This is a genomic window from Pirellulales bacterium (genome assembly GCA_035939775.1).
In the GTDB taxonomy this organism is placed as follows: Bacteria; Planctomycetota; Planctomycetia; order Pirellulales; family DATAWG01; genus DASZFO01.
On sequence record DASZFO010000095.1, the window covers coordinates 1 to 40,434 of the forward strand.

General features: G+C 60.9%; 35 protein-coding genes and 1 pseudogene. 21 read left to right on the plus strand and 15 right to left on the minus strand.

Annotated elements, in window-relative coordinates:
- The 3 genes from hflX to VGY55_05600 form a co-directional block, all read right to left on the minus strand.
- A partial coding sequence (hflX, locus tag VGY55_05590) for a GTPase HflX (GenBank protein HEV2969445.1) occupies window positions 1-983 on the minus strand: 983 nt, incomplete at its 3' end.
- 97 nt (window positions 984-1,080) lie between these two features.
- Window positions 1,081-2,340, minus strand: a complete 1,260-nt coding sequence (locus VGY55_05595) for an ATP-grasp domain-containing protein (protein HEV2969446.1) — start codon at window positions 2,338-2,340, stop codon at window positions 1,081-1,083.
- Entirely contained in the window at window positions 2,303-2,728 is a 426-nt protein-coding gene (locus tag VGY55_05600; GenBank protein HEV2969447.1) for a CAP domain-containing protein, read from the minus strand. The genes VGY55_05595 and VGY55_05600 overlap by 38 nt, the downstream gene beginning before the upstream one ends.
- A gap of 598 nt (window positions 2,729-3,326) precedes the next feature.
- Between VGY55_05600 and fae the strand changes: the two genes are divergently transcribed.
- Window positions 3,327-3,824, plus strand: coding sequence for a formaldehyde-activating enzyme (fae, locus tag VGY55_05605; protein HEV2969448.1), 498 nt, complete (start codon window positions 3,327-3,329; stop codon window positions 3,822-3,824).
- Between the two features lie 47 nt (window positions 3,825-3,871).
- Entirely contained in the window at window positions 3,872-4,744 is an 873-nt protein-coding gene (locus tag VGY55_05610) for an NAD(P)-dependent methylenetetrahydromethanopterin dehydrogenase (protein ID HEV2969449.1), read from the plus strand.
- A 71-nt stretch (window positions 4,745-4,815) separates the two neighbouring features.
- Here the strand turns inward: VGY55_05610 and VGY55_05615 are convergent, their stop codons facing one another.
- Window positions 4,816-5,517: a hypothetical protein gene (locus VGY55_05615; GenBank protein HEV2969450.1), complete on the minus strand. Its 702-nt coding sequence runs from the start codon at window positions 5,515-5,517 to the stop codon at window positions 4,816-4,818.
- A gap of 79 nt (window positions 5,518-5,596) precedes the next feature.
- Entirely contained in the window at window positions 5,597-6,733 is a 1,137-nt protein-coding gene (locus VGY55_05620; protein HEV2969451.1) for an AI-2E family transporter, read from the minus strand.
- Window positions 6,734-6,969: 236 nt separating this feature from the next.
- Between VGY55_05620 and VGY55_05625 the strand changes: the two genes are divergently transcribed.
- The 5 genes from VGY55_05625 to VGY55_05645 all read left to right on the plus strand — a co-directional run bounded on the left by VGY55_05625 (window position 6,970) and on the right by VGY55_05645 (window position 11,859).
- Complete coding sequence (locus VGY55_05625) at window positions 6,970-7,893, plus strand: lysylphosphatidylglycerol synthase domain-containing protein (GenBank protein ID HEV2969452.1); 924 nt, start codon at window positions 6,970-6,972, stop codon at window positions 7,891-7,893.
- A gap of 292 nt (window positions 7,894-8,185) precedes the next feature.
- A complete protein-coding gene (locus VGY55_05630; GenBank protein ID HEV2969453.1) occupies window positions 8,186-9,196 on the plus strand; it encodes a glycosyltransferase family 2 protein in 1,011 nt (336 codons plus the stop codon).
- Window positions 9,123-10,703, plus strand: coding sequence for a hypothetical protein (locus VGY55_05635; GenBank protein ID HEV2969454.1), 1,581 nt, complete (start codon window positions 9,123-9,125; stop codon window positions 10,701-10,703). The genes VGY55_05630 and VGY55_05635 overlap by 74 nt, the downstream gene beginning before the upstream one ends.
- 129 nt (window positions 10,704-10,832) lie before the next feature.
- Window positions 10,833-11,216 carry a hypothetical protein gene (locus VGY55_05640; GenBank protein ID HEV2969455.1) on the plus strand — a complete coding sequence of 128 codons (384 nt, stop codon included), beginning with the start codon at window positions 10,833-10,835 and terminating at the stop codon, window positions 11,214-11,216.
- A 256-nt stretch (window positions 11,217-11,472) separates the two neighbouring features.
- Window positions 11,473-11,859: a hypothetical protein gene (locus tag VGY55_05645; protein ID HEV2969456.1), complete on the plus strand. Its 387-nt coding sequence runs from the start codon at window positions 11,473-11,475 to the stop codon at window positions 11,857-11,859.
- Window positions 11,860-11,992: 133 nt separating this feature from the next.
- Here VGY55_05645 and VGY55_05650 read toward each other — a convergent pair whose 3' ends face one another.
- The 3 genes from VGY55_05650 to VGY55_05660 form a co-directional block, all read right to left on the minus strand.
- Window positions 11,993-12,724, minus strand: coding sequence for an RluA family pseudouridine synthase (locus VGY55_05650; GenBank protein ID HEV2969457.1), 732 nt, complete (start codon window positions 12,722-12,724; stop codon window positions 11,993-11,995).
- Between the two features lie 142 nt (window positions 12,725-12,866).
- Complete coding sequence (locus tag VGY55_05655) at window positions 12,867-14,381, minus strand: Gfo/Idh/MocA family oxidoreductase (protein ID HEV2969458.1); 1,515 nt, start codon at window positions 14,379-14,381, stop codon at window positions 12,867-12,869.
- A gap of 141 nt (window positions 14,382-14,522) precedes the next feature.
- Window positions 14,523-15,683, minus strand: a complete 1,161-nt coding sequence (locus VGY55_05660) for a lactonase family protein (GenBank protein HEV2969459.1) — start codon at window positions 15,681-15,683, stop codon at window positions 14,523-14,525.
- 141 nt (window positions 15,684-15,824) lie between these two features.
- Between VGY55_05660 and recG the strand changes: the two genes are divergently transcribed.
- The 3 genes from recG to VGY55_05675 all read left to right on the plus strand — a co-directional run bounded on the left by recG (window position 15,825) and on the right by VGY55_05675 (window position 22,756).
- A complete protein-coding gene (gene recG, locus VGY55_05665; protein HEV2969460.1) occupies window positions 15,825-18,053 on the plus strand; it encodes an ATP-dependent DNA helicase RecG in 2,229 nt (742 codons plus the stop codon).
- 65 nt (window positions 18,054-18,118) lie between these two features.
- A complete protein-coding gene (locus tag VGY55_05670) occupies window positions 18,119-20,113 on the plus strand; it encodes a tetratricopeptide repeat protein (GenBank protein ID HEV2969461.1) in 1,995 nt (664 codons plus the stop codon).
- Window positions 20,114-20,605: 492 nt separating this feature from the next.
- On the plus strand, window positions 20,606-22,756 hold the full coding sequence (locus tag VGY55_05675) for an alpha-amylase family protein (protein ID HEV2969462.1): 2,151 nt from the start codon (window positions 20,606-20,608) through the stop codon (window positions 22,754-22,756).
- A 126-nt stretch (window positions 22,757-22,882) separates the two neighbouring features.
- Here the strand turns inward: VGY55_05675 and VGY55_05680 are convergent, their stop codons facing one another.
- Window positions 22,883-23,083, minus strand: coding sequence for a hypothetical protein (locus VGY55_05680; GenBank protein ID HEV2969463.1), 201 nt, complete (start codon window positions 23,081-23,083; stop codon window positions 22,883-22,885).
- 366 nt (window positions 23,084-23,449) lie between these two features.
- On the minus strand, window positions 23,450-23,695 hold the full coding sequence (locus VGY55_05685) for a hypothetical protein (protein HEV2969464.1): 246 nt from the start codon (window positions 23,693-23,695) through the stop codon (window positions 23,450-23,452).
- Window positions 23,696-23,812: 117 nt separating this feature from the next.
- On the opposite strand from VGY55_05685, the gene xseA reads away from it, so the two are divergent.
- From xseA to dxs, 4 genes are all read left to right on the plus strand, one after another.
- A complete protein-coding gene (xseA, locus tag VGY55_05690) occupies window positions 23,813-25,084 on the plus strand; it encodes an exodeoxyribonuclease VII large subunit (protein HEV2969465.1) in 1,272 nt (423 codons plus the stop codon).
- A 3-nt stretch (window positions 25,085-25,087) separates the two neighbouring features.
- Complete coding sequence (xseB, locus tag VGY55_05695) at window positions 25,088-25,480, plus strand: exodeoxyribonuclease VII small subunit (protein HEV2969466.1); 393 nt, start codon at window positions 25,088-25,090, stop codon at window positions 25,478-25,480.
- 112 nt (window positions 25,481-25,592) lie between these two features.
- Window positions 25,593-26,510, plus strand: a complete 918-nt coding sequence (locus VGY55_05700) for a farnesyl diphosphate synthase (GenBank protein ID HEV2969467.1) — start codon at window positions 25,593-25,595, stop codon at window positions 26,508-26,510.
- Complete coding sequence (gene dxs, locus VGY55_05705) at window positions 26,510-28,426, plus strand: 1-deoxy-D-xylulose-5-phosphate synthase (GenBank protein ID HEV2969468.1); 1,917 nt, start codon at window positions 26,510-26,512, stop codon at window positions 28,424-28,426. The genes VGY55_05700 and dxs overlap by 1 nt, the downstream gene beginning before the upstream one ends.
- Before the next feature lie 32 nt (window positions 28,427-28,458).
- On the opposite strand, the gene VGY55_05710 is transcribed toward dxs, so the two are convergent.
- Complete coding sequence (locus VGY55_05710; GenBank protein ID HEV2969469.1) at window positions 28,459-29,073, minus strand: Uma2 family endonuclease; 615 nt, start codon at window positions 29,071-29,073, stop codon at window positions 28,459-28,461.
- Between the two features lie 124 nt (window positions 29,074-29,197).
- On the opposite strand from VGY55_05710, the gene VGY55_05715 reads away from it, so the two are divergent.
- The 4 genes from VGY55_05715 to VGY55_05730 all read left to right on the plus strand — a co-directional run bounded on the left by VGY55_05715 (window position 29,198) and on the right by VGY55_05730 (window position 32,763).
- The gene (locus VGY55_05715; protein HEV2969470.1) at window positions 29,198-30,103 is read left to right on the plus strand and encodes an NAD(+)/NADH kinase; all 906 of its coding nucleotides are present in this window, start codon (window positions 29,198-29,200) and stop codon (window positions 30,101-30,103) included.
- Between the two features lie 69 nt (window positions 30,104-30,172).
- On the plus strand, window positions 30,173-31,084 hold the full coding sequence (locus tag VGY55_05720) for a hypothetical protein (protein HEV2969471.1): 912 nt from the start codon (window positions 30,173-30,175) through the stop codon (window positions 31,082-31,084).
- A 251-nt stretch (window positions 31,085-31,335) separates the two neighbouring features.
- Window positions 31,336-31,881, plus strand: coding sequence for a hypothetical protein (locus VGY55_05725; protein HEV2969472.1), 546 nt, complete (start codon window positions 31,336-31,338; stop codon window positions 31,879-31,881).
- Window positions 31,882-32,121: 240 nt separating this feature from the next.
- Window positions 32,122-32,763, plus strand: a complete 642-nt coding sequence (locus VGY55_05730; GenBank protein HEV2969473.1) for a hypothetical protein — start codon at window positions 32,122-32,124, stop codon at window positions 32,761-32,763.
- On the opposite strand, the gene VGY55_05735 is transcribed toward VGY55_05730, so the two are convergent.
- The 4 genes and pseudogenes from VGY55_05735 to VGY55_05750 all read right to left on the minus strand — a co-directional run bounded on the left by VGY55_05735 (window position 32,713) and on the right by VGY55_05750 (window position 36,959).
- Entirely contained in the window at window positions 32,713-34,542 is a 1,830-nt protein-coding gene (locus VGY55_05735; protein ID HEV2969474.1) for a hypothetical protein, read from the minus strand. The genes VGY55_05730 and VGY55_05735 overlap by 51 nt on opposite strands.
- Window positions 34,543-34,552: 10 nt before the next feature.
- Window positions 34,553-35,356, minus strand: a complete 804-nt coding sequence (locus VGY55_05740; GenBank protein HEV2969475.1) for a hypothetical protein — start codon at window positions 35,354-35,356, stop codon at window positions 34,553-34,555.
- A 496-nt stretch (window positions 35,357-35,852) separates the two neighbouring features.
- Window positions 35,853-36,140: pseudogene (locus VGY55_05745) on the minus strand (DUF1559 domain-containing protein).
- Window positions 36,141-36,251: 111 nt separating this feature from the next.
- Window positions 36,252-36,959 (minus strand): hypothetical protein, encoded by a 708-nt coding sequence (locus VGY55_05750; protein ID HEV2969476.1) that lies wholly within the window; start codon window positions 36,957-36,959, stop codon window positions 36,252-36,254.
- A 151-nt stretch (window positions 36,960-37,110) separates the two neighbouring features.
- Here VGY55_05750 and leuC point away from each other — a divergent pair, with 151 nt between their 5' ends.
- From leuC to VGY55_05765, 3 genes are all read left to right on the plus strand, one after another.
- Window positions 37,111-38,532, plus strand: a complete 1,422-nt coding sequence (gene leuC, locus VGY55_05755) for a 3-isopropylmalate dehydratase large subunit (protein ID HEV2969477.1) — start codon at window positions 37,111-37,113, stop codon at window positions 38,530-38,532.
- 206 nt (window positions 38,533-38,738) lie between these two features.
- Window positions 38,739-39,338, plus strand: coding sequence for a 3-isopropylmalate dehydratase small subunit (gene leuD / locus VGY55_05760; protein ID HEV2969478.1), 600 nt, complete (start codon window positions 38,739-38,741; stop codon window positions 39,336-39,338).
- A gap of 139 nt (window positions 39,339-39,477) precedes the next feature.
- Window positions 39,478-40,434: hypothetical protein (locus VGY55_05765; GenBank protein HEV2969479.1), on the plus strand; the 957-nt coding region annotated here is incomplete at its 3' end.

Genomic DNA, 40,434 nt, shown 5'->3' on the forward strand with positions numbered 1-40,434 from the left:
TTCAAATTCCGCGGTTCCGCGGCATCGACCTTATTGAGCACCAGGATCGTGTCTTTGGCCTCGATCCCCAGCTCCTCGAGCACGTCGTAAACGGCGGCGATCTGATCGCCGGCCGCCGGATTGCTCGCGTCGGCCACGTGCAACAGCAGATTTGCCTGCCGGGCTTCTTCGAGCGTCGCCTTGAAGCTGGCGATCAAATGGTGCGGCAGATCGCGTATGAAGCCGACCGTGTCGCTCAATAGCACGGGTCCCCAGCCCGGCAATTGCCAGCGGCGGGTTCGGGTGTCGAGCGTGGCGAAGAGTTTGTCCTCCGCCAGCACGTCGCTTCCGGTGAGCGTATTCAAAAGCGTGCTCTTTCCGGCGTTCGTGTAGCCGACGAGGGAAACGGTCATCCGATCGCGGCGGGCGGCGACCTCGCGCTCTTTGCGGCGCTGGATTCCCTTGAGTTCGCTCCCCAAATCGTGAATCCGCTTTTCGACCAGCCGGCGATCGACTTCCAACTGCTTTTCGCCGGGACCGCGCATGCCGATCCCCATTTTGATTCGCGAGAGATGGGTCCACATCCGCTTCAGCCGCGGCAGCGAGTATTGAAGCTGGGCCATCTCTACGGCGAGGCGGGATTCGTAGGTCTTGGCCCGGCCGGCGAAGATATCGAGAATCAATTCGGTGCGGTCGACCACCTTGATTCCGAGGGCCTCCTCCAGATTGCGGATTTGAGCCGGCGAGAGATCGTTGTCGAAGAGGACAACGTCGGCATCGGTGCTGCCGGCAAGCTGCTCGAGTTCGGCGAGCTTTCCTTTGCCGAGATAAGTGGTCACGTCGGGAGCGTCGCGCCGCTGCGTGAGCCGCCCGACGACCCGCGCCCCGGCGGTCTCGGCCAGCCCTTCCAATTCGTCGAGCGGATGCTCGTAGTCCGCGCGGTCAGCCAAAAGAACGCCGACGAGGATCGCCGCTTCACTGGCGATGCTCTCCGTCCGTTTCATTTCAGTCACGGTGCGATTGGTCCTCCTTATTGGATTTATCGGCTGATTCTAACCCGCACGATGTCAAATCTATTCTACCATGCGAAGCAGGCTTTGACTAAGACAATGGAACCGGGCAATTGTTCGCGTCGGCCTCTCCTACGGCAACCTTTTCATACGCCGCGGCGGCCAATTGTTGGAGACTCGAAACAACCGACGGTTCATCGCAGCCACCCACTAGGACCGTGATTATCGGGTGCCCGGGTCGGATGGCAGTGCCAGTCGCCGGAATATCGGCCAGGATCGGCCAATCGTGCCCCTGATTCTGCCGTTCGGCCCACTCGGAGAAATCCGCGCCAACGAGCCAACTGGCTGTGGAGTACAACACTGCTTTGCCAGTGGCCACGCGATTTCGGCATTCAAATGCCGACGACGCAACATTCGCGGAAAGTGTTTTTTCGTCGTCCGACGATCGCCGACAGGCCGCGACGTGCAATGAAACGGCATTTATTCCGTACGCCCGTTCCAAGACTTCGACCGACGCGGTGTAGCGCGGATTGACTTCGATCGGCCAAATCTGATCGCCGTTCGATATCAGATCGACGCTGAACAAGCCGACGAGATCGAATGCCCTAGCCAATACGATACCAAGTTCATGAATGCGGTCGCTGGCGTCCGGCGAAACCGCAAGCGGACCGATCGAGCCGCAATAGCGAAATCGGTCGCTGGAACTCATGCCGGTCCCGCACCAGGGCATACCAATCAGTTGGCGAGTCAGGCCCAGGCAGATTGCTTCATTGCCGGTGCCGATGTAGACCGCGCTGGCCGGCAAGCCTTCGATGAACTCTTGAAAATAGCGGTGAGGCGCACTCAGCGAATTCGCAGGACCGCCCAGCCAAGGTTCAATGCGACTTCCGCCGGCCGAGGCCAGCGGCTTGGAAAGCCACGAGCCGTCGGTCGGCACCCCGTCCACGTGCAGCGAGCATCGCGGAGCGGAAAAACCGGCCGCGCGCACTGCCGCCGCCACGCGCCGCGGATCGCGCACGGCCCGCAGTGCCTCGCCGCCGACGCCAATCAGCGGCCGAAAGGCGGCCATGCGGTCCACCAGCGCCGGATGGTTTTCCAGCGCCCCGGTGTACATCCACGGCCCGGGCGGCGCCGCAGCCAGCGCCTGTTCCAATCCCTCCGGATAGGCGTCGATCCGCTCGACGGGGCAGCACGACCGCAGGTCGAGATCGGCAAACAAGTCGGCGGCCCAAGGGTTTAAGCCGCCGCGCCTGGCCGACATCGCCGCCGCTCGGGCGCTCGCCCCGACGATTAGGATCGTCTCGTCCGCTTGTTCATTGCAAAAATTGCTGACACCAATAGCAGGACCCATCCGTGGCAGTATAGGCGGCCACGCCGATCCGCCGGTAGCTTGGATTGAGGATATTTGCCCGATGCCCTGACGAACTCATCCACGACGACATGGCTTCTTCCGCCGATCGCTGACCCCAGGCGATATTCTCCGCCACGCCGATCGACGAATGCTGCAAGTTATGGCTATTCGTCATCCAAGCCGCGTGGTTGCGGGCGGTTTGCTCGAGCGACATGTCGATTTGCAAGGCCGGCAGGCCGTACAGTGCCCGCTGGGCGTTTGTACCGTCCACAATCGCCTTTTCCACGGGGTGAAGATCAATTCGCGGCGTTACCGGGATCGTCGATGTTGTCGTGGCTTCCACGGCCATCAAAACCACCGTCGCGAGCTTCATCAGAGCCGGAAACATAGTTTCTCCTTAAACAAACGAGGAACGAAACAGAAACCAAGCGAGCCGGACGGCGTAAGCCGCCGGATCATCGTGAACCAACCAACTTAGGCCAGCGATCGCTACTGGACAGTCCGCCGCGGCGGGCTGCTGGATCAACAGGCAAAGGCGGGCTTGCCGTTGGGCCGACGGTTCCAGGTTGGTAAGGTGGGTTGGAAACCGGCGGGGCAAACTGCGGTGAGTTTGCGGGCAAGGCCGTCCAACATAACCGAGGAAAAATCGCGTGCAAGGGGGTCGCGAAACGGCCAGAGAAAGTAATCACACGGTGCTTGTAATCGACGGCAGGTTTGCTAACCTGCTTGGTTCGGACGGACGAGAGCCGTCGTTTGCCGCTGTAGCGCCAATGCAACGCAACGTCGTTTAACCCGGAGCCATCGGCGACGGACCCCGCGCCGCTCGGCATCCCCAATGGCTCCAGGCTAAGAACGCCTAACAAATCCGGCGGGGACTGTCCCCCTTTTGCGGAGTCCGCGGAGCAAAACGGGGACTTTCCCCTTCTCCCAGCCGGATTTGTTAGGCGCTCTAAACGGAAATCCAACCCACATCAGGAGAAACAGTCATGTCGATGTTCGTCGGAGAAGCCCTGGCTGGAGAGGGCAATGAGATTGCCCACATCGATCTGTTGATTGGCGACAAGGATGGCCCAGTCGGCGTGGCGTTCGCCAACGCCTTGGCTCGGCAAAGCCAAGGGCACTCCAATCTATTGGCGGTGCTAACGCCGAATCTGGCCGTGAAGCCGTCCACTGTGCTCGTCACCAAGGTGACGATCAAGGGAGCCAAGCAGGCCGTCCAGATGTTCGGTCCGGCTCAGTCTGCGGTCGCCAAGGCGGTGGCCGATTCGGTCGCGGACGGCGTGATCCCCAAAAATCAGGTGGAAAGTCTGGTAATCGTCTGCGGCGTGTTCATTCATTGGGAAGCCTCCGACGACAAGAAGATCTACGAATTCAACTACAAGGCCACGAAAGACGCGATCTCCAATGCCATGAAGGGCAAGCCGACCATCGACGAGGTGTTGGCCGGCAAGGAATCGGCGCACCATCCGTTCCGCGGATTCTGACGCTGCGCGAGTACGAAGTACAAAAGACGCGGTACGAAGTACGGCGTATGGCCCATCCCAAAATCCTGATCCAGCTCGACAGCGATCCGCAGCCGAGTGTGTTTGATGCCGTCGTGGCGATTGATGCCGGGGTGGATCAGCTTTTGCGGCACGGCGGAGTGACTGTCGAACTGGTGCGTGATCTCGTTTACGGCGGGATGTTTACGCGGTCACCCGCCGATTTGAAATCGACGGCCATCTTCATCGGCGGCTCGAACGTGGCGGCAGCGGAACGGATTCTGGCCGAGGTCCGCAAGTCGTTCTTTGGTCCGCTGCGAATGTCCGTGCTGTTGGATGCTAACGGCGCGAACACGACGGCGGCGGCGGCCGTGCTCGCCGCGTCGCGCCAAATGCCGCTTGCGAAAACGCAAGCGCTCGTTCTCGCGGGAACCGGTCCCGTTGGCAGCCGAGTCGCGCGGCTGCTGGCCGGCGCGGGAGCGGTCGTGCGAATTGGTTCGCGCGATCTCGAACGGGCGGAATCCGTTGGTCGCGCCGTCATAGAGCGAGTTCCATCCGCCGACGTTTCATCGTTCGTCATCTCTGGAGAGGATGGTTTGAGATCGGCCCTGGATGGCGTTCAGCTCGTGATCGCCGCCGGTCCCCCGGGCGTGACTTTGCTGCCGGCGGCAATTCGCCGCGCGTGCCCGACGTTGCAAGCAGCCATTGATCTCAACGCGGTTCCACCACTGGGCATCGAAGGGGTCGAGGCGACAGATCGGGCGCGGTCGCTGGATGGGATCACCGCTTTCGGTGCGATCGGCGTCGGCGGACTAAAGATGAAGATTCACAAACGAGCCATCCAGCGGCTGTTTGAATCGAACGATCGAGTGCTCGACGCAGAAGAAGTACTGGAACTCGCGGCGGAGGAAAGTGGGCAGTAAACGGTAAGCAGTGGGCAGTATGTAGAAAGCACTGTTTCCCGGACCGACGTCTACTGCCAACTGCCAACTGCCTACTGCCTTTCTTCCTCCGGCGGTTCGATGTCGATAGGCAGGTCCGACTCGTGAAGTTGATCGACGACTTCGCGATAGCGGCGGCGTGTGCCGATGTGCGCCCAACCTAGAAAGACATTGCCCGCCGCTGAGACCCCCAGAGCCCCGAGCGCAGCGAACAGAGGCAACGACGGTTTGTCCGGATCGCGGATCGCGGCGGAATCGGTTGCGTTCGCCGCGGCGGAAGGGCTGTCATCTTCGCGCCGGGTCGGGTGATCCACAGCTTGAAACGAAGCCTGCTCGGCGGTCCCAGTTGCCGCCGCGGCGAGTGGAGCGGCCAGAGGGTTCTTAGGCAGTTCGTTGGGTGCCGATTGATTGGCCAAGGTCTTCGCGTCGCTCGAAGGCTCGGAACGTTTTGCGGCGCTTTCCGGTGGCGATGCGTCTAGCCGCGGGGGCTTTGACGAATCGCCGGCGACGTTGTCAGGAACCTTGAAAACAGTCTGCCCTTGGTTCGGCAACGTGCCCGCGCCCACGCGGATCTCGATTTGTCGAATGTCGCGCAGCTCGGGAGGAACATAGCTTCGGGCGACGACGCCCCCCTTGAGAAACAGATCGGGCTCGACCTGCACGATATAGGTATTGCCCCCTTCCTTGATCGGCTCCCAACCAAACTCCACGCCGACCGCGGCGACGACCAAGAGAACGCTAGATGCACTAAGCATGATAGAGACTCGGGGTTCGGGACTCGGGGAAATGGAATCGCCCGACAAGATTCATCCTACGCGACGGCTTGTGCGCGCTCTAGTCCCGAGCCCCGACTCCCGAATCCCGCGTTTTTTTCGGCGACTTCCGTAGGCTATCCAGCTCGACGTTCAACATTCTCAAGCCGGTCTGCAAAAACGACACGGCCATTGGCCCGACGAAAATCCCCAGCGGCCCCATCGCCGCGACCCCGCCCAGCACACTCAACAGCGCGAGCAGCGGGTGCAAGTTCGCCTGGCCGTGCAGAATCAACGGCTTAACGACGTTATCCGCGACGAGGGCGACCAGAAAGCAAAAGATAGCCAACGCGATCCCGGCTGGCACATGGTCTCCGACCATAAGCCATACGGAGCACGAACCCCAGACGATGGCCGATCCAACGATCGGCACAAACGACGCAAACACCGTCAAAATCATGAGCAAAACCACGGCCTCAAGTCCGGCGAAGTAATAGGCGATCGCGTCGAGAACTCCCTGCAAAAGTGCGGTCAAGATCGTTGCCGTCGCCACGGCCCGGCTCATATCGACGAATTGTGCGATCAGTTCCTGTTGATACTTCGACTCCAGCGGCACCAACTCCGTGCTTGCGGCGACTAAGTCCTTTCCATCCGCGAGAAAATAGTAAAGCGCGAAAACGGTAACAAAAGCATTGACCAGAAAGCCGGCGAGGTAGCTTGGCGTTTTCAAAGCCAATGGGCCAAACCAATCGTTGACCCTGGCCGCGATCATCTTGTGTATTTCAGAGGGCGTAATCTCCAAGTCGAATCGCTTGTTGATTGGCTCGATCAGCTTGTCGAGCTGGGTAGGAACGTTCGGCGCGGCTTCCGCCGCCACGCCATCTCCACGGTCGTTCGCCGCCGACGAGGACGACTGCTCGCGAGCTTTCCGCCCGCCTTGATCGGCAAGGAAGCTCACGGCGTCCGCTGAGGCACGGAACACGACGAAGCCGACAGGCGCAAGCACGATCACAAGGATTAGCACCGTGGTGATCGCCGCGGCAATTCGGTCGTACCCATGTAGGCGGTTGATGATTGCGATGTGCAACGGTCGAAACAGAATCGTCAACAGCACTGCCAAGAACAGCGGCAGAAGAAAACCGATCATCACTTGGATGAAAAGGAATCCGAGGGCCACGACTAAAACGATCAGACCGATCAGCGTGATGATGCGGGCCATGAAGGGCGCTCCTCGAATTGAATGCCGCACATTGTAAGGCCAGCGACAACAAGTGGCGAGAGGCTGGCGGACGAGACTCGGGGTTCGGGGCTCGGAATTCGGAAGAAGAGCGGCAGGCTCCCGCCGCGCGCGGCGCGCGGCTAGACTGGTGTTGGCGCGCCGACAGGTCGCCAGATCGCGGATTGACGTTGTCGCCATTGCCAGCCCCGAGCCCCGAGTCCTGAGCCCCGAACCCCGTGCCCTTTCCTCGCAAATGGCCGCTCCTGGCGATCAAGATCGCGATACTTGCGCTCCTGGTTTGGGGCGTTCATCGCACGTTGGGCGATGCGTACGACAAGCTCCGCGATCAGCCGCTCCACCTTAATCCGCTTTGGCTCATCGTGTCGGGCATCTTGTATCTGGTCGCGATGGTCCCGAGCGTGTTGTTCTGGCATCGAGTCTTGCACGTGCTCGGTCAAGAGGCGGGGCTGCTGAAAACGCTGCGGGCCTATTACATCGGCCATTTGGGAAAATACGTCCCCGGCAAGGCGCTGGTGGTCGTGTTGCGGGCCGGAATGGTTCGCGGCGAGCGGGTGCACGGCGGTGTGGCGGCGGCGACGGTGTTCGTCGAAACCCTTACCATGATGGCCTCGGGTTCGTTCATCGCCGCTGCATTAGTCGCCATCTTGTACCGGGAACATTGGCTCTACGTCGCCGGCGCGGTCGTCTGCATGTTCGCGGCGGGTCTGCCGACGCTGCCGCCGGTCTTTGCCTATTTGGTTCGCCTGACACGAATCGGCCGCGGGGCTGCCGAAGCGGGCGTCGATCTCAATCGAATCGACTATGGCACGCTGCTCCTCGGTTGGCTCGGCACCGGGATTGGCTGGTTCATCTCCGGCTTGAGCCTTTGGGCGACGCTCCGCGGTATGGGGGAAACCGCGCTCGGGCCGATCGACGGACTGCCCTTCCTCACCATGATCGTCGCAATCTCGGTCGTCGCCGGCTTTATTTCGATGATCCCCGGAGGCCTCGGATCGCGCGATCTGGTCATGCTGGAACTGCTCCATTTGCGGTTGGGCGATACGGTGGCCCTAGTCTCCACGGTGCTGCTACGTCTCGTTTGGCTGGGAGCGGAACTGGCAATCTCCGCGGTGCTTTACCCGTTGCGGTCGAGAGCCTAACGCATTTGCCGCGGTCCTCAGAGCTTTTTTGCAGTGGATGCGGGTCGAATTCGCGCTGCGCTTAATCTATGATGGAGTTTGCGACTCCGATCTCCGACCAACCGCTGGAGTTCCCTTCGGGTCTGAGCCTCAGGGTCGAAGACAGGCTTTAGCCTGCCGACCGCAGCCGAAAGGCTGAACTCCAACATTCCAACTTCCGACGTCCAATCACGGCAGATTCTCCGGTTCGCAAGCGAACCGGCTAACGAGCGACCTGCGGCATTCGACCTCCGACCTCCGAACTCTAGTTCCCGTGCTCTCCGCCGTCATACCGCTGTTCAACGAAGCTGAAAGTCTCGCGACGCTCCACAAAGAGCTGGTCGCGGTCGCTGACGCTCAGGGATACGACCTGGAGATCCTCTTCGTCGACGACGGTTCGACGGACGGTTCCTGGACGGCGGTTCAGCGGTTGGTGAAACTCGACAAGCGCGTGCGCGGGATTCGCTTCCGCCGCAATTTTGGCAAAGCGGCCGCGTTGAGCGCCGGTTTTCGCGCTGCCCGCGGAGACTTGATCGTCACGCTCGACGCCGATCTGCAAGACGATCCGCGCGAAATCCCGCGGCTCTTGGCCGTGATGGAAGGGGATTGCGACGTGGTGAGCGGCTGGAAGCAAGTGCGGCACGACCCGTGGCACAAAGTCCTGCCGTCGCGAATCTTCAACTGGCTCGTGAGCTGGCTCACGGGAGTGTATCTGCACGACCACAATTGCGGGCTAAAGTGCTACCGCCGCGAGGTGTTCTCGGAAGTGCGGCTGTATGGCGAGCTGCACCGGTTCGTGCCGGTGCTCGCGGCGGCCCGCGGATTCCGAGTCGGCGAGTTGCCGATCGCCCATCGCCCGCGGAAATTCGGCCGCTCGAAGTATGGCATGCGGCGGTTCGTGAAAGGATTCTTGGATTTGCTGACGGTGAAATTCCTGACCGGCTTCGGCCAGCGGCCGCAGCATCTGCTCGGGGCAATCGGACTGTTTTGTTTTTCGCTCGGAGTGCTGGGGCTGGCGTATCTGGCCGGCTTTTGGGTCGTGCAGGAAATCCGCGGGATCGATCCCAGATTGCACGAACGGCCGGCGCTCATTTACTCGATCGGCGCGCTGTTGTTTGGCGCCCAGCTTATGTCGATCGGGTTTCTGGCCGAATTGATCATCGCCTACACGGGACGCGATGCGGAAACATATTCCGTCGCGGAGCGCGCGGGTGAACTTGACGACGAACCTGCCCACGACTCTGCCGATGGATCTGCCCGAAAGCACCACGATACGCCTGCCTGACGATCCGCGCGCTCCGCTGCGACGCGGCGTCTATGCAATTCTGATTGCGCTGTCGGCGGGCAGCATGATCGGCCGGATTCTGGCGGTGAATTCCGTCGATTTGATCCAAGTGGATAAGTCGCTCGTGGCCAAGGAGGTCGAAAAGCGGGCGGCGGAACTCAAAGCCAGCGGCCAGCCGGTCGATAAGGCGACCTTGGAACGTCTGGAGCGCGAAGCTCAGGCGATGGTTGGCAGGCAACGTCCGTTTCTCGGCGCCAACGACCGCAGCCGTTGGGCCACGATCCGAGCGCTCGTCGAGCGCGGCACCTACGCGATCGACGACGTCATCGCCGAGCCGAATTGGGACACCATCGACATGGTGCAGCATAAGGACGCCTCCGGGAATCTGCACCTCTATTCGAGCAAGCCGACGCTCCCCACGACGATCTTGGCCGGCGAGTATTGGCTCATCAACCGCGTCGCGGGCGCGACGCTCGGCGACCATCCGTACGAGATCGGCCGCTTCATGCTAATCACGATCAACGTGATCCCGCTCGCGATTTATTTCTGGCTGTTGGCCCGAATGGTCGAGCGATACGGCACGACGGACTGGGGACGAATCTTCGTGATCGCGGCGGCGACGTTCGCCACATTCATTACCACGTTTGCCGTTGTGCTCAATAATCACATAACGGGCGCGGTGACGACGCTCGCCGCGCTGTATGCCGTTGCACGGATTTGGATCGACGGGCGGCGCGAGCTGCGCTATTTCGCGCTGGCCGGATTGCTGGCGGCGTTCACAGCCTCGGATGAGCTGCCGGCCCTGTCGTTCTTCGCCCTCTTGTCGATCGGGCTGCTCTGGAAAGCGCCGAAGCAAACGCTGATCGCTTACGTTCCTGCGGCCCTCGTCGTGGCAGCCGGATTCTTTGGCACGAACTATCTGGCCCATGAGAGCTGGCGCCCGCCCTACTTTCATCGCACGGCCGATGGAAAGGGGGATGATTGGTATCATTTCACCTATAAGCGGGCGAGCGATGGAAAGATGATTACCAGCTATTGGTCGGACCCGAAGGGGATCGATCTCGGCGAGCCGTCGCCCGCCGTCTATGCGTTTCAAACGACCATCGGGCACCACGGTATTTTCTCGCTGACGCCGATTTGGCTCTTGGCAATTCCGGGCGTGTTTTTGCTCGGCTGGGGACGCGCATATCGGCTCCGCGAACTAGCTCTCTTGATCGGAGCGGTGACCATCGTCTGCGTGAGCTACTATCTGTTCGTGGTGAAACCGCTGGATCGCAATTACGGCGGCATGACGAGTGGCTTTCGCTGGGTCTTCTGGATGGCCCCGCTCTGGCTGTTGGCGATGTTGCCGGCGGCCGATTGGCTTGCGCCGCGGCGTTGGGGCCGCGGCATCGCCTACGCGCTGATCGCCATCTCGGCGCTGTCCGCTAGCTATCCAATTTGGAATCCCTGGACCTTTCCCTGGCTCACAAACCTATTCATCCACCTCGGCTGGACGAAGTTCTGAACATTTCTCGGCCCATCGTGGCATCTCGCGTTTTGATGTGATACGATGCGCGTCGTTGACGGGACTCTCGTTCGTCGCGGGGATGAGCGAATGTCCAAGTCGTTCATTACTTATTTTGGAGGTGATGCGATGAAACGCCTTCTGACACCGATGCTCGTTCTCGCAGTCGTCGCGGTCGCAGGGGTAGCTCGAGCAGCGGACGATCCGACCGGCACCTGGAAATGGGAACGGAAGATTAACGATCAAACAATTGCCGTCTCGCTGAAGTTGAAGCTGGACGGAGACAAGCTGACCGGGACCCTTTCGGCGCGCAACATGGATACGGAAATCCAAGACGGCAAGTTCAAGGACGGCGACATCTCGTTCACGGTTACCCGCGATCGGAACGGGCAAAAGTTTACTCAGAAGTACGCAGGCAAGCAGAGCGGCGACACCATCAAAGGACAGGTCGAAGTCGAATTCAATGGCGAGAGCCGAAAAGTCGACTGGGAAGCCAAACGAGACAAGGCGTAATCGGCAATTCTTTGATTCGGAACCGAGCAAACAAGCGCCTTTAGAGCCTATCCGAGAACCGCCGGGGCCCTTTGCCCAGGCGGTTCTAGGATAGGCTCTTAGTCCTCGGAAAACTCTTGACGTGAAATCCCGAAATCTAGAATCCCCGAATTTGAAATCTCGCATTTGACCTGCTAACATGCTCAGCATTGACGAGACTGCCGTTCGTCGCAGGGGCGAGCCGATGTCTTCGTCGTTCCTTTTTGGAGGTTTTGTGATGAAACGCCTTCTGGCACCGATGATCGTCTTGGCAATTGTTGCGACGGCTACGGCAGTTCGAGCGGCGGATGATCCGACCGGCACATGGAAGTTTTCGATGAAGGCCGGAAACAATCAGACTCGCGACGTGACGATCAAGTTGAAGCTGGACGGAGACAAGCTCACCGGGAGCATTGCTGGACGCACCAACGATACGCCGATCACGGATGGGCAATACAAGGATGGCGACATCTCGTTCTCCGTCGTCCGCGAGCGAAACGGCAATAAGTTCACGACCAAGTATTCCGGCAAGTTGAGCGGCGATGGGATCAAAGGCAAGATCGAGTCGGAACGCAACGGTCAGACCAACACGCAGGATTGGGACGCGAAGCGCGAAAAGGCCTAGTGCCCCGATCGTCAGTTTGGCATCGCTCGCGCACGTGAAACTTCTGGAATTCGAGAATCTCAAATCTACTGTCCGAGATTTGGGGATTTGAATTCCGAGACTTCCCTTCGTACTCCGCGGCAGGATGCCGCGGCTACGAAGCGGGGAGCCCGAGTTGAGCCCATGCCGCCGGCAGCGGAGCGGTCACGGTGAGCGACTCGTTGGTCTCCGGGTGACGGAACGTCAGGCTTCGCGCGTGCAAGGCGATCGCCCGCTCGCGCGGGTCCGCCGTCTGCGGGCCAAAGGACGTCGCCGCGCTGTATTGCGCGTCGCCGGCGAGCGGATGACGGCGGCTGGCGGCCTGAATCCGCACCTGATGCATGCGGCCGGTTTCCAATTCGATCTCCAGGCAGGAACCGCGCCGCGCGAATTCGAGCGAGCCAGCTTTGATCGTGCGGTAATGGAGGACGGCTTGTTGGGCATTCGGGTCGCCGGCTGCGACCACCTCGGCCCGCGGCTCGCCGGGCACCTTGCGGATAAAATCAGTCCAAGTTCCCTCGGCCGGTTCGACCGTTCCTTCGAGACAAGCCCAATAGATCTTGCGCACCAGCCGCCGCTCGAATTGCCGCGAAATGATCCGCGCCGCCCGCCGCGTCTTGGCAAACAGGATCACTCCGGAGACCGGTCGATCCAAGCGATGCGGCAAGCCGAGATATGCTTCCTCCGCCGCCGCGCCGGCCTCGATGGCTCGGCTGCGCAGCCAATCGCGCGCGCGATCTTCTAGCGAATCTATCCCGGCTGGGGATTGGGTCGACAGCCCCGCCGGCTTCAGCACCGCCAGGCAACTGGGATCCTCGTAGAGAATCTCCAGGTCAGGATCGGGCATTTCGGTCCTACATAAGGTCGGGCGAGGGGTAGGGTGCGTCAAATCCGCGCTGACGCACCTGAACCGGGCTCAGCGCAGACACACGAACCAGCGGCCGGTGCGTCTGTGGCGGCCTTGACGCACCCTACGATTCTCGAACGCTCTACGCGTTGTCCGCAGTCGGCACGACGAACGGCGCACGATACTCGCGAGTCAGGAATGCGTTGGCCTGCGCGTTGTTCACGAGCGAATTGTTCACGAACGTTTCGGATTGCGGGTCGAAAGCCAAGCTCGCGCCGATCTGCAGTTTCGTGCGGTCGTCGAACTTCACCTTGTTGTCCGACAGATGCGCGATCACGCGATCGAGCGTCTCCTGCACGTTCTCGTTCGTCTTGATGCTCTTGAGCCGTTCGAGCGCTTCGCCGGGCGAATGTAGGTCGCCGAGTCGATAGTCGACATTGCCCAGATGGCACAGTGCGCTGGAGATATGTCCTTCCAGAATGGGCGCGTTCAAATCCTCCATCTTGCGGCTGCGGACCCCCTTGAGGAAGTTGCCGAAATGATCGCCGCCTCCCTTGAAGCTCATCACCAGCTTTCCGCTAGGATCGAAGATCGAAGCGTCGGAATAGCTCGGGCAGACCATCGTTCCTTCGGTGCCGTAGAAGAACACGGCCGTCATGGCCCGCTCCTCTTTCCCGTTTTCCGTCGTCCATTTCAGCATCGGCGCGGTTTCCAGCCCGCGAACCTCGAACACCAGCGTCTTGCCGTCGGCGAATTCCTGAATCGCGACCTGGGTATTCGCCGTTTCGCCGGCGTCTTCGTAGCCGAATCGGCCGCCGTAGGTGAGGATGCTCGACGAAAGCGATTTTTCCCCGAGCCCCCAGCGAGCGATGTCCATCTGATGAATGCCTTGATTGCCGATGTCGCCGTTGCCGTAATCCCATTGCCAGTGCCAATCGTAGTGGAACTTCGGACGCGTGAGCGGCTTGATCGGCGCCGGGCCACTCCACAGATCGTAATCGACTTCCGGTGGAATCGGATAATTCCCCTTCGGTCCGATGGTGCCCCGGCGCTTGTAACACAGCGCCCGCGCTAGCTTCACTTCGCCGAGTTTACCGTCGCGGAGATAGGCGATCGCTTTGTGCAAGCCGGGAGACGATCGGCTTTGCGTGCCGGCCTGGCAGATGCGCTGGTGCCTTGCGGCGGTCTGCACGTCGCGCCGACCTTCGCTCACGTTGTGGCTCACCGGTTTTTCGACGTACACATCCTTGCCGGCCTGCATGGCCCAGATCGCGGCCAGCGAATGCCAGTGGTTCGGAGTGGCGATGCTGACGAAGTCGACGGATTTATCCTCGAACAACTTGCGAAGGTCTTGAACGTATTTCGGCTTGCGATGGTTCTTGCCGATCTCCTCGCAACGGTTATAGCCCACCTTCGTGTCGATATCGCAGATGGTGCCGATCTCGACGTCCTCGCGTTTGCTCCATTCCTTGATATGCTCCCCGCCGCGGCCATTGCAGCCGATCACGGCACAGATCAGGCGTTCGTTCGGGCTCTTGCTCGACTTCACGTCGTCGGCCAACAATTCGCTCGGGCCGGCGCTCGCCGCCATCGCGGCCGCGGCCGCAGTGGCCAACATCGAATCTTCCAAGAACCGCCGCCTGTTGATCGTGCCCATGACTTGTTTTCCTTCCGCTGAGTTGAATGATTGGAGCGTGGAACGGTTCGTGTGGGGCCTAGCCCAACTTGGAGCATTTTCACAGGTTAGCAGAGATTTGGCATGATTTCTAGCATTTCTCCGCAAATTTCGTGGGGGCCGTCAGTCGGGCGCCGGGATCATCTTCACGCATACCGGCATACCGATTTGCACCGTGTCGCCCGTCGGGGTCAGCTTGCCCGTCTGGGGGTCGATCCGCATCACGACGACGCTGTCCGAGTCTTGATTCGCCGCGAGCAAATAAGTCCCGGTCGGATCGATGCCGAAGCTCCGCGGCGTCTTGCCGCCGCACGGTTGATGGCCGACGTAGGTCAGGAGCCCGCTTGTCGGGTCGATCGAGAAAGTCACGATGCTGTTGTGCCCGCGATTCGAGCCATAGAGGAATCGGCCCGAGGGATGAATCTCAATCTCGGCAGTGGTGTTGCTGCCGGAGAAGCCGGTCGGCAACGTGGAAACGGTCTGCAATGACTTGAGTGTTCCATGCTCGGCATCGTAGGCAAACGCAGTGATCGTCGAAGCCATTTCGTTGATCACATAGACGAACCGCTCTCCCGCAAACACAAAATGCCGCGGGCCGGAGCCGCGCGCCAGTTTGGCCCAGGGCTCGTTGTTAGGCGTGAGCGTGCCTTTTTCGGGGTCGAAGCGGTAGACGAACAACTTGTCCAATCCCAAATCAGCGGCCAGTGCGAAGTGGTTGGCCGCATCTAAGCTTATCGAATGGGCGTGCGGACCTTCTTGCCGCTGGGGATCGACGCTCGAACCCTGGTGCTGCACGAACGCCGTCGCCTTGCCGAGCCGGCCATACTTTTCGATTGGCAGCACGGCGAGGCTGCCTCCGCCGTAGTTGGCCACCAGCACGTGCTTACCCTGCCTATCGACGGACAGATGGCACGGGCCGCCTCCTTCGGACGATTGCTGATTGAGCGGCTTCAATTCGCCCGACTTCAAATCGATCGCAAACGCGCTCACTCCACCGGCCTTCTTGCCGCCGAAGTTCTCGATCTCATTCACGGCATACAAAAACCGCCGCGAGGGATCGATCGCCAGAAACGATGGCTCGACGGACGGCGTCACTCCCGCGATCGTCAGCTTGCCAGTCGCCAGATCGAACCGGCATGTATAAATTCCCTTGCTCGCGCTGTGTTCGCCCTTCCCATGCGTGTAAGTGCCAATGTAGACGAAAAGCGAATGGGGGTTTGCAACCTTCGTCGGTTGCTCCTCGGGTTGTTGGTCCGCCGCCGATACAAGCCGCGTCGTCGCCATGAGAAGAATCGCAGCGCAGAAATAACAAAGTGCGAGCGTCCGACAGCGAGTGAACTTCCGGCTCAAGGTCACGTGTCACCTCACTAGATCTGCAAACATTTCGGAACCACCAAGAAGCCGCAGATTCGTTAGAATAGTCTCATGTCGCCAGCCGAGCAACAATCCGCCGCGAATCGTCCTGCCAAGACGTCCGCCGAACTCTTGGCCACGCCGGTGAAGTTTATCAAAGGCGTCGGGCCGGCGCGTGGCGAGTTGCTCGAGCGGCTGGGCTTGAAGACGGCTCGCGACGTGCTCTTCTTCTTCCCCCGCGATTATCAGGACCTGACCGACATGCGGTCGATCGCCGATCTCGAGGAAGACAAGCTGCTGAGCGTTCGCGGGGTGGTCGAGGAGGTCGAGCTGCGGAGCACCGGGATTGGCCGCTCGATGCTCGGCGTGCTGATCCGCCAGGATCGCCTCTACCTGCGGGCCCTATGGTTCAATCAGCCGTACATGCGCGAAAAATTCACCCGCAGCCAAGACGTGCTGCTTTCGGGCAAGGCGGCCCTGCGCGGCGGTCGCTGGGAGATGGCCCATCCGCGCGTGCAATGGATCGATCCCGATGAAGAGGCCCCCGCGGGGCAAATGCTCCCCATCTATCCGCTCACCGAAGGGCTGCGGCAGGGGAACCTGCGCGGCATCGTCCGCGAGGCCCTCGAGGCCTATGTCGATCTGCTCGACGAGGTCTTTCCCGAGACGTATCTGCAAGCCAAGAATCTCTGGCCGCTGCGACAGGCGCTGCGCGAAGTCCATTTCCCGGCCAATCCGACGAATTTGGCCCAAGCCCAGCTGCGTTTCGTGTATCAGGAACTCTTCATCCTGCAACTCGCGCTGGCCGTCAAGCGGCATGGCCAAGAAACTCAGGCCGGCGCGCCGAAGTTGGAGGCGACGCCGCGAGTCGATGCCCGCATTCGCCGGCTGTTCCCCTTCGAGCTGACCGCCGGCCAGGACGCGGCGATCCGTGAAATCGCGGCTGACATGAATCGCCCGATCCCGATGAACCGCCTGCTGCACGGCGAAGTCGGCAGCGGCAAGACGGTGGTCGCCGTGTACGCGATGCTGCTCGCGGTGGCGCACGGCTATCAGGCGGTTCTCATGGCGCCGACCGAAGTCCTCGCCCGCCAACATGCCCGCACGCTCGCTCAATTGCTTGCCGAAAGCCGCGTGAGAATCGGGCTGCTCACCGGCGCGCTGGTCGGCCGCGACCGCGAGGAGTTGCTCGGCCGAATCGGGCGCGGCGAGCTGGACGTGGTCGTCGGCACTCAGGCGATCGTGCGCTCCGAGGCGGAATTCGCGAAGCTCGGCCTGGTCGTCATCGACGAGCAGCACAAATTCGGCGTCCGGCAGCGGGCGATGCTCAGGCAGGCCGGCTCGAATCCCGAGAGCGGCCGGGGACTGTCCGCGATCTCTCCCTCTCCCTCGACGGGAGAGGGCCGGCGTGAGGGTGTTGCGCAACAAAAGGGGACTGTCCCCCTCTCGCCCGCGAATCCGCATTGTCTGATCATGACCGCCACGCCGATCCCGCGGACCATCACGATGACTCTCTACGGCGATCTCGACATCTCGAAGCTCGCCGATCTTCCCGCCGGCCGACAGAACATCCACACCTATCTCGTCCGTCCCGAGGAGCGGCCGAAATGGTGGGACTTCTTCCGCAAGAAGCTCCGCGAAGGACGGCAAGCGTTTGTCGTCGTACCGCTGGTCGAAGAATCGGAAACCGTCGCGACAGCCAATCTGGAGGCAACGTTCGAGGAATTGGCTCACGGCGAATTGGAGGCGTTCCGCTTGGGGTTGGTGCACGGCCGGATGCCGCCCGAGGAGAAGGACGCCGCGATGCAGGAATTTCGCGCCGGCCAGACGCAAGTGCTCGTGGCCACGAGCGTCGTCGAGGTCGGCATCGACGTGCCGAACGCCACGCTCATGACGATCGCCGGCGCCGAGCGGTTCGGCCTGGCACAACTTCACCAGATGCGCGGGCGAATCTCTCGCGGCGCCCATCCGGGCTATTGCGCCGTGTTCGCCGAGGTCGAGAGCGAGGAAGTCATCGAGCGACTCCAAGCGTTCGTCGATACGACCGACGGCTTTCGGCTCTCGGAGCTGGATCTCGAAATGCGCGGGCCAGGAAACCTATTCGGGACTCGCCAACACGGCCTCCCGCCATTTCGAATGGCCGACTTGGGCCGCGACAGCACCGTGGCCAAAGAAGCCCGCGACGACGCCAAACGCCTCGTCGCCAGCGACCCCGGCCTGCGACAACCGGAACACGAAAAACTCCGCCGTATGGTCCTCTCGCGCTACGGCCAGGCTCTCGATCTCGGCGACGTGGGGTAGTTGAATGCAAAACGAAAAATGGGGCTTGAGAATTGACAAGGGCCATGCGCCAAACGTGAAAGAATATGTCGCCACCCCAAAACCATAAGCGCAAAGAAATTAAGCCTTCTCGACCGCCTGAACCTCGTGAGGCCCCGCACGGAGCGAATCTGGCAACTGCGGAGAACCTTGCCCAGGCGGCTGAGTCTTCGGCGCTCTGGGACTGGCTCCTTGCTGCCGCCCTTGTGGTTACGCTTTTCATGGTCTACCGGCCGGCGTGGCAGGGAGATTTCATCTTCGACGATGACACCCACTTATTGGATAACCCGGTACTCAAGCCGGGTGGGTTAGCGAAGGTTTGGCTGCCCGGCAGTTACCTCAACTACTGGCCCATCACTTACACGGCTTATTGGCTCGAACATCGACTTTGGGGCCTGAACCCGCTTGGCTTCCATCTGGTGAACATCGCGCTGCACGCGATTTCGGCGCTGTTGGTGTGGCGAATCCTGCTACGGCTTCGAGTTCCCGGCGCGATGCTGGCGTCGGCGATCTTCGCGCTGCATCCGGTTAATGTCGAGAGCGTCGCCTGGATCGCGCAGTTGAAAGGCGCCCTCTCGCTGGCGCTAGCGCTCGTTTCGGTGCTCCTGTTCCTGGCACACGAGAAGCAAGGGGGTTGGTCGCTGCTGGTCGCGTCTCTCGCGGCCTTTGTACTGTCGACGCTGGCCAAGGGAATCGTGATCACCTTGCCGGTGGTGTTGCTGGCGTGCGCGTGGTGGCAACGCCGCCGAATCGGACGCTGCGATGTACTGCGCGTGGTCCCGTTCGTAGTGGTCGGGTTGATTATGACTGGGATGGAAGTTTGGTCGCAGGGGCTTGTGGGAGCGAACAGCGACGTGCATTCCGGCGGATTCCTGAACCGCGCCGCTACGGCAGGCTGCGCGGTCTGGTTCTACTTTTGGAAACTGATCTGGCCCCTCAACCTCTGTTTCGTGTATCCGCACGGACCGATTGATGACCAAGGCCCGTTACGGTATCTGCCAGGCGCGCTATTGGCGGCGGTCCTTGCTTTTGCATGGTCGCGACGTGTCACCTATGGCCGACCGATATTGGTGCTGATCGTCTGCTACGTCGGACTGCTGTTGCCCGTGCTGGGTTTTGCGAACATCTACTTCATGCGTTTCTCGCCGGTGACAGATCACTGGCAGTATGCGGCCATGATCGTGCCGTGCGCCGTGTTCGCCGGCACCGCCGTGACGCTCATTCGACGATGCGGTTGTCCTCGTTGGATAGGCTCCGTGATATGCCTGGGGCTGTTGGCGCCGTTGGCGGCTCTTACTTGGCGGCAGAGCCACATGTACGCCGATGCCGAGACACTGTATCAGACAACGATCGACAGGAATCCGGATTGCTGGATGGCCCACAACAACCTCGGGCTGGTTCTGGCTGGGCACGGGCAGTTTGACGAAGCCATCGTGCATTACCAAAAGGCCATCGAAATCAAACCTGACTATGCGGAGCCCCACTACAACCTCGGCAATGTGCTGTTTACTCGGGGACAACTCGACGAGGCCATTGCCCACTTCAAGAAAGTTCTGGAACTTGAACCTGAACATGCTCAGGCCCACAACAACCTCGGCCTCGCGCTGGCCGGCCAAGAACGGGTCGACGAGGCAATCTCCCAATACCGTTTAGCCTTGCAAATCAAGCCGGACTACCTGATGGCCCGGTTCAATCTCGGCTTGGCGTTGACAGCCAGCGGGCAGCTCGACGATGCGATCGGCCAATTCCTAAAGGTTCTGGAGATTCAGCCCGACCATGCGGAGGCGCACTACAACCTCGCCAACGTTCTGGCTGGTCGCAGGCGGTTCGACGACGCCATCGCGCATTACCGCCAGGCTCTTAAGCTCAAGCCCAACTACGCCGAGGCCCACAATAACCTCGGTGTCCTTCTTGCTGACCGCGGACAGTTCGACGAGGCCATCGCCCATCTGCAAAAGGCCTTGGAAATCAAGCCCGATTATGCACAGGCCCGTAACAACCTGGTTGACGCTCAGGCTGCTCGCGAAAGGAACAAGAATTGATCTGGACTAGGCAGTGTGGGGGAGAAAGCGTCACGAGCCGCTGGTCCTTACCGTGATGAGTTCGTTCGTGCTCGCAATAGACGAGATACGTCCGAGGCACAGCGACGAGATATCACGCCGTGGCCGCCAAGTCTTGCGATCAGCCCGGACAGAGAAGTCCAGTGCGCCGAAGAATTACCGCCAATGGGAGATAGATTGCGGACCGCAGTCGTGGTATCGTGTTCCCAACGGCTGACGCCCGCGTAGAAAAGTTCTATTGGTGTCCCGCTGGCTCCGCTCAAAGCCGCTTGCGAATTATTGCAAGCGGCCTTTCTATTACCGTGGTGGCGATATGAATCCCGCAGGCGGCTGCGGGGCAGTCTCATGCCGCTCCTGCAACACCGTCGACAAACTCTTCGGAGGCGGAAAAGGTGTCAGCCACGAATGGCAACTTTTCCATCCCGCAGATTTATGGTCTTCGTACCCTCCGTGCGTCTTCATAGGAGCAATCCCATGGCAATCGATCGGCGACAATTCCTCATCCTATCCGGCGCCGCGGCCGTGGGCGAACAGATTCTCAGCGCGGCCGAGCCGAGCCCGCCTGGCACTTCATCCAACATTCCCTGGCACCAAAAACTCAAGCGCGTCGGCCAGTTGAATGCGAACGAGCGCGATCCGCTCGAACTCGATGTCAACGCCTGGGCCGATTACTGGGCCGATCTGAAAGTCGATGCCGTCCTGATTAGCGTCACCGGGATGGTGGCGTTTTATCCGACGGCCATCCCGTTCCATCGCCGAACGCCGTTTCTGGGCAATCGCGATTTATTCGGAGACTGCTGCTCGGCCGCGAAAAAACGCGGGCTGCGCGTGATTGCGCGATTCAGTCCCGACCTCCAATGGGAAGAGGTGCTCAAGGCTCATCCGGAATGGTTTCGCCGCGACCGCGACGGCAAGTTTGTGCCGCATCTGGAAGCGCCGGGCTTGTTCAACACCTGCATGTTCTCGACGTATTTCACCGAGCAGACGCCGGCCATCATGCGGGAGATAAATTCCCGCTACGACGTGGATGGGCTGTTCACCAACGGCTGGCCGCCGCTAGGGGATTTACCGACTTGCTATTGCGAAGCCTGCAAGGGAAAAGCGGACCCTGGAACGCCGGCGTTTCTTGATCGCCACACGCAACGCTCCGTCGAGCTATGGAAACTCTACGATTCGATCGCCAAGGAGAAGCGTCCCGACAATCTCTATTTCGCCAATCTTGGCGGCGGCGTTCGCGCGCTGATCGACCTCAAAGTCCTCGGCGAGCAATGCTTCTGGTTCAACTGCGATAACCAGGGCCGCGGCGGCGAGGACACTCCGGCCTGGGGCTGCGCTCAGCAGGGGCGCGTCGCGCGCTCGGTGATGAAGGGCCGCACCATCACCAACGTCACCGGCGCTTGGGCCACCGGAAAAGTAAAATGGCGCAATACCGCGAAAACACCCGCCGAGGCCGAAATGTGGCTGGCGCAAACCGTCGCCAGCGGAATGCGGATTTGGTACCACTGGATCGGCGGGCAGACCGGGCTCGGTGAAGACCATCGTTGGCAGGATCCCGGCAGAAGATTCTGCCACTGGATGGCGCGCCACGATGAGCATTTCACCTATAAACGATCGATCGCCAATCTCGGCGTTGTGTTTGCTCAGCGGCCCAATTCGTTTTACACACCGCCCGCGGCCGGAGCCGGCGGCTACTCGGAGTACATCCAGGGCCTCTATTACGCGCTGCTCGAAGGCAGATTCTTTTTTGATTTCGTCCACGAAGATGACCTTGGCCCGGAGAATCTAAAGAAGTATTCCGCGCTGATTTTGCCCAACGTCGCGCTGCTCAGCGATCAGCAGTGCCAGCAGTTGAAGGCCTACGCCGATGCGGGTGGCTCGCTGCTGACGACATTCGAAACCGGCCTCTACGACCGCGACGGCCAACGCCGCGGCGATTTCGGCCTCGCCGATCTGTTTGGCATCCGCCGCGCCGCGGGGATTCAGGGGCCGGACGGAAATTCGTTCTTCGCCCGTGTCGAAAGGCAACACGAAATCCTCGGCGGATTGGAGAACACCAGTTTATTGCCCGGCGCGGAGTATCGGGTGCCCGTGAAGGCCGTGGGCCGGCCCGTGCTCACGGTCGTGCCCCCCTACCCGGCCTATCCACCGGAAAGGGCCTACGCGCCGGTCTCGCATACGGACGAGCCGGCCGTCGTGATTTCAGAAAAAGGCCGGAGCCGGCTGATCTATTTCCCCGGCGACATCGAGCGGACCGCCTGGCGATCGGGAAACACGGACGTCTCGCAATTGCTCCAGAATTCCATTCGCTGGATTTTGCGCGGAACATCGCCGGTCACGGTGGACGGCCAAGGCGTCGTCGAAATGTTCGCCTGGGAAACCGATCCCGGCTTCGCGGTTCACATTCTCAACTACAACAACCCCAATTTGCACAAAGGCTGGATCCGCCGGCACAGTCCGATCGGGCCGCAAACGGTGCGGATGGAAGTGCCGGAGGGGACGAAAATCGCCCGAGTTCAATTGCTGCGAGCCGAGACGGACGCGGAATTCAAGCAGACCGGCGCGAGCGTGGAATTCGTTGTGCCCAAAGTGAACGACTATGAAGTCGCGGCGATGACTCGCGCCTAAAAGGATTTCCGATCGCGCCCAAAACGTGATGAAGGGCCGGATGGCCCGGCAGGAAATAGCCCCAACTGTCAAGTTGAGATAAGATACGGTGGTGATGGCTCTTGAAGGCGATGCAAGGACAAACCCTTAACTTTTGAAAAAATGTCGAGTTTCCACAAGGTGAACCCGCGCGATCGCCTCGTCGTCAACTTTGTCCCACGCAACCTGCTCGACCTGGAATGTCCTAAATGGGTTTTTCATCGCGATCATCTCGCCGACGCGCGGAACGGTCGGCAACTGTGCCTCACTCAGTCGCACGCCGTCGGCGAAAAAGTGAATCGCGGTCATTGCAGGGTCGCTCCTGACTAGGCGCGGTAATGTCCTAGGATCGTGTTGCTGGGATAGGCTAGATCATCTTGAAATGACAAAGGGCGTTTTCTATTGCAAGGCGTTTTTCGCCCGCTGGGCAAGACTGCTCGCGTTTACCCGGTGATCTCCGATTCGGGGTCTGCCGCGTAGTCAATTGGTAATCCGACTTCACGTGCGCAATCCAGCAAGTTTTTGCGGAGAAGCCATACGCTTCCTTCACCCACCCGGCAATTTCTTTGTATGTTGCCATCGTTTCAATCGCCGGGCGAAAAAAGGTTCAAAACCGTTTAATAATTCGATCCGATTTCTTTTCCTGTTCCCGCTCCCTGTTCCTGAGCCGGTAATTCATCGCTGGCGGGCGGGAAAGCCAAGCTCGGCTTGGATCGTGGCGTCGACTTCGGCGGCATCTTGCAGGCGGCCCGCGCCCGCGTCATCGACGCCGCGCTGGATCGAGGCGATAGTCTCTTCGCGCTCGCGCTCGACATGCCACTGCTTGACGAGATCGTCCAACCTGAAATCCTTTTCGCGATGCGCCATCGCTTGGCTTGCGAACTGATGAAAGCCGTCGAGGTCGCTTTGGTTCACGGACATGACGTCGTTCTCCAAGAATTCTTACTTCAATCAAGATTACCATTGGCATGCGAGTCAGTCCATATCGCGAACCGACCAGCTTTTCTATCCGCCGCCTCGCCGCTATGATTGGCGCGAATGAGTGCTATGCCCGCCACTTTCGATCGGCAAGAATCGCAGCCGGTGCTGACGGTTTCGGCTCTGACGTTGTTGGTGAAGGAGGTCGTCGAGGGGAGTTTTCCGCTGGTTTGGGTCAGCGGAGAGATTTCGAACTTCTCGCGACCGCAGTCGGGGCATTGCTATTTGACGCTCAAGGACGACGAATCCCAGGTGCGGGCTGTGATCTGGCGCAACATCGCGGCAACCGTCCGCTGCGATTTGCACGACGGGCTAGAGGTGATCTGCCGCGGGCATCTGGATGTGTACGCGGCTCGCGGCACCTATCAACTGGTCATCGAAGAGATTCAGCCGAAGGGGCTCGGGGCGCTGGAGCAGGCCCTGCGGAAGTTGCGCGAGAAGCTGGAGCGCGAAGGGCTGTTTGCGGCGGCTCGCAAGCGGCCGCTGCCGGCGTTTCCGCGGCGGATTGCGTTTGTCACCAGCCCGACCGGGGCGGCAGTGCGCGATTTCTTGCAGGTGCTGCGCCGGCGGTGGCGCGGGGCGGACGTGCTGATCGTGCCGGTCCGCGTGCAGGGGATTGGCGCGGCGGAGGAGATCGCCCGCGCGATCGCCGCCGTGAATCGGCTCGCGCAGCCGATCGACGTGCTGGTGGTCGGCCGCGGCGGGGGGAGCCTCGAAGATCTGTGGGCATTCAACGAAGAGCCGGTGGTGCGGGCGATTCATGCCTCGCGGATTCCCGTCGTCTCGGCCGTCGGGCATGAGATCGACGTGACGCTCGCCGATCTGGTGGCCGATCTGCGGGCGCTGACGCCGAGCGAGGCGGCCGAGCGGGTCGTGCCGGCGATTGAAGAAGTGCTGGCGGGCTTGACGAGCCAACACAAGCGGCTGGCGGCTGCATTGCGCGGGCGGGTCGCGGACGCGCGGACGAGGCTCGACGGTCATGCCGTGCGGCGCGTGCTCCGCAAACCGTTTGACCGCCTACACGATCTGGGGCGACAATTGGATCAATGGGAAGCTCGCTCCTCGCGCGCCGTGCGGAGCGGTTTGGCGCGGGCGCGGCAGCAGGCCGCGGCGCTCGCCGGGCGATTGGAATCGCTCAGCCCGCTCGGTGTGTTGGCGCGCGGTTACAGTTTGACGACGCGCATGGACGACGGCAGACTGGTCGAAGACGCGGCGATGCTGTCAGCCGGCGAGCAAATCGAGACGCGATTTGCCAGAGGTCGAGCGGTCAGCCGAGTGGAAAGGGTTGTAAGTGAGAGACCCTACAATTCGACCCGCACCGAAATGCAATGATCCATGACTGATACGCCGAATTCATCATCCCCAGAACAGCCGTTGAGCTTTGAGTCGGCCCTGGCTCGGATCGAAACGATCGTCCACGAATTGGAGGAGGGGCAAACCGGGCTTGCCGAGTCGCTGAACCGCTATGAAGAGGGGGTTCGGTTGCTGCGGCAATGCTATGGTTTGTTGGAAAAGGCGGAGCGGCGAATTGAGTTGCTCGTCGGCGCCGATGCCTCGGGCAATCCGGTGACAGAGCCGTTCGACGACACGGCCTCAGCCGAGCGCGAGCAGCAAGGGGCGCCCCGCACCCGCCGACGCAGCGCTTCGTCAGCGAAGGCGGCGCCGGTCGAACCGGCGGAGCCACCGGCCGGAGCTAGCGGCGTGGACGCACCCGGCGGTCTGTTTTAGAATCAAGGGTTCACCGGTTCGCCCTTCGGTCTGAGCCTCAGGGTCGAAGACAAGCGAACCGGCTAACGGGTCTCGTTCGCTGGTTCTGCCTCCTTTGTGCTTCACACCGAGCATGGCCCACCGCGCCGCTACGACTGCTTGTCCTCTCTCCGCCGCGCTGGCTGAGACGCGCGCTTTGGTCGATTCGGCTCTGGACCGGTTGACGCAATTGTCGGACGGCTGCCCCCCGCGGCTGGCTGAGGCGATTCGCTACTGTTTGCTGGCCCCCGGCAAGCGATTGCGGCCGACGCTCGTGTTATGGAGCGCCGAGGCTTGCGGTTGTCATGCTGAGGCAGCAATGCCGGCCGCCTGTGCGGTCGAGATGGTGCATACGTATTCACTGGTTCACGACGACTTGCCTGCCATGGACGACGATGACCTCCGCCGCGGACGTCCGACGTGCCATAAGGTTTTTGGCGAAGCGAACGCGATCCTGGTTGGCGACGCCTTGCTGGCCTTGGCGTTTGAGACGCTGGCTCGTGGCATTCGGCCGGCGGAAACCGCGGTGGCCTGCATGGCCGCGCTGGCCGAGGCAGCGGGAGCGACGGCCCTGGTCGGCGGACAGGCGGATGACCTCGCGGCGGCCGCTGAATCAAACGGCGAGCGACTTGATGTCGCTGCGCTCGAATCGATCCATCGCCGCAAGACCGGGGCTATGTTTGTCGTATCCATGCGATTGGGGTCGCTCGTCGCGCGCGCCGGGCCTGCGCAGTGCAACGCATTGGAGGAGTATGGCCGAAAGCTGGGGCTGGCGTTCCAGATCGCCGACGATCTGCTGGACGTGCAAGGCGATGAGGCCGCAGCCGGCAAGCGAGTTGACAAAGATTCTGGTCACGGCAAGCTGACTTTTCCGCGGTTGCTGGGCGTGGAAGAGAGTCGCCGCCGCGCGGAGCGATTGATCGACGAAGCATGCGGCGAGCTGGCTCCATTTGGCGCCGCGGCGGAACGGCTCGAGGCCCTAGCTCGATTTGTGCTGGAAAGGAATCGTTGATGCCCGCGATTTTGCCGAAGATTGAATCCCCTCGCGACCTGCAAGGCCTGTCATTGGCCGAGTTGACGCAGTTGGCCGGCGAGATGCGCGAAGCGCTTTGCATTGTAATGAGCCATCGCACGGCCCATTTCGCCTCGAACCTGGGCGTCGTTGAACTCTGCCTGGCCTTGCACACGATGTTCGATTTCAGCCGCGACCGATTGATCTGGGACACCGGCCATCAGATTTACCCTCACAAGCTGATCACCGGCCGCTATCGCGATTTCAACACGATTCGCACCAAGGGCGGCCTGATGGGTTATCCGAATCCGCGCGAAAGCGATTACGACCTGTTCATGACGGGACACGCCGGCTGCAGCGTTTCGACAGTGCTCGGCCTGCGGAGCGGCGACGAGTTGCTCGGCGAAAAGGATCGGCACGCCGTGGCCGTGATCGGCGACGGGGCGTTGCCCAGCGGCATCGTGTTCGAGGCCCTGAACAACTCCGGCGGGCCGAAGAAAAAGCTGCTCGTGATCTTGAACGACAACCAAATGTCGATCTGCCCGCGGGTGGGGAGCGTGGCCGATTATCTCGATCAACTGCGGACGAACCGCATTTACACCGGCTTGAAGCACGAGGTGGTCGAGCTGCTCAAGAAACTGCCGCTCGTCGGCGCTCCCGCCGAACGAATGCTGGCCAAGGTGAAGGAAACGATCAAGATCGGGCTGCATGGAGGGATGCTGTTCGAAAGCCTCGGCTTCCGCTATTTCGGCCCGGTGGATGGGCATAGCATTCCGCACCTGCGCAAATACCTGAAGATGGTGAAGGATGCCGAGGGGCCAGTGCTGTTGCACGTCGTCACCGAAAAGGGGCACGGCTTCAAGCCGGCTTCAGACGACCCCGTCTTCTTCCACACGCCTGCGCCATTCGAGCGCGAGGAAGAGGCGATCGTTTCGATCGCGGCAAGCAAATCGCGGAGCTACACCGACGCGGCCAGCGAAGCCATCGGCCAGCAGATGCGCACGAACCCGCGCGTCACCGTGCTGACCGCGGCGATGTGTCAGGGGAACAAGCTCGAAGCCGTGCGCGCGGAGTTTCCCGATCGGTTCTTTGACACGGCGATTTGCGAATCGCACACGGTGGCGTTTGCCGCCGGCCAGGCTAAGGCCGGAGTGCGGCCGATCGTCGATATCTACAGCACCTTCTTGCAGCGGAGCTTCGATCAAGTGTTTCAAGAGGTGGCGCTGCAAAACCTGCCGGTCACGTTCATGCTCGATCGGGCGGGGCTGACCGGTCCGGATGGTCCAACGCACCACGGCGTTTTCGATCTCGGCTACATGCGGCTGTTTCCGAATCTCGTCGTCATGGCGCCGGGCGATGAGGATGATCTGGCGAAGATGCTCGAGTTCGCTCTGGCCCACGACGCGCCCGTGTCGATCCGCTATCCCAAGGCGACGGTCGAGGAAATGGCCAACCGCCGGACGCCGATCGAATTGGGGCGCGCCGAAGCACTGCATTGGGGAAGCGACGGCACAATCATCGCCTGCGGAACGCTGCTGGGGAACTGTCTCAAGGCGGCGGCCACGCTTCGCGAAGAAGGGCTGGATTTCGGCGTGGTCAATGCCCGTTTCGTAAAGCCGCTCGACACGGCAACGATGCTGCGGGCGATCGAGACGTCGCCCGCAGTGCTAACCGTCGAAGAAGGCGCGCTGGCCGGCGGATTCGGCAGCGCCGTCTTGGAGGCCGTCGCCGAAGCGGGCATCAGCGCCGCGCACGTTCGCCGGCTGGGCATCCCCGATCGGTTCATCGAGCACGGCGAGCGCGGCGAGCTGCTGGCCGATCTCGGGCTCGACGCCGCGGGCATCGCCCAATCCTGCCGTAGTCTGGTTGACGAGGCGGGCGCCTTCAAGAATGCCGCGCAGCGCAGGGTTAGCTGAATCGCTCGTAGACAGCATTCGGCTGCGAGGCGCTACACGATCCAGCGCTGTTTACCATCGCGATGCGTGACTTCGATCTGCGGACGGCTTTTGCCGGGAATCAGGCGAAACGAGAGCGGCACGACCGCGCTGGTCAGCACTGCCGATTCGTCTAATCGTGATTTGCCCGCCAACCGCAGTTCGCCGTCCTTCAGTTGGTATAGCTCTAAGCTCCACGGTTCGCGATCGATTAGCATCAACTCGCGCACGCCGATCTTGCCATAGAAGACCAGCTTCTCGCGGCTATGATCGTGAGGGCTGGTAATCTCAATCAAGAAGTCTGGACCGCCGCAAAGATGGGTGTCGCAATCCTTAGCGCGGCCACCCTTCAGCAGAACCACGACTTCGGGGCCGCGAAAATTCTGCTTCCAGCCCTCCTCTCGGTCGCTCACATTCGCGCCCGGAAAAACATCGCCAAGGCCGGTCTGTCCGATGGAGTTCTCAAGAATCGCGGCGAGCCGCATGACGAGCCGTTGATGTTCCAGATTCGGCAGCGGCGTCATCATATAGGTTCCCTCCCAGACTTCATCATAGCGGTCGGTGCCCAATTCCGCGCGCTCTGCAAGAATCTGTTGCTCCACAAACGGATCGGTGACCAATGTAGCCATCTCTTGCTCCTCCGGGAAAACGTCTCGATCACAGCGCTTTTATTTTACTCTCCAACCCGAGCTGAGCCTATCCAAACCGCCTTCCTCTTGCCCCGCGCGAGCGGCATCCCCTATCATCGCCGATATGAACGCTAGGGCAAACCAAGCGGCGAGTTCCCCGTCAGCTACTTCCGCCGCGCGGCGGCCGCGGCTGATTGTGCTTGGGTACGGCCAACCGGACATCGTGCAAGCCGAGTTCGTGCGGCTCCAGCCGCTCATCGAACTTCATGCCGAGATCGTCCTGACCGACTTGGGCGAGTATAAGGATCTCTCGCAGGTCGAGGCGGAGTTCGCGATCGTGCTTGGTGGAGACGGCGCGATCCTGCGGGCCGCCAAGCAGATGGCTTATCGCCAGTTGCCGGTGATCGGCGTGAACCTAGGAAAGTTGGGTTTTCTGGCAGACCTTACGCCCGAGGAATTCGTCGACGTGCTTCCGGGAGTGGCGGCCGGGAAGTTCCGCGTCGTCGAGCATTTGATGTTTGAATGCTCATTGATTCGCGGAGAAAAGGTGCTTGAGAAGCAGTTGGGGTTGAACGAGGTGGCGATCATCGGCGGCCCTCCGTTTGGCATTGTCGACATCCATCTTTACGTTGACGCGGAATTGGTAACTACCTATAGTTGCGACGGTTTGATCGTCAGCACTCCGGTCGGATCGACGGCCCACAATCTTTCTTCGGGAGGCCCGATCCTGCGGAAGGATTTGCAGGCGTTTGTGATCTCGCCGATCAGCCCGCACACGCTGACGAACCGGCCGGTGGTCGATTCGGCCGACCGAGTGTATGAATTGATCGTACCACGGCCGCTCGAGGGGACCGCGGTGGTGGTCGATGGCCGGTTAATGACGGGCCTCGAGCCGAACGATCGGATTCGGATCGAGCGGGCTCGCCCGCAGTTCAAATTGGTGGAGGCCAGCGGCCACGGCTACTACCGCACACTGCGCGAAAAGCTGGGCTGGGGCGGGAGCATTATCCGCCGCCGTGGCGAGCCGTGAGGTGGCCACGGGTGAACGCGGATTGACACGAATTCAGACACGCTTGTTGGCTCGAAAGGATGCGAGGCAATGAAACTCTCGTTCGTTCCGCTGGTGGCGTTAGCCCTCTTCGTCACTCCGAATGTTGGCCAATCGGCCGACAAGCCGGCTCAGAAGCCGGCGGTCGAATCGGCAGCGAAAAAAGATTTGCCGAAGTATCTCCTACAATACAGATTTCGCGAGGGGGAAGAAATCCGCGCGAAAGTCACTCATCTCGCGACGATTGAAACCACCATCGCCGGCTCGACGCAGAAGACCGAGATGACGAGTTATTCGACCAAGCTCTGGCGAGTCGTCCGCGTCGATCCCGCGGGGACGATGACCTTCGAGCATCTGGTGGAAAATGTGGACATGCGCAATCAAATGTCCGGCCGGCAGGAGGTGCGCTACAATAGCTTGACCGACAGCGCGGCGCCCTTGGGATATGAAGACGTGGCCAAGTCGATCGGCAAGGTGCTGAGCGCGGTGACGATCAGCCCGTCGGGCAACGTGCTCAAGCGCGAAGAGAAGCAGGTCCGCTCGGTTGCCGACAACAGCGGCAGCGTGCTGCTTCCCAAATTGCCCGACGAGCCGGAGCCGATCGGCCAGGTGTGGAGCTTGCCCGTCGAGGTGAACGTGGCGCTCGACGACGGCGCGAGCAAGGCGATTCAGACCCGGCAGCGTTACGAATTGGAGAATGTCGAAGGCGGCGTGGCGACGATTGCCGTCGAAACGCAGATCCTCACCCCGGTGAGCAACCCGAAGATTCGCGTTCAGCTTATCCAGCGGCTGTCGAAGGGGCACATCCGCTTCGACCTCGACGCCGGGCGAATTCTCAGCCAGCGGACCGATCTGGATGAACGCGTACTCGGCTTTTCGGGGGGCGACAGTTCGATGCACTACGTCGCCCGATTCACGGAGGAGCTGCTGCCGGCGACTCCGAAGACGGCCGCGATCAAGTAGACTAGTGCTTTGTCACAGCTTGATTTTAGGGTTGGGCGTTTTTCGTAGCGGCGGCTGGAATCCACCGCTACTAAAACTCGAATCCCAAAATCCAAATGACAAAGCACTAGACCACGAATGAGTCGCTCGATTGCCTGATTTGTAATCCTTGTCGTTCGCCAGACGCCCACTCAACTCTCAGCCCGCCTCCGGCCGAAACTGACAGAGGGACCGCATCAACACCTCTGGCGCGGCTGGCGGGGAGAGGTCAATTGTCTGCTGCAAATGGCCTAACGGCTCTCTGGCTGGCCTATTTTTCCCAGCCTTCCGGCGATCGCATTCTCTACCGCACGATTCGCAAGCGTAAGGTGCGCAAGATCGTGGAGATAGGGATCGGAGGTGGGCAGCGCACGTTGCGAATGATTTCGCTGGCTCAGCGGTATCACCCCGATGCCGTGCGGTATGTTGGGATCGATTGGTTCGAGGCACGGCCAACGGATTCCGATAAAGGGATGACTCTAAAGCAGGCCTACCGAGTGCTGCGCGGCACCGGCGCCCGTATTCATTTGGTCCCCAGCGACGCCCAGGAGGCCTTCGCGCGAGTCGCCAATGCCCTATCGGGCAACGAACTGGTCGTTATCTCATTAGTTCAGCCACTCGAAACGCTCGGTCGAATCTGGTTCTTCCTGCCGCGGATGCTCGCCGCAAACGCGATCGTGCTGCTCTCGAAAGCGAGCGATCTGGACGCCGCTTGGAGACCAATGCCGCTCGCCGAGATTCAATCGTTGGGCATGGAACCGCGACGGCGAGCCGCTTGATTGCTTCGGTGGCTCTCGTCACTGCTTCTCGAACGAACAGCTCGCTTGCAGACTAGCGGGCTTCAATTCTGAATTGACGGGTGCCATGGCCACTGCTCTGAGTGGCCATGCCGATGCGGCTCATGCCGGCGCCGAGCCGTGGGCATGGCACCCAACGTCTCAAAACAGCTTTGAAGCTCCACTACAGGCTATGTAAAATCATGGCACGCAATTCAATTCAGTTCTTCAAAGAATTCCGACATGCCGACACGACTGAAAACCCGCGGCATTGTGTTTCTGTTAGCCTCGCTGTCGTTCGCGTGTTTGCTCGGGCAGTTCTACTCCTTGTGGTCGATGCACTGGTTTGGCTGCTGGATTCTGCCGCCGGCGACGTTCGTGCTGATCGCGCTGGCCTGGTTCGATCGTGGTTGGCCGTCGGCAGGGCCGCGGGTGTGGATTGTGCAGGGGGCGATCGGCGGCATCGTCGCGGCAATTGCCTACGATCTCTATCGCCTGCCGTTCGTGCTCGGCGGAGCACCGCTATTCAAGGTGTTCGGCAAGTTCGGCAATCTGCTGCTGGGCGCCGGAGTGGATGACCAGGCGTCGTCGCTCGCGCAATGGCTCGGGTGGACGTATCATTTCTCCAACGGCGCGGCGCTCGGGATCATGTTTCTGGCGATGGTGGTACGCCCGAATCGGCGAACCCTGTTTTGGGGCGCCGTTGCGTGGGCCTTGTGTGTTGAGGCGATTCTGCTGACAACTCCTTACGCCAAGTTCTTCGGCCTGCCGCTGAACGGCTGGTTCCTTTTCTTGACTGCCAGCGCCCACGCGATCTTTGGCGTTGTCCTCGGATTATGGTGCCGCTCGCGCATCGCCCCGCGCCTTGCGGCGACCGCCGGTTAGTCCGCGAAAGGCGGATGCGACAATAGGCGCGAGCGAGGCCAGCAGGAGCGTTGACGGTTCAGGGACGTTCGTCGAATCATCGCTGACAATTTTGTCGAGCGATATTACCGGCGACGAACCGGACGACACATCGTCTGCGTTGCGTTGATCGCTGAGCACGAGTACCGAATCCTCGCTCCCGGCGGCAAAGGGGCCGCGCGGGCTGAGCGAACCAGCAAGAATCAGATTGGCGGCGCCGGTATCCGACGCGGAAATCGTCAGCATCGCCGGGGCGGACGCCGTCCCGCCGATTACGATCGAATTCTGCATGACTTGGCTGGCAGTCAGGTTTCCGCCGGCGTTGATCACGAGGTCGCCGGCGCCGTTGATGTTGCCGGCCTGCTGGTTCGTGCCGCTAACGATCAGCCCGCCTCCGGACGCTTGAGTGCTGTTGTTTGCAATGTTGACCGCAGACGAGAGCGCCGAGATCGAGCCAGCCAATTCGAGCGTAGCGCCGGAAGCGACTGTCAGCGTGACGCCGTTTCCGATAGTCGCCGAGCCGCTGGCGGCGCTGAATTTCAGTTTTCCACCGTTGACTTGAATGGATGTGTTCGCGACGAACGTTGGCGGGCTGGTGATCCGAAGCGTTCCCGATCCGTTCAGGGCCACAGTTGGATTCGCCCCGCTTGTCGCAAATGCGCCGCTGATCGTCAGGGTGCTCCCTGGCGCGATCGTGAATACCGTTCCTTCCATATCGGCCAACGTCAGATTCGCCGAGATCATATGATTGCCGGAGTTCACGTTCACGGCCGCCCCGACGCCGTTATTGTTGAGAACGATTCCGTGGCCATCCACGCCGTCAGCCGCCAACGTGTAGCTCGTCGTCGCATTGTCGAAAATCAACGTGCCGGCGTAGACGGCTCGGTCGATGGTCACAGACGCCATGGGACCGTTCACCGCCGTAGTTGCTCCACCGCCGAACGCCGCAGTGAAGCCCAAGCCGTTGGGAATTGTTTGATACCATTTCGTTCCGTCGCTGTAGCTGCCGCTGCCGTTGTAATTCCACGACTCGGGAACGGCGATCGCGGCGGAGTAGATCGCCATCGTCGCCGCGTTCTGCTGTAAGATCGGCGCGTTGGAGTAGAAGCCACTGGTGCCGATGTCGGTGGCGAACACATCGATCAACGGGCCGGTTGTTAACTTTTGGCCGCCAGCGAGCGTGACGGACACTTCGTATGAGAAACCGTATTCGCCGTAGTATTGAGTGGACGCGGCGCCAAAATACAACTTCTTCTGCAGCTCATGCGGATCGAACAGCGACACGCCATAGCCGGGCACGAACGGTCCGACGCCAGCGATTCCGCCAGTGAATTGCACGGTGCCGGGCGCTGCGCCCGGATAGAGGCCGACGTCCCGATCATACACGGCCATGTAAGTGCCGGAGGACGCCGGCACGGTCGCCGTTGGACCTGTCCCCGTGCCGTCGGAGAAGAACAACGGGCTGAGGATATTGTAAGTGGCGGTGTAGCTCGGCCAGGCGCCAGTGGCATAAGCAAATCCGTGAATGACCCCATAGCTCCCATCGGACGAGGCGGTGCCGCTGAAGGCGGAGACGAATAGATTCTGCGGACCGATCGCATTTCCGTTTCCGTCGAGGATCGTTGACTCCGAGGCTGGAGCGATTACGACCGCGTTGCCTTGCGAATCGCTTTCAAGCGACAGGCCAAATCCGTGGCCCCAAGCGCAATTGGCCGTCGCAACGAGTATCGCCGCAAACATCCCAAAGACATTGATTTTCATAGGCCGTTCCTCAAGAAACTGAACGGATTGCGTTGCAATACAAGAAGGCGCCGAGCGCCGCGAGGCAGATCGCGCAAAGCACAAACGCCGAGGGTTCAGGCACCGCGGCGCGGAAAATCGCCAACGTCGCGGGATCCTGCAACGCGAACGGATCGGCGTTGGTGGCGAAACCGCCGCCGGCGCCAATGTCGGTCGCGAATATGTCGACCAGCGGCCCGGTCGTCACCATTCCATTGGCGAAAGTGGCGCTGACGTAGAATGCAAATCCATATTCGCCGTTTGCTTGGCTCGAGCCGCTGGCGATGTAAAGGTCTTTTTCCAGCTCGTGAAAGTCCATCAGCGACACGCCAACGCCGGGAAGGCGCGACGTGCTCCCCGACACGTCAACATCCCCCGCCGAAGCGCCGGGATGCTGTCCGTCGGAGTTGCCGGCGAAGCGATCATAAATGTGCAAGTAGGTGCCTGAGGACGCTGGTGCGGCCGGTCCCGTACCGTCGGAGAAGTAAAGCGGACTGAGAATGTGAAAAGTCGCTGCGCTGTGAGCCGGCTGCGGCCCAACGATCGCTGCAAAACCCTCGTCGGTCGGGTAGCTTCCGTCGCTGTTGGCCGTGCCGTTGAACTGATCGAGGAACAGATTGTTTGGTCCGGGCGTTGGATTGTTCGGATCGTTGTCCAAGACCGGTTGTGCCGAGACAATGCTGAACGACGTCGGGCTGGTGGAGGAATTGGGAATCAGGCTGAATCCATGCCCCCAGGCGGGGCCGGCCCATAAACTGAACATCAGCAATACGATCCAAAGTGAATTCGTTTTCATCGATGTTTTCCCTTGGAGGTTCATTCAAAACGTCGCAAATTGGCTCGAACCGTAAAGGCTACCGAATCGGCTGAGCGTAATTCGTATGATTAGCGATATCCTTCAGCACCCAGCCGTACACAGTGTCCTGCGACACCGTCTCCGCGTGTCCGTCCGCGTAGAGATAATTCGCGCTGTCTCCATGCTGGTTGGGATTCATTTCGGCGATCATCGTGTCCCAAACCGCGCCGTTGGCAATGTCGCCAGGCGCATACCACTCCGAAGTGTGAACGTGGTCGTCCTGGGCTGCGCGGCCTGAATTCGCTCCTTCGAACAACACGATGAGCCGATGTGTTTCCTTCATCTTGTTGATGTTGAGGACCGACTTGCCGTCGAGCGTCTGGTAGGCGACATATTCGTTAATGACGTAGCTCGTGCCGCGGATGCCGTTGGCATTGGCCAACACGCGCTGCTCGCCCAACGGATCGTCGGGACACAATCGCACCTTGTCGACGCTTTCCAAATACGGCGCGACGGTTACGATCCACGACTTGCTGTTCCCGGCATGGTATGTGAACGGAAAGTTCCCGTTATGCGCGTTGGCGAATTGCGTGATGCCAAGCCCCAACTGGTGCATGTTGCTCGAGCAATTCGTGCGGCGCGCGGCCTCGCGCGCCGACTGGATCGCCGGGAGCAACAGACCGATCAACACTCCAATGATGGCGATCACCACCAAGAGTTCGACCAGCGTAAACGCGCGGCGTTTGCGCACGGACGCACCTCCCTCACAAAAGGCTGCCAACAATCGAGACGGCAGCGTAGGGCACGCTGTGCTTGCCGAAGCCGCTGCGACATTGACGCCCGGCACGCACAGCGTTCTCTACCAAGATCCGAATTGCCGTCACACAACGGCGCTTCAGATGGCCATCGAGCGCGGAGGAGGAGTCGGCGGCTGGGCCGAGAAGGAAGAGACGCAATCGCGGGGGTTGATGATTTGCCCGGTCGGATTCCAAACTGCCGTCCAACGCACGGCGGGAGGTGGGGCCAGCGATACGATCGCGGCCGACCAGTTGCTCGCGATTCCTTGGCACTCGAGCGCCTTGATCAGCACGACGCCGGGCGCCGACGATCGATCTTGATCGTGCGAGCCGTCGGTCTCGTGGTCGGCGTCGCTGTCGTGGTTCTCCGTTTTCGTAGCGCGGTCGTGGCAGCAGCAGCACGTCGTATCGTGTTCCGCGCAGCAATCGTGGTCCGCACAGCAATCGCGCTGCGGCCCGGCACGCCAATCGATGCCCTGCGCTTTGGCTTCAGCCAGCACGTAATCCGGGGGCTGAACGTGATTCTCCCGCGCCCATTCGAGCCGCTCGGCCAGCGTATGACAGCAGCAATGCCGCCAGCACTGCTCGGCGTCCTTGCAGCCGCAAGGCGAATTCATGCAGGGAAATGGCTGGCTCTTGTCCTTCTGAACCGCCTCGAACGCCATCCGCGGCAGCGGAAAAGAAAATCCAAGGGCGACCGCCAGATAAAGCGCGATCGAGGACCATCCGCAAAGCCGCAATCGCATTCCGCGCCGCCAAGCGGCATAAGGACTGTTCCGATGCATCTTGAATTTGGCGAGCATCATGGAGGGAGGACCGTAGGAGGGAGCGCCGAATCTACGCCGCCGGGAATTGCCCTAGCCCTGCCCTGGAGGGCGATTCGCGGCTATATTATTGTATTGGCCCCCACCGCTCCTCAATCCCCTTATCGAACTTACTATAGTGGCGTGCGATTCGATGGCGACAGCTTCCAATAAACCGCGGACGATGTTCGAGAAGATTTGGGATGCCCACGTGGTGCATGCCGAACATGGTAAGCAGGCGATCCTCTACATCGATCTGCATCTGGTGCATGAAGTCACCAGCGCCCAAGCTTTCGAGGGGCTGCGGCTGGCGGGCCGCCCGATTCGCCGCCCGGAGCGAACGATCGCCACGGCCGACCACAATATCCCCACCACGGATCGCAGTCTGCCGATCGCCGATCCAATTTCAAAACAGCAGATCGACACACTGCGAAATAACTGCCGGGAATTCGGCATCCGCCTTTACGATCTCAACGACGCCAAGCAAGGGATCGTTCACATCATCGGCCCGGAACTCGGCTTGACGCAGCCGGGCATGACGATCGTCTGCGGCGACAGCCACACGGCCACTCATGGGGCGCTTGGGGCCTTGGCCTTCGGCATCGGCACGAGCGAGGTCGAGCACGTCTTGGCCACACAGACGCTGCTGCAATCGCGCCCTAAGACGTTCGAGCTGCGAATTGACGGCCGGCTGCCGCGCGGGGTTACGGCGAAGGATTTGATCCTTTACTTGATCGGCCAAATCACCACCGATGGCGGCACGGGTTTCGTGATCGAGTATACGGGCAGCACGATCCGTGGGCTGTCGATGGCCGAGCGGCTGACGATATGCAACATGTCGATCGAGGCGGGCGCAAGGGCCGGCATGATTGCACCCGATCAGACGACGTACGACTATCTCCGCGGCCGCGAATTTGCTCCGCAGCGATTCGATGCCGCGGTAGCTCAATGGGAAAAACTCCCGAGCGACGCGGGGGCGATTTACGACCGCGTCCAAGTTTTCCAGGCCGCGGATATCACGCCGCAAGTCACTTGGGGCACGAATCCGGGGCAAGTCGCGCCCGTCAATACGGCGGTGCCCGATCCCGCGAAGTTTTCCTCGGACGATGAACGAAAGACTGCGGCGCGGGCGCTTGAGTATATGGACCTCAAGCCGGGCCGGCCGATCACGTCGATCAACGTCGATCGCGTTTTCATCGGCTCGTGCACGAACAGCCGGATTGAGGATCTGCGGGCGGCGGCGGCGGTCGTCCGCGGTTATCGCGTCGCCAGCACGGTCGAGGCGATGGTCGTGCCGGGGAGCGGCCAAGTGAAGCAGCAAGCCGAAGCAGAGGGACTCGACCGAGTCTTCCGCAGCGCCGGGTTCGATTGGCGCGAGGCCGGATGCAGCATGTGCCTTGGCATGAACCCCGACATCTTGAAACCCGGTCAGCGCTGCGCCTCGACGAGCAATCGCAACTTCGAGGGACGGCAGGGCAAGGGGGGCCGCACGCATTTGGTCTCGCCCGCCATGGCCGCCGCCGCCGCCGTCGCCGGCCACTTCGTCGATATTCGCGATTGGGAGTTCAAGGAGTAAACGCATCTGAATCCGGGGCCTTACGGCACCCGGCTTGCCACTTGCAAATAGCAAATAGCGGAGCTTCAAACCTGATTTGACGGGTGCCATGGCCACTGCTCTGAGTGGCCATGCGCCAACGCCATGCATGCCCACGCCGAGCCGTGGGCATGGCACCCAAGCCGTTTTGCCACTTGTCACTTGCCACTTGCCACTTGGAACTCCCCATGCAGCCTTTCGTCAAACATACCGGCCTCGTCGCTCCGATGGATCGCGCCAGCGTCGATACGGACCAGATCATTCCCAAGCAATTCCTCAAGCGAATCGAACGGACGGGCTTCGGGCAATTCCTGTTTTTCGATTGGCGGTTTCACGACGACGGCTCGGACAATCCCGAGTTTGAGCTGAATCGGCCCGAATACCGCGGGGCGAGCGTGCTCCTGGCGCGGCGGAATTTTGGCTGCGGATCGAGCCGCGAACATGCCCCGTGGGCGCTGGCCGATTATGGCTTCCGCGTGTTGATCGCCCCGAGCTTCGCCGACATCTTTTACAACAACTGCTTCAAGAACGGCATCCTGCCAATTCGACTCGACGATGCGACGGTGAATGACCTGTTCGGCCGAGCGGCGAAGTTCCCACGATATGCCCTGACGGCCGATCTCGAATCGTGCCGGTTGACGGACGAACATGGTCTTTCGCTGGCATTCGAAATCGAAGCGTTCCGGCGTAATTGCCTGCTTAACGGGCTGGACGATATCGGCTTGACGCTCGCGCACGAAGACAAGATTTCGGGATTCGAGCATTCCCGCGAGACTATAGTGACTTAGAACGCCTAACAAATCCGGCGGGGACTGTCCCCCTTTTGCGCGGGCACCATCGCCGCGATGGTCGGCGGAGCAAAACGAGGACTGTCCCCTTCTCCCAGCCGGATTTGTTAGGCGTTCGCAGGAAACTCGGAACGCCATTATGAAGTTTCGAATTGCCCTGGCGCTCTCTCTCGCGTCGTGTTTATCCGTCGTGCGATCGACGACGCGAGGAATCGCCGCCGAGCCACCTACGATCAAAACTACGACGGTTCTCAATGGCTTGGACAATCCCGCGGCGGTCGTCAATCGCCCCGGCACCAATGAGCTGTTCATCTCGGAAAGCGGCGCGGGGCAGGTTGTGCGGATGCTGACTGACAAGCCGGGTGCCGTAACGCCGGTCGTGACCGGCTTCGCGGTGGCCGCGGCGCCGGGAGGACTTGGCTTCCAAGTCGGCCCGCTCGGGATCGCGTTCATCGATCGAATGACGTTTGCAGTCGGCGGCGGCGGGACCGGCGCGGGGCATGATCTCCTGAAGATCTATCCGTTGCCGCCTGCCGACAAGCCGCTCAAGGCCGACGACGCCCGCCAAACGCTGGGTCCGATTCCTGCCGGCGCGGACGATCAGACGAACGAAGGATTCTTCTACGGCGTCGCGACCATGCCGAACGCCATCTTCGTCACCTCGCGCGGCGGCGACTCGCCCGGCTGGGTCTCTCGCGCGTTCGTGCTCGACAACAACGGTAAGGCCGCCGATCTCAAATCACTGATCAAAACCAAAGCGATAGCGGCCGGCGCCGGGCCGACCGGATTGACCGTAAGTAAGCGCGGCGAATTGGTCGTCGGCGAAAGCGGCCCGTTCGACAAGCCGCACGACAGCTCGATCTCGTTCTATAATCCTAAGAACGGCAAGCTGCTGCTTACCATGCGGACCGGGCTCAGTGACGTCATGGGTCTGGCCTACTGCCCGCATTCCGGCAATCTCTACGCGGTCGATCTGGCCTGGAGCGATCCCAAGGAGGGCGGCCTCTATCGGCTCGACGCGACGCGGCAAGACGGCAAGACGGGCGTGAAGGCAATCAAGATCGCGTCGCTCGATAAGCCCACCGCACTCGCCTTC

What these genes read in the sequence shown, in the direction of transcription:
- VGY55_05595 (HEV2969446.1), bottom strand. Translation starts at nt 2,340, where the DNA reads ATGGGTCCTGCTATTGGTGTCAGCAATTTTTGCAATGAACAAGCGGAC.
- VGY55_05600 (HEV2969447.1), bottom strand. Translation starts at nt 2,728, where the DNA reads ATGTTTCCGGCTCTGATGAAGCTCGCGACGGTGGTTTTGATGGCCGTG.
- fae (HEV2969448.1), top strand. Translation starts at nt 3,327, where the DNA reads ATGTCGATGTTCGTCGGAGAAGCCCTGGCTGGAGAGGGCAATGAGATT.
- VGY55_05610 (HEV2969449.1), top strand. Translation starts at nt 3,872, where the DNA reads ATGGCCCATCCCAAAATCCTGATCCAGCTCGACAGCGATCCGCAGCCG.
- VGY55_05615 (HEV2969450.1), bottom strand. Translation starts at nt 5,517, where the DNA reads ATGCTTAGTGCATCTAGCGTTCTCTTGGTCGTCGCCGCGGTCGGCGTG.
- VGY55_05620 (HEV2969451.1), bottom strand. Translation starts at nt 6,733, where the DNA reads ATGGCCCGCATCATCACGCTGATCGGTCTGATCGTTTTAGTCGTGGCC.
- VGY55_05640 (HEV2969455.1), top strand. Translation starts at nt 10,833, where the DNA reads ATGAAACGCCTTCTGACACCGATGCTCGTTCTCGCAGTCGTCGCGGTC.
- VGY55_05645 (HEV2969456.1), top strand. Translation starts at nt 11,473, where the DNA reads ATGAAACGCCTTCTGGCACCGATGATCGTCTTGGCAATTGTTGCGACG.
- VGY55_05650 (HEV2969457.1), bottom strand. Translation starts at nt 12,724, where the DNA reads ATGCCCGATCCTGACCTGGAGATTCTCTACGAGGATCCCAGTTGCCTG.
- VGY55_05655 (HEV2969458.1), bottom strand. Translation starts at nt 14,381, where the DNA reads ATGGGCACGATCAACAGGCGGCGGTTCTTGGAAGATTCGATGTTGGCC.
- VGY55_05660 (HEV2969459.1), bottom strand. Translation starts at nt 15,683, where the DNA reads ATGGCGACGACGCGGCTTGTATCGGCGGCGGACCAACAACCCGAGGAG.
- recG (HEV2969460.1), top strand. Translation starts at nt 15,825, where the DNA reads ATGTCGCCAGCCGAGCAACAATCCGCCGCGAATCGTCCTGCCAAGACG.
- VGY55_05670 (HEV2969461.1), top strand. Translation starts at nt 18,119, where the DNA reads ATGTCGCCACCCCAAAACCATAAGCGCAAAGAAATTAAGCCTTCTCGA.
- VGY55_05675 (HEV2969462.1), top strand. Translation starts at nt 20,606, where the DNA reads ATGGCAATCGATCGGCGACAATTCCTCATCCTATCCGGCGCCGCGGCC.
- VGY55_05680 (HEV2969463.1), bottom strand. Translation starts at nt 23,083, where the DNA reads ATGACCGCGATTCACTTTTTCGCCGACGGCGTGCGACTGAGTGAGGCA.
- VGY55_05685 (HEV2969464.1), bottom strand. Translation starts at nt 23,695, where the DNA reads ATGTCCGTGAACCAAAGCGACCTCGACGGCTTTCATCAGTTCGCAAGC.
- xseA (HEV2969465.1), top strand. Translation starts at nt 23,813, where the DNA reads ATGAGTGCTATGCCCGCCACTTTCGATCGGCAAGAATCGCAGCCGGTG.
- xseB (HEV2969466.1), top strand. Translation starts at nt 25,088, where the DNA reads ATGACTGATACGCCGAATTCATCATCCCCAGAACAGCCGTTGAGCTTT.
- VGY55_05700 (HEV2969467.1), top strand. Translation starts at nt 25,593, where the DNA reads ATGGCCCACCGCGCCGCTACGACTGCTTGTCCTCTCTCCGCCGCGCTG.
- dxs (HEV2969468.1), top strand. Translation starts at nt 26,510, where the DNA reads ATGCCCGCGATTTTGCCGAAGATTGAATCCCCTCGCGACCTGCAAGGC.
- VGY55_05710 (HEV2969469.1), bottom strand. Translation starts at nt 29,073, where the DNA reads ATGGCTACATTGGTCACCGATCCGTTTGTGGAGCAACAGATTCTTGCA.
- VGY55_05715 (HEV2969470.1), top strand. Translation starts at nt 29,198, where the DNA reads ATGAACGCTAGGGCAAACCAAGCGGCGAGTTCCCCGTCAGCTACTTCC.
- VGY55_05720 (HEV2969471.1), top strand. Translation starts at nt 30,173, where the DNA reads ATGAAACTCTCGTTCGTTCCGCTGGTGGCGTTAGCCCTCTTCGTCACT.
- VGY55_05730 (HEV2969473.1), top strand. Translation starts at nt 32,122, where the DNA reads ATGCCGACACGACTGAAAACCCGCGGCATTGTGTTTCTGTTAGCCTCG.
- VGY55_05735 (HEV2969474.1), bottom strand. Translation starts at nt 34,542, where the DNA reads ATGAAAATCAATGTCTTTGGGATGTTTGCGGCGATACTCGTTGCGACG.
- VGY55_05740 (HEV2969475.1), bottom strand. Translation starts at nt 35,356, where the DNA reads ATGAAAACGAATTCACTTTGGATCGTATTGCTGATGTTCAGTTTATGG.
- VGY55_05750 (HEV2969476.1), bottom strand. Translation starts at nt 36,959, where the DNA reads ATGATGCTCGCCAAATTCAAGATGCATCGGAACAGTCCTTATGCCGCT.
- leuC (HEV2969477.1), top strand. Translation starts at nt 37,111, where the DNA reads ATGGCGACAGCTTCCAATAAACCGCGGACGATGTTCGAGAAGATTTGG.
- leuD (HEV2969478.1), top strand. Translation starts at nt 38,739, where the DNA reads ATGCAGCCTTTCGTCAAACATACCGGCCTCGTCGCTCCGATGGATCGC.